Here is a 57,671-nt window from a genome sequence, read left to right as displayed (position 1 = left end):
AACATCACGATGCTTTTTAAAAATGATACGTAGTGAATCCCCTTTTTGTGCCCCATCTGAAGCTGTGAACACGGTTTTAGGCAAAATAACATTAACCTCACTATCCAAAAAATTGCCTTGTCGGTGATCAAATGTACCTACTATTTCATATGTTTGATGTGAAATTTCAATACTAGTACCGATTGCATGCTGACCGTTACCATAATCCTTTTGAGCAAGATGTTTACTGATTAAAGCAACAGGACGACCATTTGCATTATCTTTATTTGTAATATTGTGACCATTTACAATGTCATATTTAGTAGAATGCCCCTTAACTAATCCGACACTAAAAAGTTTATTTCGGTTACCTAGATTGCCATACAGGTTAATTCCTGAACTCATATCAGAATGATCAATTTTCACTTTCTGAATATCTTTAGCAAAATGACTTTTAATCAAATTAATGTCAACATCATTAAAGCCCTGTTTCCCCATACTAACGCCATCGTTTTGATGAAAATCAATCTGAGCAGTCATGTTACCATCAGCCGTAAAATGAAACTGTGATAACATTTTATTTTTAATGCCATTACCTAATGACATAATTGTAATAACAGCACTCACACCAATTACGATACCGACCATTGTTAACAGACTACGTTTAGGATTAGTTTTTAGCGATTGCCATGCAGTCTTAACTAATTCAAAAAAAATCATAGTTATACCACCTTTTCATCAGAAATAATCCGCCCATCTAAAATTTGAATTAAGCGCGTTGCTTGACGACAAACTTTTTCATCATGTGTGACCATAATAATTGTTGTATTTCGTTGTTTGTTTAATTGTTTAAAAAGAGCGATTATTTCAGCAGAAGTTTGACTATCTAGGGCACCGGTCGGCTCGTCAGCAATTAAAAATTGCGGATGAGTAATAATTGCTCGTGCTATTGATACTCGCTGCTGCTGCCCACCAGAAAGATTCTTGGGTAATTCTTTTTCAAGGCCTGGCAACCCGACCTGTTGTAAAACCTCTGTAACTCGTTTTTTTATGTTAGTTCGTTTTTCACCAGCGTATAAAAGCGGTAGTCCAACATTCTCTTGGACCGTTAAGTTATTAATTAATTTAAAGTTTTGAAATACAAAACCGACGTTACTATTCCTTAATTTAGAAAATTGTGACCGTTTATAATCATGAATCGGTAAATCATTATAAAAATAATTGCCCTCGAATTGATCATCTAAAAAACCGATAATATTAATTAACGTAGATTTTCCCGAACCTGATTGACCCATGATGGCGACTAATTCACCTTCAGAAATATTTAAATTAATATCATGCAAAATATGCACCGCAGACTTTCCCTGTTGATATGATTTATTAATTGCCTCTAGTTTAATCATCTACACTAACCTTACTGCCATCTCGCAAGCTTTTATCCGGATTTACAATAACTGATTGCCCTGCACGAAGGCCTTTTTCAACTTTAAAGTGGCTATTCTCGGTCTTACCAATAATCGCCTTAAATGACACAACATGTTTTTTATTTACGACATAAACACCCTGTTTTTTAACACATGTTGTTGGTATTGATAGCCCTGCCTGCTCAACCGATGCACGTGCCGTTTGACCATTCATAAAATGATTATGAATTGGCGCCGTAAACTCATATTTCGCATCGTTAGCTTTGCTGGTTGCTGCTGGTTCATTTGATATAAAATTAATTTTTGTAGCAATACTTTCTTTAGAAGCTAACGCCGTAACTTTCAAATTCGCATTTAATTGTAATTTATCATAATCGTATTCAGATACATTTGCTTTAAAAATTAAATCATCCCCATAAATCGTAATGCTTGGTGTACCCATCTTTGTATAATCAATAGCAACTGTCCCCGCAAAAGGTGCAATCGCTGTCCCGTTTACTTTAGACTGTCCCCGTTGTAATTTCGTTTGTAGATTGGTTAATTCATCATTCGCATCATTATAACTAGCTTGTACCTCAGAAAGCCTCGCTTGGTCATCTTGACCCTTTACCAAATCTAGCTGTCGTTTAGGCTCCGTCACTTTACGCTGCTGTTGTGCTATTTCTTGATTAAGATCGTCCATGTTATTTTGACTCACTTGACTGTATGTTGTTGCCAAAGCTTGACCTGCATCGACATGTGCGCCGTTATCAACTAAAATTTGTTGTACTTTTCCCTGTGGCAGTGTCGCAACTTGCGTACGCGTTGCTTTAATTTTTCCAGTAACAATAAAAGGTGATATTTTTGTGACTTTTGTGATTTTATAGCCTTTTTCATCGCTTTTCGTATTTTTTGAACTTGTTAAACTAAATATTGTAATAATTAATATTAAACCAATAATTGTGCCACTCAGAATTTTCTTTTTGTGTTTTATCTTTTTCATTTAAACCGAAAGCCTCCCTTTAATTTCCCAAAAACAATTCTTATTTTAATATTAAATTATTTAAACCTGATGATTTGTTTTTAAATGTTTAAAAAATTTTCCGCTGATTATCATAAAGAAACAAATTTATTAGCAAAAAAGCACCCCAGTTCTTGTTGAACTGAAGTGCTTTGTCTTTTTAAATACCAAACTCAAAAAATTATTTTATTTCTTAATGTGCTTACGTTGATAATCAGCAATTGCTGAATACTCTGTTTGTAATTGACGTGATAAACGAATGAAAATTGGGCTCAATTCACGGTATGCTTCATAATTGTCTGGATTTGGTTGGTACGTATTTGCTTCACCAACCATATCGCCAATAACTTCCAAGTTATCAACCAGTCCCAATGCTTTTTGTGCCATAACAGTCGCTGCTAAGGCCCCTGATTCAAATGCTTTCGGCACAGTAACTGGTTGTTCAAAGATATCGGCAGCCATTTGACGCCATAGCGGTGAACGAGCAAAACCACCGGTCGCTTGAATAGCCGTCAAATCACCAACAACTTCTTCTAGTGCAAGTGAAACCATATAAATATTAAAGATGATACCTTCAAGGACGGCACGAACCATATGTGCACGGGTATGGTTATGCGTCAAACCGAAGAATGAACCACGTGCATTAGCATCCCAAATAGGTGCACGTTCGCCACCTAGATATGGATGGAACAATAGACCATCTGCACCAGCTGGAATCTTAGATGCAATTTCTGTTAGTAGGTCATACGAATCAATCCCTAATAGTTCGGCCGTTGATTTTTCTGAGTCAAACATGTTATCACGCGCCCAACGGAAGACGTCCCCCCCGTTGTTTACAGGTCCACCAACTACCCAGTGATCCTTATCAAGGGCGTACGTAAAGGTACGTCCCTTTGGATCAATCTTAGGTGCATCAGTTACGACACGAATAGCCCCTGATGTACCAATTGTTACGGCTGCAACACCCTTTTGGATAGCATTAACGCCCAAATTTGACAATGGACCATCACCAGCACCGTAAATAAATGGCGTATCGACAGCCAAGCCCATTTCAGCAGCATACGCCTTATTCATACCAGTCTCAATTGTGTATGGATCCACTGGTTCTGGCAATTGTGCTGCAGTAACACCAGTAACTGACAATGCTTGTTTGTCCCAGTCTAGATCGAAAATATTGAACAAACCAGTACCTGAAGCAATTGAATAATCCATGCGGTTTGCACCAAACAAACGGTTAAATAAATACTCCTTAATACCTAGGTAGTGCGCTGCTTTATTGTAAATATCCGCATGCTCAGCTTTTAACCAAAGTAATTTTGATAAAGGCGCCATTGGATGGATCGGTGTTCCCGTCTTACTATAAATTTCTTGCCCAATACCATTTGCTTTTAATTCTTCTGTATATTTAACGGCACGTGCATCAGCCCAAGTAATAACACGTGTTAATGGTTGCCAGTCTTCATCAAAGGCAATCAAAGAGTGCATTGCTGAACTGAATGAGACCCCTAAGATTTTACCACCCTTAGCAACACGTGTAACTTGTGCCATAGCATCAGTAAAAGCTTCCCAAATTTCATCTAAATCTTCTTCAGCCATATCCGGCGCATCACGATATAACTTATATCCTTTATTTGCACTAGATACAACATGTCCCTTAGTATCAAATAAGACTACTTTAGTAGACGTTGTTCCTAAGTCAACTCCGATTAGATAATCCATTAGTATTTCCTCTCACATCTTTAAATATTTTGTAATTGCTTCACTATTAATTTTATGTAAAAAAATTACATTTTGCAAACGTTATCACGAAAATAATTTACTTTTATGTTTCACTATTGAAACTAGCACTTTCTGGTTTATAGACACTACGATTATCTAAAGCCCATTGACGAGGTGAAAATTCACCAGGCGTCGTTTGTTCAAGTGCATTATCAAATGCTTGCATACCAGCATCTAACTCATCTAATTGATGTAAAATATTAGCTTCTTTAATCATTGGTTGAACTGGTGAACCATATTCTAACAAACCATGATGGGCTAATACAGTATGTCGTAACACTAACATGTCTTCATTGTGTAAATCAATTTTTAATTCTGTTGCTGCTAAGACAATCTCTTCATCAACCAGCACAATATGCCCAATCAAACTCCCAGCTGTTGTGTACTGTGTTGCCACAGGACCTGATAATTCAATCACTTTACCCAAATCATGCAATAATGCGCCAGCATATAACAAACTCGCGTTCACTTGTTCGTATTGTTTAACAATCGCTTGGGCTAAATGCACAATTGATAGTGTATGGTATGCCAGCCCACCCGTAAAAGCATGATGATTCGCTTTTGCAGCCGGAAATTGTAAGAAGGCATCTTGATATTTTCTTAAAATATGCCGGACAATGCGTTGCCAATTGGCATTTGTAATTTGGAAAATAATGGCTGATACTTCATCTGCCATTTCTTGCTTTTTCATTGGCGCTGCCACAACAAAGTCGGCTGCATCTTGTGGTTCACCAGCTTGTGCCAGCCGAATTGCCAACACTTTTAATTGTGGCTTTTCTTGATAAGCTTGGCGAACTGCTTGCATGTAAACCACTTGGCCAGCTTTTAATTTTGATACTTCCTCTTCAGTCGCATCCCACTTCATACCTTTAATGGTCATTGAACGGTCAGCCAACTGCAAAGCCATATAACGCTTGCCTTGTTGTGTCATTCGCACTTCAACTGATTTTAACAATGCAAATGTATCGACACGTTCATCCAATTGGTATTCTTTTAATGTTTTTGTCAAAATATCCCCCTATTATGACTGCGTTAATGTCATGATATTATCACCTGAAACCAGACGGCCAGTAAAATAAAAAATTTGTTGGTCATCTGTGCCTAACTCTGATAACACTGTCATCATAGCGTCACGGCGTTGATCGTCAAAATCCACAAATGCGTCATCAATTAATAACGGTAATTGCAACGTACTAGCAACATTAAGCACAAAAGCAAGTCGTAAGGCAACATATAATTGTGAAGCTGTCCCCTTTGACAACTGATTAACCCCTAACACTTTACGGTCATTGCGCACAACTTTTAATAAAGTTTTTGTTTGTTGTACTGACTGATAGTGATTATTTGTCAAACGTGCAAATAAAACACTGGCTTGTTGTAACAAATTTGGTAGTCGATCAATAATGGCTGCGTTTAATGCTTGACGAATCCATTCGCTCCCTAATCGATCGACAAAATATTGCTTTAACTGTTGATTCACCATCGTCACTTGATTAGCAACCATTTGTTGTTGATTTTCAATTGACGTATCCGTCTGTAAATTTTGTAACTGAACGTTAACCTCAGCTAGTTGTTGATTGACTTGCGCTTTTTCACGCTGAATCCGTTGCAATATTTCTTGATTTTCTGATGTAGACTGCGGCTGATTCTTAATAGCATCCTGTGCTGCTAATTCATGCATATCAGCACCTTGTAATTGTTCTGCTAACATATCAGCTTCACGATGCAAATCATTCACTTGACGTTGTGCATCACGGCGTTGACGCAATGCACTTTCATCTTTAACACCCAATTTTTGATATAACGTTTGCAAGGTTTGCTGCAAATTCTGACGCTGTAACTGCTGTTGGCCCATCGTCTCTTGTTGCACATGCACTGCCATTAAACGACTGCGATAGTCTTTTGCTGATAACCCTTCGCCTAACCAACTTAATGACACTTTCACATCAACTAACTCTGATAACATCGCTTGTTGATCTTGGAATGTTTGGTTTGTTGCTAATAATAAATCATTTACTTTTTTGATGTCATTTTGTGCTGATAGAATATCTGTAACAGTCATTTGTTGATAAGCATCTGGCAATACATGATTTGCTTGAGTACTAGTTGTCGGCTTGTTTTTGTTTTGACCAAACCACCAACCAAAGACCAAACAAATAATCAACAAGAAAACACCAGTCACAATATGGTTAGTCATTAACGTCACCATTAATATAACAACACCAATTATCGCTGCAATTATCAAACTTTTATTATCAGTAGATTCAGCCTTAACTGATTGACCATTCAGTTTTGCTTTTTGGTCATCTGTTAATAACGGTGGTAGTTGCTGCCAATGATACTTTGCTAAGACATCTGCTTGCGCCTGCATTGCAGTTGTCTGTTGCTTCGTTAGATATGCCTGCTTTTGATCAAGTTCTTCTAATTTTTCGATCGCATCATTAGCGCTTTCAACTTGTTGCTTTGTGATAGCTGTCGTGACCATCATATCATCTAATGATGCCAATTGTTGCCGCACACGCTCGGCCTCATCAGCAACTGTTAAATCTAGGGGCTTGCCGACTGCTTGTACTTGCTGTGTAATTTTATGCCATCGTTGGTAGACCGGTAATAAATGCATTTGGGCTTGTTGATGGGTCATCTGACTTTGAATTTGCGCTTGTCGCTGCTGCAAACTTTGCAAACGGCGGGTTAATGACTGGGCATTTGCTTGTAACTTATCCAATGAAGGCTGTTGGCTAATCGTAACTTGTAGTTGTTGCTGCTGTTGTTTTAATTGCGCCAAAGACTGATTAATTTCACGATGCGCCGTTTTGGTTGTCCCAAATTTAGTTGTGGCATTCTTTTCCCATTGATTGGCGACATCCAGCCAATCTTGTGCGCCTGGTGTTGCCAAAGTGCGTAAATAAGCAGCAAAATCATCTGGTTTGAGCGAAAAAATGGCCATTAACGCTTCCTGATCAAAGCTAAAAATTGCTAGATATAATTCACGATCAACAGGCCCCAATAACTTGGTCAACATTGCTTCTGGATCTGCAAAAATTTGTCCCGTAGCGACCGCTGTTAATGTCGTGGTTGTTTGTGTTCGACCTAATCGCTCTAATTCATATAATTGATTAGCTACTTCAAATTGAATCCGACCACCGTAAGGACCTTTATCTAAAGGTTCGTACGTATTAATCTTACGCCCCTTAGCTTGAGGAAAACCAAAAATCATATCAAATAAGAATTGATGTAACGTGGTTTTCCCAGCTTCATTTAACCCTTGCACAACCTGTAATCCTTGCACAAAATTAAAGGTTTGCTGACTAAATTGCCCAAATCCAACAATATGTGCTTGTTTAATCCACATGATTTTCATCCCCTATCTGTGATACCTGTAATTGGGTTTGAACAGCTGATTTAAGATCTGTTAGCGTTGATGCGTCCAAAAAATAATCTAACACATCACCATCTGTCACTTGCTTTAATCCTAATTTTTGCAATTGCTCTAAATTAAAAACATTTGCCACTGTTGCTGACCAGTATTGATCAGCAACTGCTGGTAAGCCCGCTATTTTTTGTTTTGGGTGTCCGGTTACGTCATAGATAAAGAACATATCACTAGGTTGAGCAGCTGCAACAAACTGTGCTAATAATTGTTGATTCGTAATAGCTGACAATACTGTCGTTTGGTCTGTCTCAATTTGTAACGCAATCAATTCAAATTCCTCTTTTAATACAAATTGTTCACGTACTTGTTGTACAACCATATGTAAATCACGATCAGTTTGCACTTTTTCAGTAACCCACGTAATTGGTGCAACCGGTGTAAAGGTTGGTACCAACTGTTGTGAGTGACTTTCTACCATGTAATAGCCTTTAGATCCCGTTTCTGTTTTATCTAGGCCTTGAATACTACCTGAATAACCAATGAATGGTTGTTCTTGCAACGTTTCACGCACATGAATATGGCCTAATGCCCAATAATCATAATGTTTTTGTTGTAATGCTTGTAAACTAAATGGTGCATAATCACCAACACCAGCCTCACCTAGTGCCCCATGATATAAACCAATATGCCAATCAACACTTGTATCTTTCATCGGAAACTGTGTCACTTGGTTAGTCGATATATGCCGTTGTGTATATGAAAATCCACTAATAGCAACTGTTTCATGATTTGCAGTTTGTAACTGCTGCGTCGTCACTTCAGCAGGAAACAACGTTACATTGTCAGGAAATGTAGGTAGTCGCTGCCAATTATTCACATAATCATGATTACCAAAAATAATATAAACATGAATTTTTGCGTCAGCTAGACGTTGTAATTCATTTACTAAATCTAATTGTGCCCGTGCATCCGGCGTTGTTGTATTAAAGGAATCACCTGCTAAAACCACAAAGTCTACAGCTGCTACAATTGCATCATCCACTAAACGATGTACTGCAACTTGCGTGGCGGAATGTAATTTTTCTTTTAACCAGCTTGGTGTAATTGATAAACCACCGAATGGATTACCAAGATGTAAGTCACCAGCATGAATAAACTTCATGTCATTGATCTCCTTTATTTGCTTTTATCTTTATTATATTTGAGAATCGTTACGAAAAAAAGAGCGAGACAACATTGCCCCACTCTGTAAAACTAAACATTAACTTAGTTTTGACCGTACAATTCTGCAATTGGCTTTGTAATAATATTGTTGATTTCCATCAACAATTGGTTCAATCCTTTTTCAGCCGCAAGCATTTGCTTTAATGAATCAAATTTTTCCATTTCATTTGCAATTTGTTGCCATTCTGCAACTTGGCTTTCATCAGGTTCACTACCAGCTTGAACAGCTTGGTTAATTTGTCCTTGTGCATGTTGGAAACGTGAAAAGACTTCTTTTGCTTCAGGTTCCCCATCAACTGTCGCAATTGCGTCACGAAGCGTCTTATATTGTGCTGTCTCGCGTAAATTGTCAGCAACGGCATTGACATTATCGTAAATATTTATCATAAGTATCCTTTTCCCATCTTTTGTAATATATTCATTATCTCATAATTACTATTTTTTTAAAACTCTGGTAATAATGATTGCACACCTGACCAAGCCTTCTGAGCACCATCTTTAACATTATTCCAAGTTGATGTGGCACCTTTTTTAATTTCATCACCAATACCACTAATATTATCTTTAAGCCCATTTTGTGAGCTAGCTTCATTATCTTGCGTGGCTGCCATTTTGCTACGAACACTCTTTGTTTTAAACTTTGTTTGTTCTGTATTGGGAATCACTTGCTCAAGTGTTGTTTTCATTAGTGGTCCTGAGGTTTGCGACAAGTAAGCAGAGATCGTATGACTAGCATCTGTCTCATCATAACCTGACCAAGTCGTCACTACCACGTCTGGTGTATACGCAATTGCCCATGAATCAGTCGCATTGTCACTAGTTGAGTCGGTTCCGGAAACTTCCGTTGTTCCTGTCTTACCAGCCACATCATAGCCAGCTGGATCAGCACTAGCCCCAGTTCCATGGGTATAAACGCCTAACATCATCGATGTCATTTCATTAGCCACTTTTCTTGACCATAAACGCGTATGCTTTTGCTTTGCTTGCACAATCGTTTTACCTGACGCATCAACAATTTTAGTAATAAAATGACTCTTACTCATTTGACCACCGTTTGCAAAACTGGTGTAGGCTTGCGTCATTTCAAGTGGTGTAACCCCTTTTTTCAAACCGCCAATTGCCAAAGCTAAGTTTTTATCAGATTTCGTCAATGGTAAGCCGGCTTTTTCAGCGGCATCATAACCAACTGACACACCCATTTGATCAAGTAGCCAAACTGCTGGGATATTATATGAATTTTCTAACGCTTGGTACATTGGAATTTTATCACTGGTATAATCCCCATAGTTAGATGGTGAATAACCATTTGTACCAAAACTCATCGTACTATTCTTTAAATCAGAATCAAATGAAAAACCACGTGATAATGATGGCCCATAATCAACAATTGGTTTGATTGTTGATCCTGGCGAACGACGTGATTGCGTTGCGCGGTTAAAGCCTCTAAAGACGTGTTCCCCACGACCACCAATAATTGCACGAACTCCCCCTGTTTTAGCATCCATAACAATTGATGCTGCTTGTGAACCATCCCCAATTGGATTCAAATTAGGGTTTTCGTAATCAGTTTGTAGGTTTGCTTGATCATCTTGATTAAGAGTCGTATAAATCTTATAACCATTATTTAAAATATCTTGTTCTTTTAGATGATAAGTATTGATGGCTTCATTAATAACTGAATCAAAGTAATAGGGATAATTGTAATTTGAATTATCTACTTCATGGTCGACTGCATCAATTGGTAAATCTGCATTATAATCAGCTTGTGCTTGTGTCAAATATTTTGTTGAAACCAAGTTTTGTAGCACTTGATCACGTCTATTTTTGGCAGCATCTTGATAGATTAGCGGATCATATCCATTTGGTGATTGTAACATCCCAATTAACATTGCCCCTTGCGAGACTGATAAGTCAATGGCATCGACACCAAAATATTTTTTTGCAGCATCTTGAATACCCCAAACACCATGACCAAAGTAAGCATTATTTAAATACATCGCTAAAATTTCATGTTTTGAATATTCCTTTTCAACCTCAATTGATAAGAACAATTCGCGTGCTTTACGAATAACCGTCTGGTCTTGACTTAAATAAGCATTTTTTACTAATTGTTGCGTTAACGTTGAACCACCAACTGACACATGACTACCACGAATGCGGTACCAGATGGTCGTTAATACACCACGCGTCATCCCTTTAATTGAAAAACCATGTTCACGATAAAAATGACGATCTTCAGTTGCGATAACCGCATTCACTGCATGGGGGGAAATATCACGAAACTTAACATACGTCCCCTTTTGACCAGATAAACTACCCGCTTTGTTACCGGCATTATCATAAATTTCCGTTGTTGATTGTAATTGCTTCTTTAAATCAGTAATATCTGTAGTCTTCGCCTCAAATGTGCCTAAGACACTCACGACAAGAAAGAGTGTTAAAAATAAAGTAATCAACCAACGATTAACTTGAAATCGATGCCAAAACGGACCGAATGTCCGACTAATCCATGCATAAAATGGCTGGCAAAAGCGTTTATGCCAGCGAATAAATGGTGCAAAAACCCGGCTTAACCATGTCCTAGCTGGCGCTGTTTTTTGTTGCCACCATTCTTTTAATTTTTTCAAAAAATCTTTCATATTATTCTATCCACTTATTAAATTGTTCAGCAATTTCAATTGCATCACTAGCTGAAGTGGTCGTCACATAAATTGTATTATGGCCGGCCAACGTACCGACTACTTCTGGAATATCAGCATCATCAATCATTGCTGCTAATCGATTACCATTCCCTTGGGTTGTTTTCACGACAATCATAAATTCAATTGGCACAACAGAACTAGCCATATCAGCAAATCCTTGCGTTATTTTATTACTTTCATGTGAACGCATTGCCATTTGATCAGGCATAACTTGATAACGTGGTTGCCCTTTGGCATCTGGTTGTCGAACAATCCGTAATTCTTTAATATCACGAGACACAGTTGCTTGCGTTACCGCAATGCCTGCCTCTTGTAAACGATGCAAAATCTCTTCTTGAGAATCAATCACGTCATGCGCCAAAATTTCAAGAATCATCATTTGGCGTTCTTGTTTTTTTAAAGCCATGTTTCATTCCTCTTTACATTTTAGTTCCTACCACTAGAGTAGTTTCACCTGTTTTATTTTAACATATTCGACTATTTAGCTTAAATTTTACTATATATACTAAAAAAAGGGCCTAGACAATATTGTCTCAGCCCAAGTCAAATCAATTTTACATCTCTTTTGGTGCTTTAACACCTAATAAGCGTAATGATTCTGTCAAAATATGTGATACTGCTGATACTAATGCCAAACGTGCATTTAGTTGATCATCTTCAACCAAAATTTTCGAATTAGCATAGTACTTGTTAAACGTACGTGATAGATTTAGTGCGTACTTTGCAATAACTGATGGTTCGCGATCACGCCATGCGCGACGAACAATATCACCGAAGTTCGCAACTAACTTTTCGGTTTCCCAAACACTATCATCGTTAATAACTAAATTAGATAAATCTAATTCTGGATTACCAGCCTTACGCAAAATAGATTGTGCACGTGCGTTTGTGTATTGTACATATGGACCAGTATCACCTTCAAAGCGAACTACTTCTTCAAGTTTAAAGTCAAAATCACCCAAACGTTCGTTCATCAAGTCGTGGAATACCACTGCGCCAGTTCCAACCTCGTGCGCAACTTCTTCTTTATTTGCTAATTCTGGATTCTTTTCGTTAATTTGTGCCGTTGCTAACTTAACTGAATCTGACAAAACATCTTTCAATAAGATGATGCGTCCTGAACGTGTTGATAGTTTCTTACCATCAACAGTAATCATACCAAATGGAATATGTTCAATATCATCAGACCAGTCATAATCCATTTTCTTCAAAACAGACTTCATTTGCTTAAAGTGCTCACGTTGCTCACCACCCACAACGTATAACGACTTCACAAAGTTGTAGTTATTCTTACGGAAAATTGCTGCTGCCAAATCACGGGTCATATACAAGGTTGCACCATCAGTACGTTGAATCATGGCAACATTTAAATCTTCATCACTCAAATCAACAACTTGTGCACCTTGAGACTCAACCAATAGGTTCTTGTCTTTAAGCGTTTGAATAACTGTATCCATCTTGTCATTGTAAAAGGCTTCGCCATTAAATGAATCAAAATCAATATCTAAGTCATCATACAATTCCATAAATTCTTTCAACGACTCTTCGCGGAACCATGACCACAATTGATGTGCTTCTTCATTACCATCTTCAAGTTTTTTAAACCAAGCGCGACCTTCATCGTTTAATTCAGGTTGTGTTTCAGCTTCTTTGTGGAAACGTACATAGTATTTCACTAAGGTATTAATTGGATCAGCCTTAACTTCTTCTTCAGATCCCCAACGCTTGTAAGCAGACATTAGTTTTCCAAATTGTGTTCCCCAATCACCTAAGTGGTTAATTTTGATTGGTTGGTACCCATTTGCCTTAGCAATTTCAGCTAATGAATTTCCAATAACTGTTGAACGCAAGTGGCCCATTGACATTGGCTTGGCAATATTAGGTGATGACATGTCAATTGTAATATGACCAGCTTCACCGTCTGTATTATGCCCATATTCAGAATTACGTAATACGCCAGCTAGTGTCTCAGCCCCAAATTGGGATTGATCCAAGAAAAAGTTAACATAAGGACCAACAGCCTTCACATCTTTAAAGCTCTCAGTATCAATATCAGACACAATGTCATTAGCAATTTGTTGTGGTGCCATCCGGCGTGACTTTGCTAACAAAAATGCTGGGAAAGCATAGTCACCCATGCTAGCATCCTTAGGTACTTCAATTTTTGAAAGAATTGTTGCGTCATCCAATTCAGGAACAACGGCAGCAATTTTTTGTGCAATGTGACTCTTGTAATCCATTATGCTTTGTCTCCTTTAGCATCCTTCTTCTCTGCATCTTCATCATCTTCTTTTTCAGGACGTGGTGCAGGATTATCAGTTTTCACCAAAATTTTTGTTTCTGACATACGCAAAACAGCACGGTGGTTGTACTCATTCACTGTTGCATCATCTTCAGGATCATTTTCAGTAATCACTACTAATAATGAATGCTCATAAATTTTTTCAACAATTCCTTTAAAGTCATGTTCAAAGTTTGCAAATTTTTTCCCGGCGACAAAATCGCCTAAATCAAATTCTGATGTATTTTCTACTGGATCTTTAGCCATGCTACTATCCCCTTTACTTTAACAACTGAGGTCATTTTTATTTTTATTAACAATTTAATTAGTCATTTTTATGATAATTCTATAAATTATAACAAATTTTACATCTAAAAACTAGAACTCTAACTCCGAATCTATTCTTTGTGCAACAGCCCAATCATTTTCATAGGGTGTATCAACCCCATTAACCTTTTGATATTCGTCCAACCCTTTAGCAGCTAAAACGACCACATCAGCCGGACCAGCATTTTTTATTGCCTCTGTAATGGCGACTGTTCGATCTAATTGTCGATAAATTGTCACCTCTGGATTCGTAATAGCTGCCTGAATTTCATCAGCAATTTTATCTGGATTTTCATATTGTGGATCATCGCTCGTTAAATAGACAATATCTGCCCCTTCACTGACAGCTTTACCAATTCCTGGTCGACGCGATACCCCTTTATTTCCTGGTGCACCTACGACAACCGTTAATTTATTGACAGATTCATTTTGACGAACAAACTGTAATAATGCTGCAATTGATGCATAATTATGTGCATAGTCAACATAAATGGTCCCGTGTGATTTTGTATTTAACACTTGCATGCGACCCGGTACTTTCACAATTTTTAGTCCTTCGACCATTGCTGGCGCATCAGCCCCTACTAAACGGGTTGCAATCATCGCAGCCAACGCATTACTTTGATTGAAATCACCAGGCATATCAAGTGTATATTCGCCACTAACATGTAGATGTTGCGCTTGTTGGCCAACTTCACGTACATTAAAGACACTACCATGTAAGTTTGTATCCGTTGCTTCAAAATAGGCATCCGCCTTTGGTGAATCAGCGTCTTCTTTTCCATATAGCCAAATACCATCACGTGGGACATTTAATGCTGCATGTTCAATTAGGGTACCAAAATAGTCACTATCAGCATTCAATACAATTTGTTCGGAATGATCAAATAACATCATTTTATGTGCTAAATAATCTGCAAATGTCGGGTGCTCATTTTCACCAATATGATCCGGACTGATATTCAAAAAGATACCCACATTATAACGTAATCCGTAAACACGCCGCATCTTAAAGGCTTGTGAAGATACTTCCATTACCATATGTGTCATACCATTATCAACGGCTTCACGCATCCAGCGAAATAAATCAAGTGATTCTGGCGTGGTCAAGTGCGCACGATAATGGTACTTTGGTTCATTACCCGTAATCACTTGCAAAGTTGATGACAGTGCCACTTTATCATGGGTGGCTGAACGTAAAATTTCATACGCCATGTAAGCCGTTGATGTTTTACCTTTCGTACCTGTAATACCAATTAACGCTAAATCATTTTGTGGATAACCATAATAAGCCATTGACACAATACTCATAGCTGCAGGCACATCATCACTTACCCAAGTTGGTAAGTCGGTCATACTTTCAAAATTCTGCGGTGCAACAATTGCTATCGCCCCATCCTTAATCACATCATCTAAATATTCAGGTTTAAAATTACCTTTAATAAATAATAGTGTGCCAGGCACAACTTCTTTTGAATTATAGGCTAAATGTTTTATTTCACCATCAAATTCTGGTGCTGATATTAATAAATCTTGATCAGCTAATAACGTTGTTATGTTATCTGCAGTGAGTATCATGACGCTTAGTCCTCTTCTTTACTTTCTTTTTTTAATTCGCCAGCTTGTTGCAATTGGGTTTTCATTTTCATTGCTGCACGACCCCGGTGTGCATATTGTACACGTTCAGGCATATCAATTTCTGCAAGTGTTTGCCCATTTTCAGTCTCTAGTAGCTCATCTAATCCATTCCGATGACCCCGTGGTTTTGTCACAAGTTTTATCCCACCCTTACCTTGTGACGTATATATCTTATTTTGAGGTGAAATCACCACAAAATGTGCTAATAAATAAGCATCTCGCGCAGCTGTTGCTGGTAACTGTGCCAACACATACTGATTAATTTCATCGTCACTTTGTAATTGATGTGCCTTAAATTCACGCATTGTTGTCACACCAAAATGATCAGGGATAGCGGGAATAAATAATGCTGAGTCGTCAGCTAAAACATATTCATTTGGTAACAATTGATGAATTGTTTGCGCCTTAACTAACGCATTTTTAGCCATATCATCCGTTGTTTCTGGTGGAAATACAATTTGATCAATTATTTGTCGATAATTAACGCCCTTTATCCCTAATACAGCTAGATAATGAATCATTTCATTGGTTTTATGGGTATTATTTGAAGCAATAATGAAACGTTGCATAATTAAATACCTTCCTTTTCAATCGCACGTAGCGTATAAACTGATCCAGTTACCACAATAAGCGCTTTGGATGATTCTCGTACCTGACGTGCCAGTGAAATAGCCGCTGTTGAATCATCGGCAATCTCCACATCTACGTCACTAGTTAAAACAATTTTAGTGGCTAATTCATCTGCAGACATTGCATTTTTTGAATCCGGGGTTACGGCGATAATCGTTGCAACGTATGGCAACAATTCATCTAACATTTCGGCCGTATTTTTACCTTTTACTAACCCCAGAATAACAGTTGGTTTAAACGGTAAATGCCACGAACGGATCGTGGCTACTAGGCTTGTAATACCATGCGGGTTATGGGCAGCATCATACAAAATATTATGCTTGCTATCAAATTCCATCCGTCCTGTGATTTTAACATGAGCTAACGCTTCGGCAACTGCAACATCAGGTAACGCAATGCGCTTGTTCTTTAAAATGGTTACAATTTGTAAAACTGTACTCAAATTATTAGCTTGATATGCACCTGTTAACGATAACTTTAGACCTTCTAGTTGATCAGCATTTAATACTAGTCCTTCAGGCGAAGAACGCACTAATGTGATCTTGGGTTTGTCATAGGGATTCCAAATAGCTTCTACTTGCTTTGCTTTATCACGTAGTATTTTAAACACATCAATATCCTGACCAGGATAATTAACTATCAAACTGCCGGGTTTAATAGCCCCTGCAACATTTTCAGCTATTTTCAAGAGATTGTGCCCTAAAAAATCTGAATGATCATCGGAAATTTTTGTAATTGCAACAACTAGTGGTGACTCGATAACATTAGTAGCGTCACCCGTTCCCCCTACACCAGCTTCTAAAACAGCAAACTGAACCTCTTGTTTCGCAAAATGACATAGCGCAATCAATGTCCACATTTCAAATTTAGTCAATGTATTTTCATCACCACCATGGTTTTTAATTTCAACCATAATTCTTTTGTAGTGGTACATAACTTCTTTTTCACTAATCATTTGACCATTAATAGTTACCACTTCACAATCTGTTAAAATTGCGGGTGTTGAAAAATGACCAACGCGATAACCAGCAGTCATCAAAATTTTACTAATCATCACACCGGTTGATCCTTTTCCATTGGAACCAACAATATGAATAACAGATAGGCGTCGTTCTGGATGCCCAATCCAGGATAAAATTTCTTTTAACATGCCTACACGACTATGCTTACTAGGGGATAATTGCCAATCATCCCCTAAATTCATTTCAAGTTGTCGATACGTTTCAACCGTCCCCATTAGCTTATCCGGTCCTTTTTAATATACTTTCTTAACAAATAATTTTATCATAAGAAAACCCCGAAAGTTACCGTAACTTCACAGGATATTTAAAAAACATATTTTTTCTATTTAAAGCATTCCCATATTATCGGAATAATCAAAATAATGCTCGCCACTAATTAAATAAAACTTTAAACTTAATAATCACTAAGTTAACAGCAAAAAAGTTACTAGATTCATAAAACCTAGTAACTTATCATGTTGTTTACTTTTTAATCATTTAATTCAACTGGTGCATCAATCAGCATGTCACTGGCAGCATCATCAATATTAGCAACAATTTTAATATGTTGTTTATGGTTAATAAACGTTACCGGTGCATCACCACCGTATTCACCGTCAAGATTAATCATGATTTTGTCGTTCTTCAATGATGATACTTCGACACGTTCAGACTTTGCATAAATTAAATTAGGATTATTAACATGCTTTCCTTTTAAGACTTCGGTGATCAAATTCAAAATTTCTGCAAACTTAGTTGTTTTAATAATCAACAATGTAAATTTACCATCATCTAACTTAGCATCTGGCACAATTTGTTCAAAGCCACCAACTGAATTAGTTAATGCCAAGAAAAACATTGCTGACTTACCTTTGAATTCACCATCATCATATTTAATATGTAAATCCATCGGTTTAATACTAGTTAACATCTCAGCCCCTTTGACAACATAAGCCAAATAACCATACATTGACTTTAACTTAGAAGGAACTGAATACGTTAGTTCTGATAAAGAACCACCCGCAGCAATATTAATAAAATACGAATCATTTGATTGACCAATATCCATTTTAGCAGCACGTCCCTTTAAAATAACACGAGCCGCAGCTAATGGATCTTCACGTGGTATATGTAATGCACGCGCATAATCATTAGTTGTTCCTGCTGGAATAACAGCCATCATTGGCCGCTGTTCCAATGGTGCGATACCGTTGACGACCTCGTTTATCGTACCATCACCACCCGCAGCAATAATTAAATCAAACCCCGCCTTTGCCGCACGAGTTGCCTCATTCATTGCTGAATTTTCTTCGGGGGTTGTTGCAAACGCACTCGTTTCATAGCCAGCTTGCTCATAAACATCTAAAATATCAACTAAATCACGACGAATCGCCTCACGACCAGACGTTGGATTATAGATAATTCGTGCTCGTTTCATGACATTATTACTCCTATTGTTAGTATATGTATGAAACCAGACAAACTGCCTGATTTCTTAGTGTCAACATCATCAAGTGATGTGTAACATGATTCGTTTATTCTGGTTTACGAGCTTGTAATCCAGCCATCAACAACTGATTAACGACTGCTGGGTTAGCACTCCCCTTAGTTTGTTTCATAATTTGCCCAACTAAGAAGCCAACTGCACGATCTTTTCCATTGTGGAAATCAATAATTGATTGTTCATTATTATCCAAAATTTCATCAATCAGCGGTGTCAAAATTGCTGGGTCTGATAATTGCTTCAAACCATTCTTTTCAACAAACTCAACTGGGTCCTCACCCTTAGTAATAGCTTTGAAGACCTTCTTGGCCATCTTAGTTGAAATCGTACCATCATCAATTAGCTTAATCATCTCGGCTAAATGAGCTGGTGTTAATGGTGTTTCTTCCAAATCAGCTTGTTGCTCATTCAAAAAGGCATTCACATCACCCATCAAATAATTAGCCGCACGTTTTGGATCAGCTCCTTGTGCAACTGTTGCATCAAAGAAATTTGACATTGCCAATGTTTGCGTTAGTACTTCTGAATCATAAACTTCCAAACCAAGTTCATCAACATAACGTGCTTTACGAACACCAGCTGTTGCTGGCAACTTAGCCCGCACTTCTTCAACCCAGTCATCAGTAACATGTACTGGCGTTAAATCTGGTTCTGGGAAGTACCGGTAATCATCTGCTGTTTCCTTAACACGCATCAAAACCGTTTCACCAGTTGTTTCATCAAAACGACGGGTTTGTTGTTGAATTGTGCCACCTGACATATAAATTTTGGCATGACGATTCTCTTCAAATACCAAAGCTTTACGTACGTAGTTAAATGAATTTAAGTTTTTCAACTCAACCTTCGTGCCATATTCTTTAGAACCAACAGGACGAATTGAAATATTGGCATCAACACGCATTGAACCTTCTTGCATCTTAACATCAGAAATACCCGTAAACTGGATAGCTTGACGTAATGCTTCTAAGTAAGCATATGCCTCATCAGGTGATGAAATGTCAGGTGCACCAACAATTTCAATTAAAGGCGTTCCTTGACGGTTCAAATCAACATAAGAATACCCATCTGTTCCGTGAGTATTCTTACCGGCATCTTCTTCGACGTGTAGTTCAGTAATCCCTACCCGCTTCTTTTGACCCTCAAATTCAAGTTCTAACCAGCCATTACGACCAATTGGTTCTTGTTGCTGAGTGATTTGGTATGCCTTCGGATTATCTGGATAAAAGTAATTTTTACGATCCCAGTGTAAATCACGTGTAATCTCTGCATTCAAAGCCAAAGAAGCCATCATACCATATTCCAAAGCACCTTTATTTGCTTGTGGCAAAACCCCAGGATAACCCCAATCAATAACGTTTGTATTGGCGTTAGGTTGCGCACCATATTGTACTGGAGAAGGTGACATTGCCTTAGAATTAGTTTTTAATTCAACGTGGACTTCTAAACCAATTGTCGTTTCAAAATTTGGAACTGCCATTAATCCTTACCTCCTGGTACTTTTTCAAACAAACGCGTTGCTTGCTCATACGCATAAGCTGCGCGATAAATGGTCTCTTCTTGATAGCGATTAGCAATCAATTGCATCCCAACAGGTAAACCAGCGACAAAGCCAGCTGGTACTGACATACCTGGCAAACCAGCCATATTAACTGGAATCGTCAAAACATCATTCATGTATGTGACTTCAGGATCATCCTGGTTAGCACCAAAGTCGTAAGCCACATTTGGTGTTGTAGGTGCGACAATTAAATCATAATCTGCAAAAACCTTTTGGAAGTCATCATTCATCAACGTACGCACTTGTGCAGCCTTCTTAAAGAATGCATCATATGAACCAGCTGATAATGAGTATGTTCCAAGCATGATACGACGCTTAACCTCATCCCCAAAACCTTGTGTACGTGTTTGAACGTACAAGTCTTCCAGATTCTTAACGTTTTCTGGACGGAAGCCATAACGAATGCCATCAAAACGTTGCAAGTTTGAAGATGCCTCGGCAGAAGCGATAATGTAATAAGCTGCAACCCCATACTTTGTGTGTGGCAATGATACTTCATCAACCGTTGCACCTAATTCACGCAATTTATCAATACCGGCACGAACAGTTGCTTTAATTTGATCATCGACCCCATCAGCAAAATATTCAGTTGGTACAGCAATTCTTAGGCCTTGAATGTCGCCATCTAAACGCGCTGTAAAATCAGGAACCGGTTGGTCTGATGACGTTTGGTCATTAACATCCATACCGGCCATCGCACCTAATACACTAGCATTATCCTTAACATTACGCGTAAATACACCGACTTGATCAAGTGAAGACGCAAATGCAATGACACCAAAACGTGACACACGACCATAAGTTGGTTTCATACCAACAATTCCATTAAAAGCAGCTGGTTGACGAATTGAACCACCAGTATCCGTTCCCAATGCAAATGGTACTTGCCCTGCAGCAACAGATACAGCAGACCCACCAGAAGAACCACCGGGCACCTTCGTTTGATCCCAAGCATTCTTCGTTTGCTTGTAATATGACGTTTCAGTTGTTGATCCCATGGCAAATTCATCCATGTTCAACTTACCAACACCAACTGTACCTTGTTCACGCAAACGTGATACAACTGTGGCATCATAAATAGGCTTGAAGTCTTGCAAAATCTTTGACGCAGCAGTTGTCGTAACATCCTTGGTAATTAAATTATCTTTAATACCATATGGAATTCCTAATAAAACATTATCCGGATCAATACCTGCTTCATCAATTGCAGCTGCCTCGGCCAAAGCCTTATCTGTCATCGTTGTTAGAAATGCATCATAAGTTGCATCAGTCTGTTCGATGTTTGCTAAAGTTTCTTTTACCAAATCGACAGCTGTTATTTCTTTGTTAACAAGCTTTTCATGCAACTTTTGAATATCTGTATGCAAAAAATCCATTAATCTTTAGCCCCTCCATCAAGAATTGCAGGCACCTTAATTAGGGTGTCTTGGTGCTCTGGTGCATTATGCAACAATTCTTGCGATTGATGGGCATTATTAGCCACATCATCTCGTAAGACCGTATGCATTTCCGTAACTGAATACGTTGGTTTAACATTTTCTGTATCCACCTCTGCTAGCGTTGTTACCACATCAAAAATTTTACCTAAATGATCTGTAAACATATCAGCTGCTGTATCCATTAGAGCTAACTTTGCTAAGCTAGCCACATGTTCAACTTCTTCACGCGTAATTTGCTCGTTTGCCATGTTAATTCCTTTCATGCTTTGCTATAGCTATTTTACAAAAGATTTTACATTTAGTATATGTCATCTGGCAAATTTACTAGATTATCATAGCTAACGTGCCATTTACTTTTTAAGTTTCATGCTAATAAACATGGTACACAACTTTAATAAATGTTTTAATCAATACAATATACTTATTTTACACGTTTTTTTAACCTTAAAGTAGTATTTTAAATATTAAAAAACACATTATCAAAGTACGATTAATCGCCTTTTTGAAATGCCTAAATGATTTTAGCTAAATATTTAGCCAAACCATCTTCATCGTTAGTATAATCAGTCACATCATTGGCAATCTCTTTTAGCTGTGAATTACCATTTTTCATCACAACACCGTGCGTGGCATAGTCAATCATTTCATAGTCATTCATCTCATCGCCAAAAGCATATACATTAGCCTTGTCGATATTAAAAGCCCGTTTTAAAATCTGTAGCCCAGTATCTTTGGCCACTCCAGCAGGGGCAATTTCTAAAACTGGTGAATTTGCCCCCCAAGTTTTAACCATTACCCGCTCTGCGCCATAGCGATCTGTTACATATTGTTGAATCATGTTTTGATGCGTTTCATTTTGAGCTTCAATCAAAATTGAATTAATATTCTTTTTTAAATTTAATCGATTCAACATTTGCGTTGTCGCTTCATTTTGTGGAAAGAAAAAAGCTTCAGCAGGATTTTTTGGTGCAATCATACTGTTCGTCCAAACCTCAGAACGATTTTCAGCAACAATCGATTTAATTGCCAAATCATTGGCGTTTTCAATCAAATCAAACGCAATTTCACGATCTACTTTATAAGAATATGCATGTTCCCACGGCATATTAGGTATTTCACCAAGTGCCCCATTAAAGTTAATCATTGGCGATACGAGGCCTAATTGACGATAAATTTCCGTCGACAAACGCACGGGTCGCCCTGTTACAATGGCAACCACGTGGCCAGCTTGTTGTGCCTTTCTAATCATTTGCTGGGTCATTAATGACACCTGTCCAGCATCATTTAATGTTGTATTATCTAAGTCAATTCCAATTAATTTTCGTCCCATTTACTTTTTCCCATTAATCTTTGCATCTGCTACTGTTACAATTGGCACCAATAACTGACTGTGCTTTGTATCAATTGTATATGTGATATTTTGATTGCCACGCACCGTCATTTCAAAGTCAGTTCCATAGATAACGACACCCAATTGATGACCAGCTGTTAACTGATATAACGTTGGTTGCAAGGTTAAGGTTAAATCAACATATTCACGGGGCCTTAAATCATTGACCCGCCATGGATTTTCACGGTTTTGCATATTCATATGACCAATCGTTATCATTTTGAATGGCGTTGATTTTGCTAACCCAAATTCAACTAATGACGTTGGTTGCCAATTCTTGCCACGATCAATTTGTTTACCTTGGGGCACAGGTTTAGTGGTCAAGCGTTGTTCTAGCCCATAATCAACTAGCATGGCGCTAACCAAGCCAATATTTGACGATGATTTCATTCGCAATTGCAAAGACACCTCACCATCAATCAACAAATCTTGCGTCTGTTTTGGTTGTAAAAACATGATACGGGCATGATCTAAATCATGCTTCTCACGATTCATCATTAATGAACGCCAAGTTTGATAGTCTTGACTGTAAGTAGCATAGGCTTGCCTGGTTTGCTGATCTGTGTAACTAACCGGTGTTTGTACATTGGCCAATGAAATGGCTGTGGGTGTTGTTTGCCCCCAACTAGCCTTTATTTGCCACGTATCTGGCTGTTGATTATTTTGCCATGTTATATCTGGTAATTGTGTTGTTGCCTGATTATTGACATCATATAATTTATAGCTTAACCATAAATTCATTTGATCACTAAAATCTAAGGAACGATTATTATTAATATAAATATGCTGACCTTGATGTAAATATAATTTTTTAACAACATTTAATTCTTGTAATTTTTGATACAACCGAAAGACTTGTCGTGGTTTAACGTTCCAATCATTTAATCCTTGTACCATAATCACATCAGCCTTGATGTTGGCAACATTTTTCAAATAATTACGTGCATCCCAGTATGAATTATAATTGCCACCTGCTCGATCCATCTCCTGGACAGTTTTAGCCTGTTTTTGCTGCCATTGTGTCTTAGTACGATGCCAATCACCTGCATCTTGCATTCTTGAATAAACTAATTCAGCCAAAACATCCATGTCTTCACCAGGAAAACCACCTGGTGCGATCGTCAAACCATTGTCACGATAATATTGATACCAGTCAGAAATTGCTGCTTCAGAAATCACCGTTTCTAGGCCAGCAACACCCGTCGTAGCCACAGCTGTCGCTAAAGTACCCAGATAGGATTTTCCAGTCATTGCAACTTTGCCATTTGACCAGGTTGCCTTAATCATGACACCACTCGTTTTGTCAGTAAAGGCACGACGATTACCTGCCAACCATTCAATAACTGCCTGCATACTAGCCACTTGTTCTGGTGAACCTGTATCTTGCATACCATCGGAATCGCGCGTCCCCACCCCAGATGAGTACACAACTGCAAAACCACGCGATAAGAAATAATTATTTAAATCGACATGCGATGTTGGGTAAAACGTTTTGCTTGCTACTGCTGTTTCCCCGGTTTTTTTATGACTTGCCAACTCTTTAGTTGGTGCTGCTTGATAGGAAATTTCGTCATACGTCACATGGTTCGGTCGCTTTCTTTCTAGCGGCACATTAACCTGATGCATGTTTTTATCACTAATTGCATCATTCGTACCTTGGTAATACGGCGAAGCTGTAAACAATACCGGTACTAATTGGTTCGTCGTTGGTCGAATAATATCAACCCGAACTAAATCTTTCATACCATCATTATCCGTATCCAAATCAGTTTCAACGTATACAACTTCCTTTTTTAAGGTTTTGGTATCAAAAGTCACCATGGCTTTACCATTAAAAAATAATGATTCATTAGTCGTTTTAAAGTAGCCATGACTCGCCAAAAGGTCGATAAATTGAAGACCATTTTTTGTATGGGTCGTCATTAGGTCATACCACGCTGATAGCAAATCATTCGTTGACCAAGTTCCTGGTATATCAGCCAGCGGCAATCCTAGCGCTTTAATGCCTTTGACCGGTTCTGCCAATGTGTAATCAACATTTTCTGTAAATTGTAATAATTGTAGTGCAACACTATCAAATTCTTGCATCGTCAATGCTGTACGAGTTGTCAAAAAATCAGCCAAATCTTGATTTTCATTAACCATATAATCGGAAAAATTAGTCTTTACAGCCGTTGTTATTGCTGCTTGCTTCATTAATGCTGCAAATAGCGCCATTGGCCCCTGTTGAGCAGCTAATTTAATTGTTGCATCATAAAAACCAATAGCCGTTAATTCTGTTATCTTTTGTTCAAAAGTTGTCTCAATAATCCCAAATTGATTTATCTTCATGTGATCATCTCCATTTCAATGTTTATATTATAACAAACATTAAAACATAATGAGAACTAGCTCAACCGTTAAACAACTATCATTTAAATAATGGCAACACAAAATAAATCAGACCATAAGGAAATATAAGCCAAAAAGAGCATTAATCTATCATTTAAATAATAGATTAATACTCTTTAAGCAGGTTTCGAAAGATTGCTGGTCTCATGTAGCGTAATTTTAATGATTAATTGTTATTGCACTATATTCCCCAGTTATCTTCAAGGCTTTTTGTTGATCACCAGTGATATAATCCGTCTCACCCTGATCTTTATCATTTACTTCAAGATCACAATCTCTATTAATAACTTTCATGCCCGGCACAGCGACGTTATTTAATTCAATATTTGAATTATCAGTCTTAATTTCACTCGCTTCCTTAAGTGTTAGATGATCAGCATTAAAAGTAGTATCATCACCCGTTAGATATAACTGATTTGCATTAACATCTTTTAGACGATAATGGCTTGATTCGCCATTTATGCTAATTTTATTGGTATGTAGTGATTGTAGCCGAACACCACCATAATAATTTGTAATAGCGACATTTTTAGCTGAAATACCTTTCGTAATAATCCCACTACCTTCTGTCCTAACTGATAATTGATCTAAATTAATGCCACGAGGTACCGTAATCGTTAACTTTTGACTCGATGGCTCAACGCCCAAAATAAACCGATCACGATCATGCATAGTAATCTTCAAATCATCATTATCGGCATGCAAATTAAACTGATCAACATTTGTGTAATGACCTGAAATGTGCCATTCATCACCTTGAACTAAGTTAATCACACTATTTGAGCCACCATTAATGGTTAGTTTTTTATATTGATGATCTGCAAGTGTTTTATTAAATTTATGTGTTTTCACAATTTTTGGTCCGTTATCCCAAGTAATAGCTGTATTAGCACCTGTAGATAGACCAATAACTACCATCGCACCACCAACAACCATGACGCTACCACCAGTAATTAATGCTGCTTTTAATCCCATCTTAACGTGCCCCCTTAACATTATTCTTAATCAAATAACGATTACCTATCCATTTAATAAATGTTACTAACATCTCAAATAGCCATCGTGTAATACGCCAAACGATTGGTGCAAAGAAAATGACAGCACCCGTCAACAGCAAACCTGCCCCGATGTAAAAAATACCGGTTGCAACTGATTGCCAAAGTAAAATAACACCATTAACAAAGGCAATCAAGCCACCTGCCAATACACCGATAATACCAACATAAATACCAAATAAAATACCCAAGAAGCCAATTACAGCTGCAATCAAAATACCAATCAATCCAATAGCAACCGGTATTAAAATTGGTGAAGCAAACAATCCTAGAATCACTAACCAGACTAGATTCATACGATTTTTAGTTCGCGTACTACGTGGTACCATGTCATCAGCTACTTCATCATTTTCAATAAAATACTCAATTTTTAAAGAACGTGCAAATTGTTTAGGTGTCCCATATTTTTCTTCAATTTCTTGTATTGAATAGCCCGCATCTAACATTTGTTCTTCGTAAAATTGTAATAATTCTTCTCGTTCATCAGTCGGTAAATCTTTCAAATAAGATCTCACATTATCTAAATACTCTTTAATCATTATGCTCCTCCAATAATGAATCAACTGCCTCTCTAAATGACGCCCATGAGTGAACAATTTCTTGCAGGTGACTTATTCCCAGCTCAGTTATGTGGTAATAGCGTCGATTACGTCCTTCAAATGGTTTATCGTATGTCTCTAGATAGCCATCGCGTTTTAGCCGTCTAAGTACCGGATACATGGTGGATTCACTTACCCCTAATAATTCTTGCATTGCTTTGGTAATAATATATCCGTAAGTATCCGCTTTAGTTAATACTGCTAATACTGAGCCATCTAGTACCGTAGTTGGTACTTGAATATTCATGGCTTTTCTCCCTATTTTTTAATGTTATATTCCATATACCATTATGTTATACGACATATAATGGTATGTCAAGAAATTGCTTATTTTTTGATAGTCAAAAAAGGCGTTGGGACAAAAGAATATGTCCCAACGCCTTTTTAGTTAAAAATGTATTAATTATAAACCCAAAATTTTTATAACATAAACGCGTTCCAAAAGTCTGAAGCCTCTTAATTTTTAATAGTTAATCTAATTAACTAATTAGCTAAATATTTGACCAACAATTTGGAATACTAATTGAAGATTTAATGCTGTTAATACAATAAATACAATCCATGCTACCCAAGTCATCCACTTTGGATTAGCAAAATCTTCACCCATTATCTTCTTAGAAGACGTAAAGGCAATTAGCGGTGCCATAGCAAATGGCAAGGCAATTGATAAGAATACTTGTGAATAAACAAGCAACTGATCAAGTTTTCCTTCGTTCCCACCATATATTAGTGTGAAAGCAACAACCGGAATTAGCGCCAAACCACGTGTAATCACACGACGTAGCCACATTGGTACTTTCAAGTGTAAGAAACCACCCATGATAACTTCACCAGTTAAAGTTCCAGTAATTGTTGAATTTTGCCCTGATGCTAACAAAGCAACAGCAAACAAAGTTGATAGAATTGGTGAGGCGATGGCTCCGGCAATGGTACTATCACTTAAGGCACTATACATTTGTCCAAAAGTTCCAACTGAATCACCATGTCCAAAGAACAATGAAGCTCCTAAAATCAACAAGAATGAGTTAATAACAAAAGCCAATGACAATTGAATATTTGAATCCCATGTCATAAAGCGGACACCTTCTTTTAGCTCTGCTTTATTATCACGACTAACCTTACGTGTTTGTGAAATTGATGAATGTAAGTACAAATTATGTGGCATAACAGTTGCCCCAATAATTCCTAGCGTCATCAAAAGTGGTGAATCAGCACCGTGAATACCAGTTGTGCTAACTGCTTGAAGTTGTGGTAAATAACCACCAAACAATGCTGCCAAGTTAGGATCTGATGATACAACTAAGTATCCGAAAATAAATAAAATCGTTAAAACAAGTGTGACAACAATAGCTTCGATTTTTCGGAATCCAAAACGCATCAATAGTAGCAACAAAACAACATCTAAAGCAGTCGTCAAAACAGATGCAATCATTGACCAACCAAATAGCAAGTGTAGCGCAATCGCACCACCGATAACTTCAGCGATATCAGTAGCCATCAAAGCTAATTCACTGATAACCCATAAAACAATACCACCAGTTTTATTCGTACGTTTTCTAGTAGCTTGGGCTAAATCTTCGTGCTTAACCATTCCCAACTTACCAGCCATGTATTGTAGCATCATTGCAATCAATGATGAAATCAAAACAACTGATAATAGTGTGTAGCGATAAGTAGCTCCACCAGTAACTGAAGTTACCCAGTTACCCGGATCCATGTACCCAACGGCAACTAACGCTCCTGGACCTGAAAAAGTCCATAATTTACGCCAAAATGAACCGCTTTTGGGTATTTCTACCGATCCATTGACATCACCAAGACTATCATCATTCGCTGCACTTTGAATAAAGCCTTTTTTTCCCGTCATTTCTTCCTCAGACATGACAACCTCCTAAGATAAATAATTGTCGTCGTAAGGTCATCCCAGTGTACTATTTACTTTTTTGTATATAGTGCTAAATAAAATTCATAAAGATTTTCGTCCAACTTGGTTGTTGAAAGCTTATGACTTTCACTTAACCGGGAGTATGCTCACCCGCAAACAACATCTTACTCTGTTGCTAGCTAAGATGCAACCATTTATTTTCTTTATTTTCATTTTTTTTATGCAGTATTATCAAAAAGTTTATCAATCAATTCAATATAATTTTACTGGCAACTAAATTATTTTAAGATGTCGATTAAACAATAGATCGATTATAGTTATCCACTACCGATGAACTTCAACACTTATTGTCGTAATGGTATCTCTATTTCAAATTAATTTGCATCATTTTAACGCAAAGTTTCTGCCATCCCCATCAACAACTTACGCATAAACTGATCCCCTGCAACCAAATATTTAGGATGTGATTTGCGACGGAGCATTGCCCCAACCTCACCCTTCGTCACTTTAAAATCAGCTGCCTGCCAAAAGGCCAACAAATCTTCGGTTGTATATGACATCGCAATTTTAATTTTCTTAATTACCACATTATTAATATCATTATCACGTTGCATACTGTAATCTTGTGGTGCCAAAGAACCATCTTCATTTTTCTTATGCCCGCGTTGTGACACAATTAAGCCGTTCATAAATTTTTCCAAATCATGCCGTGATAATTGCGCATCACGTGCACTTTCTTGGGCCGGCTTGGCAATTATAGCCAAAAACTCAGCTTTCGTTAAATCCAGATCACCCAATTTAAAAATGGCTAACATATCTTTACTACTAATATTAAAAATATATTGTAAACGACGGACGATATCATTATTATGCATTTACTAATTAACTTCTTTCATGATTGATGATTATAACAACTTATTTTTCAATAAAAAAACTGTTTATTTCCATATTTGTTACTTTGAAAATAAACAATTTTAACTTATCCTTTTAGGATTTGATCAATTTTATTTAATTCTTCTGTTGATAACGACATATTATCAGCAACTTTAACATTATCCAATAAATGATCAACTGAAGAAGCGCCAATTACAATTGACGGTACCCGCTTATCTCGTAACAACCAAGCCATTGCTAGCTGCGCCAAAGTTTGACCACGGTCAGCAGCAACTTTATTTAGCGCATTAAGCTTAGCAACGGCACCCTGAGGATCTTTTTGAATAAATGCATTCGTTCGATGTAATGGCATATCAGCCGGAATCCCATCTAAATAGCGATCCGTCAACAGCCCTTCTGCCAATGGCCCATACGCAATTAAACCAGCATGATGGTCATCTAAAGTTGATAACATATCACTTTCTTCTGCTTCACGATTAAACATATTATATGACATTTGGTTACCAATAAATGGTGTATGTAATTCATCAAAAATTTTTGAAATTTCAGCCACTTGCTCAGTTGTATAATTAGATACACCAACATACAATGCCTTACCTTGACGAACCATTAAATCAAGCGCTTGCGCTGTTTCACGTAAATTAGTATTAGGATCCCAACGATGGGCGTAAAAAATATCTACATAATCTAAGTGCATCCGTTGCAATGATAAATCTAAGGCGGCCGTTAGGGTTTTCTTACCCGAAAATTCACCTAATGGTCCTGGCCACATATGAAAACCAGCCTTGGTTGTAATAACTAATTCATTACGATATGGACGTAAATCTTTTTCGTACACTGCACCAAACGTTTCTTCAGCAGTCCCATCTGATGGGCCATAATTAGAAGCATTATCAAATGAAAAGATACCATTATCAAATGCTTTTAAAATAACCTCACGTGAATTTGATAGTGGCATTTGATCACCCAAATTGCGCCACAAACCGAAAGACAGTGCGGGTAAAATTAAACCGGAATCCGATACGCGGCGATATGGCATAACATCATACCGGTTATCTGCAGCTGCATAAACCATGTTTGTACCTCCCAAATTTGACTTCATACAATTTAAAATTAGTAAATATTAACGTCAGGATTGTTACTTGAACGCAATAAAACATCAATGCGATCATTATCGTGAATACGCTGGATTGCCTCTGCTAATAATGGTGCAATCGATAATACAGTAAATTTAGGGTTCAACTTTCCTTCTGGAATTTGAATCGTATCTGTGAAAATATACCGTTCAATATTATCATCAGTTGCTAATTTATCAGCAGCAGCTCCGGATAATACTGGATGAGTCGCAGCAACATAAACTTCAGTTGCCCCATTAGCCAAAAGTGCACGAGCTGTCATTTGTACACGGTATCCCGTATCTACAATATCATCTACAATGACAGCACGACGGCCACTCACATCACCAACGATTGCATCTGTTGATTCTGGATTTGTCATTGCGATATTATCATTAACAACCCCCCATGGTGCTTTCAAAATATCAGCAAATTTACGTGCTCGACCGGCACCGGTATGGTCTGGTGACACGATAACCAAGTTATCCGTCATATTACGACTATAAAAATAATCTGTTAATAACGGCGCTGCTTTTAAATGATCCACTGGAATATCGAAAAATCCTTGCAATTGCTGGGCATGTAGGTCGATTGAAACGACACGATCAACACCATTCATTTCAATTAAAGAGGCCACCATTTTAGCAGTAATAGGTTCACGAGACTTTGCTTTACGGTCTTGACGCGCATACCCCATATATGGCATAACGACAGTAATCTGCCCTGCCGATGACCGGCGTAGTGCATCAACAACAATCATGATTTCCATGAAAGCATCATTTACTTCTTCAGCAATTGGGGCAATAACATAGACATCGTCCCCACGAATACTTTCTTGAACTCGTTCATAAATTTCACCATCAGCAAAGCGCTGAATATCTACTGGTGTCAATGGTATGTTCAGCTCTTCAGCCACAGATTTTGCTAGTGTATAATTGGTGCTCAATCCTAACAATGTTATTTGAGATTCCACGAACGAATGCCTCCATTTCTCATCCTTACTTCCTGTCTTCTTTATTTTACCAAAATAAACAACGTTACGGTATCTTTTATCTCGATATAATCTAGCTAAAATTTGTGATAAACATAAGTTTAATTTGCAAATAATTTTAATTGCCCCTATACTAAGACAAGCGAATCAAATAAGCTGGGGTGCCAAGTGCTGGCTGAGAAAATACCCATAGAACCTGAGCAATGTAATTTTGCTAGGGAGCTTCTTGTTTATCATGACAGTAAACAATCCCAGTGCCCACGAAGATATATTTCTTTGTGGTACTGGGATTTTTTTGCTACCAGAGCTTTGGCGATTCGACAATATTATTTTAAGGAGGTTTGCACTTTATTATGCAAACAGTTAATGAGTCAAAGACAAAATGGTCACTACGGGACGTTATTTTCCTAGCAATCATCGCCATATTTTTTGGGGTTATTTTTGAGGTTTGGAGTGTCGCTTACTATGCTGTAGCAGCAACTCCTTTAAAGCCATATGCCAATGATTTGACCTTGGGGGTTTGGTTAATGGCCGCCCCACTTGCTGGTGCAATTTTACAAAAAGTAGGTAGTTCACTACTAGGTGAAATTTTAGCTGCTGCTGTCGAAATGATGCTATTTTCAAGTTGGGGTGCTGCTAATTTGATTTCTGGCTTTGTTCAAGGTGTTGGTACCGAATTAGGCTTTGCAGCAACTGGTTATAAAAACTGGGGAAAACTTGGTTTAACTTTTTCTGTCATCACAACCACCATCATCACCTTTATCTGGGATTTATTTAATAGTGGTTATGCAGACTACAAGCCTAGCTTGATGATTACATTATTTATCATCCGGTTAATTTCAGCTGGGTTCTTTGGTGGCGTATTAGTTTATTACATTCAAAAATTGGTTGCCAAGTCTGGTGTTTTAAAACATTAAGCTTATGACAAATTTAAAAGTTGAAAATTTTAGTTTTGCGTACGCTGATAATCAACCAAACGTTTTAAATCAAATTAATTGGCCACCCCAACCAGGATCATTCAATCTGTTAATCGGTCCTTCAGGTTCAGGTAAGTCAACACTCTTAAAATCAATGGCTGGGTTGCTACCAAAATTTGGTGGTGTCGTTACTGGCGGCCAAATTTTATTAAACAATGAAGCCATTCAACCGATTGTCCCTTTTGAAAGAGCCCAGCGTATTGCCATGCTCTTTCAAAATCCAGATCGCCAATTTGCGATGCGTACTGCCCGGTCACAATTAATTTTTGCATTAGAAAATATCCAGTTATCACTGGATATCATTAAGCAACGAGTGCCTTTGGTTCTCGAAGCGCTCAACCTAACCGATATTGCTGATCAAGAATTATTAACTCTATCAGGTGGTGAAAAGCAACGGGTTGCCTTAGCCGTTGTATTAGCAATGGATAGCGATATTATTTTGTTAGATGAACCTTTTGCAAGTGTTGATCCGACAGCTCGTTTAGCCTTATTAGCTGATTTGAAAAAATTACAAATTGAACAACATAAAACAATTATCATCTCAGATCATGACTTATCTGGTTATGAGACATTAGTTGATTATTTATATGCAATTGATACAACAACTGGGACAATGTCCCAACAGCCCTTAACTAAACTAGGTAACTTACCGGTTATCACGCCATTTTATGGTTTACCTCGTCCCACAGGTCATCTTAGTTTTAATCAACTGACCTTAACGGTTGGTCAGCAACGGATATTATTAGCTGAGAGCTCTTTCACCTTACCTAACGCTCAGATTGGCTTACTATCTGGTGCCAATGGTATTGGTAAATCAACTTTATTTAAAGCATTAGGTCACCAAATAAAGTATACCGGTCAGATCAACTGGGACGGTCAAAACACACGTAAAATAAAATTAAAAAATTGGGCCAAGCAAGTTGCCTTAATTTTTCAATCTGCGACAGATCAATTTGTTAAAATGACCTTACAAGAAGAAATTAATTTATCAAAGCTTCACAGTTTAACCGGGGCTTATTGGACAAGTGAACGTATTCAAGCTGCTTTAACGACCTTGCATTTAGATCACTTATTAGATCATGTTGTTTACCAACTATCCGGTGGCCAACAAAAAAAATTACAGGTTTTAAGTATGTTAATTATGGGACAACCTGTTTTGTTACTTGATGAGCCATTAGCAGGCCTGGATAGCGATTCTGTTCAAGCCGTTATGCAATTAATTAGTGATAGTATTCAGAGCACTCACCAGAGCATTTTAATGATTTCTCACCAACGTAATGGCTTAGCTAAGTTTATTGACTATGAATTAGTCCTTAAAGATCAATCACTCACTTTAATTGGGGAGGCTAATAATGTTTAAGCTCAATCCAACCATTTTAGTTGCAATCATGCTTGGTATCGGTATTGAAACATCGTTTGTTCGGTCGATTATTTTAAATGGTGTCGTTGTTTTAATCAGCAGTGTGTATCTACTGACACAACGTCCAAATTTTAAGTTAATTGGCTTAATGATTTTGATTTCATTTCCGCTTGCCTTTGGGACATGGTGGTCATTCATTGCCTTTGGAACTGGTGACACACACCATTTAGCGCTCGTCTATGCAACTCGTTTGTACGCCTATTTATTCTTAGGTGCTGCTGTGACACTGACTGTATCCGTTAAGGATTTATTGACAAGTTTGAATCAACACGCTAAAGTATCTAACACATTTACGTACGGCTTGTTAGCTGCTTTTAATCTGGTACCTCGCGTACGCCGCCAAGTCCAAATTATTCGTTATGCTGGTGCTTTGCGTGGGGTTACCTATCGTTTATGGCAACCGCAAATTTACTTTAAAGCCATTTTAAGTGCTTTACATTGGTCTGATGATTTAGCTATCGCCATGACCTCGCATGGTTTTTCAGAAGGCTTTCCTCGAACACAAACCGTGACAGACCACTTACCAAGATGGCAATGGTTGTTACCCGTTGTTTTGGTTCTATTATATTTATTAGTTGCCATCATATTTAAACCTTGGTAACGCACAGCTACTAAAAGGGACATCAATCCACCATATACAATTGGTTAGATTGATGTCCCTTTTTTAATTTTAATTAGCGATATTGAACGTAATCAATTTTCAAAATCCGCTATCAATACCCGATTACTTGCTACTGATTGATTAGGATCTACCTTTCCAAAAGCAGCCCGAGTTAAACGTAATTGATTACTTTCTACGCCAAAATAATCTTGAATTAAATCGCCTATAAAAACTAGCAATGTTTGACTGTCTAACTCAGTTTCATGACGGAATAATGATCCGTAATTTTTAAATGTCCCTGCATTACGTAAATTATCAACCTTTTGTTCTAAAGCTGGTAAACCTGCTACTAAGTGATACAAAACATGGTTTTCATGATGCCATTTCGTTAAGTGGATAACATGACGTAAATCTGTTAACCCAACTGGTAAAATCATATCAGCACCAACTGCCTCTAATTGCATTGCTTCATGACTATAATTGGCGATAGATGCCGTTAGCGTATTGATTGCTAACGTAAAATTCCCATTATAATCAAACATTGCTTGTCCTAAAAGCATTTCGGTACGTGTCACATACCCAATCCGATCAAAATTTTCATCTGCCGATAATGCTTGGTTTAAGTATGCTTTAAAAACATCAGGTGCCCGCCAATCTAAGCGTAATCTAATATTGTCCAAACTAATATCATCTCCAATACCATGAAAAGTCACTAAAGAGTAACTCATAGTTCCTGGAATATTGGCAATAAGTGCTTGGCGTTCACTTTCAAAAAATCGACTATTATATATCATAACGCGTTCCCCATTTTTGCAATAAATCTGTCACCATCAATTGACCAGGTGCAGAGCTGTTAATGACCGTTACAAATGTTAACTGTGACCCGTATCGCCTACCAATTATACGAGAAGGCATCCCCATTACGCCCATTGCCATCGTAATCAATGGTTTGTTTGCATTTTTTGCAACCTTTTTTGTGCTCGTTAATAAAACATCAACATCGCTTAATTGTTGTGGCATAGTTGCCAATTTAATAATATCAATCGGTAAAGTTACCATGTTATCTAATAATGACACTAAATTAGCGGGGGTCTTTGTAAAATAATGCTTTGAACCAATAATTTGCACATCATTTGGTATTGTTTTTAATAAATTTTTCTGATCTGCCAATAAATTGATTTCAATATCTAAAGCGGCAACACCCGCTGTTATTGCGTTTAAGTAAACACGTTCATAAGTCCGTCTACTATATGCTTTTGCCCCACCTTCCGCTTGTGTACGCCAGGTAAAAATAACGGGTTTACTAGTTGCTTGGCAAACCTTTTGAATATGCGTAACCATTAAATTATCTAACGTTTCAAGATAATCCACCCGCCATTCAACAACATCAACGGCACTTTTTTTGAGCAAATCAGCTTGTTGAACTGCTTGTTGCCAGGTGTAAGCTGTAATCGGCGCTGCAATTAGTGGACGATCAGCTGTTGCTGCGACTGCCCCTATTTTTAACTGTTTCATCCCCAATATCCTTCACATATGCAATAATTTCATTGGCTACTTGCTCGGCACATTTATTATCTGTATAAATTGTTTTGGTTGCAATAGCTGCATATTTAGGCAGCCGCTCTTCCCACAGTTGCGCTAACTCAAGTAATGATTTATTACGCACAATGGGGCGCGAATCATCTTTGACTAAGCGTTCCATTGTTTGACCAAACGAGCCAGATAAATAAATAACTGGCACTGGCATGCCAGCTAATAACTGACGATTGGCACTTAACTCAATAATCCCGCCACCCGTTGCAATGATGCCTGGTTTATTGATTGCCGCTATTAAAATTTGACGTTCAATCTCTCGAAAGCCAATTTCCCCAACTGTTGCAAAAATGTCTCCCCGTGTTTGCTGCGTTTGATCAATAATTAATTGATCAGTATCTAGTAAAGGTTGCGCTAGCTTAGTTGCTAATAATTGACCCACTGTCGTTTTACCAGCACCCATAAACCCAATTAAAATAACTTTCATTTTATGATAGAACCTCATCTAAATCTTTGAAAAATTTAGGATATGAAATATTAACAGCATCTGCTCTGGCTAAAGAAACCTCGCCTGTCGTAATTAAGGCAGCAATTGCCAGCATCATACCAACACGATGATCACCACAAGAATCAATAACCGTTGGCTTTGTCACATGCAATGGCGTATCACCATGTACATAAAACCCATCTTCTTTTGCTTCAATATGGGCACCCAATTTATTAAGTTGTGTCGTTACCGTTGCGATACGATCAGATTCTTTGACGTGTAATTCACTTGCACCAGTAATTAGAGTGTCACCTTTAGCTTGTGTTGCTGCTAAAACAATCAAAGGCATTTCATCAATCATCGTTGGTACATCGGTTGCTGTCACAGTCGTCCCATGCAATGTTTGTGATTGCACCCGGATATCAGCAATTGGCTCACCAATTGTCTGCTCCGCTGCAAATTCAAACGATGCGCCCATTCGTGTCAGGATACTAATAATCCCTGTTCGTGTCGGGTTCACGCCGACCTGCTTTAGGGTCAAATCACTATCTGGCACTAATAAAGCAGCAATTAACCAATAGGCTGCTGATGAAATATCACCTGGCACTTGAATAGTAGTTGCTATTAGGTGCGTTTGTGGTTCCACAATCATGCGATTTTCAACACGCTTTACCGAAATACCAAATGACGCTAACATACGCTCAGTATGATCACGCGTGGGAATTGGTTCAATAATCGTTGTTGTTTCATCAGCCTGTAATGCGGCTAAAATAATGGCACTTTTAACCTGAGCTGAGGCCACTGGTAATTCATATGATATCCCTTTTAACTTCTTAGTAGCCAATTTTGTTACTGGTAAACGATCATTTTTTGTAACAAAACTAACCCCCATTGCCATTAATGGCTTGATTACCCGCGCAAAGGGCCTTTTAGACAAACTACTGTCCCCGCGAAAAGTTAAAGTGAACGGTTGTTTTGCTAATAATCCCATTAATAAACGGGCTGAGGTTCCTGAATTTTCCATATTCAATACCTGTTTTGGCTCAGTTAATGTAGCTAATGATTTGCCATGGACGATTAAGTCAGCACCATCATACTCAAAAGTCACACCAAGGTTGGACATTGCTGTAATCGTACTGTTAACGTCTTGTGAATCTAATAAATTGTGAATTCTTGTATCTCCTGATGCAATGCTTCCCAACATCACTGCACGATGTGAAATACTTTTATCACCAGGCATTATTAGTGTTCCCCGCAGATGCCGCCCCATTGTTTGTAACTTCAAATTGCCCATTATTTAACCTACAATTCTTTTATCATTAAAAATTCTTAATTTCCTCACGATACGCAGCCACTTGTTCTTGCAAGCGTGACAAGCTATCCGTATCAAATTTATCTAAGATGGCTTTGGCCAGTTCAATCGCCACCATCGCTTCAGCAATAACTGCTGCCGCAGTGACAGCAGTTGTATCGGACCGTTCCGTAGACGCACGATGATCTTCATGTGTATCAATGTCAACACTTTGCATTGGCTGATATAACGTTGGAATTGGCTTAACAACACCACGAACAACAATCATCTCACCAGTAGTCATACCACCTTCAAAACCGCCGAGATGATTAGCGCCTCGGTAAAAGCCACGTGCTGCAGACCAATAAATTTCGTCCATTACTTGACTACCATATTTATCAGCATTATCAAAACCACCACCAAATTCAACGCCTTTAAAAGCATTGATACCAACAATTGCACGGGCAATTTTAGCATCTAATTTTTCATCAGCAGCTACGTAAGACCCTAACCCAGCTGGAACACCAGACGCCATCACCTGGACAGTTCCCCCCACTGTGTCACGGTTTCGTTTTGTCTGATCAATAACGGCTTGCATCGCCTGATCATCTGTCGCTGTCATTGAACGAGTGGCAAAACCCTCCGTTACAGCACGTAATTCTGCCAAATTTTGATATTTAATTAATTGTGTCAAATCACTCTTAACCGGACCTATGTTGGCCACAAACCCGTGCACATCAATATCTAATGCTGCCAATAATTTTTTAGCCACTGCACCCACAGCCACCCGCATAACAGTTTCACGAGCGGATGAACGTTCCAACACATTGCGCAAATCTGCTTGATGACGATATTTCATTCCACCAACCAAATCAGCATGTCCTGGTCGCGGACGCATTACTTTGCGTGTACTATTTTCAACAGTTGCTGGTATATTAGGGTCCATAATTTTGGCCCAATGATTATGATCATCATTATGCACATTTAAGGCAATCGGTGAACCTAACGTTACCTGATGACGAACGCCTGCCATAATTGTAACTGTATCTGTTTCAATAACCTGACGTTGACCACGCCCGTAACCATGCTGACGTCGTGCTAATTGTTCATTAATATCATCGGCTGTAATCATTAAACCCGCTGGAATTCCTTCGATAATAGCGACTTCTTCTGGTCCATGACTTTCACCGGCTGTCATATAACGCATTGCCTATCACGCTCCTTGCATAAATTTATTCATATCTGTTAATGCTTTGGGAATAATTAGTGGTTCTCCTGGCGTTTTAATTGCAACTAATTGCAACACACCTGCATGATTTTTCTTATCATGCACCAATTGATGCAACATATTTGAATTTTGCACTAGTGGTGAATCAATTGGCAAACCAACTACGGTTAACCTATGGCGCAAATCATCCAAAAATTTTACCGTGCTAATATCAGCTTGTACAAATCGTTGCGTAATTGCTATCATCCCAATTGAGACAGCCTCACCATGCCTTAATTTACCATGTGCCAATAATTCAATTGCATGTCCAATTGTGTGCCCAAAGTTAAGATATTTACGAATACCCGCTTCCTGTTCATCCTGTATAACAATCCCAGCCTTATATTGTACCGACTGCGTAATTAACGTTAACGCATTCTCTAAAATATCCACCGTTGATTGTATCTTACCAGTTAACTCCCAAAAAACGCCACCTGCTAGTGCACTTGTTTTAACAACCTCTGCATAACCTTCAACTAAATCACGATTTGCTAGTGTTTTTAAATATGACGGATCAATTAAAACTAAGTCTGGTTGATAGAATGTTCCCATAATATTCTTAGTTTGACCTAAATTAATTGCAGTTTTTCCACCAACACTCGAATCAACTTGGGCCGTCAAAGATGTCGCAAGTTGAATAAACCCAATGCCACGCATATACGTTGCGGCAGTAAGTCCTGCCAGATCACCAATGACACCGCCGCCCAGAGCAATTATCCCATCATCGCGTGTAAAATGATTATCCGCTAGCATTGTGATGGCTTGTTCTAAATACGGTAACGTCTTGGTTTGTTCACCACCTGGAAGGACTAATGTTGTGACCTGATAACCAACCGCTTCTAATTGGGCACATGTTTCTGCTAAATAATAATGACCAACTTGCTCATCTGTCATAACTAATATTTGTCGTTGTGACCAAACACCTTGAATTTGTGCGCCAATCTGTTCACGTAATCCGTTTGCTATTTTTATTTGATAGATCTTATTAGGAAGAGATACCGTTATCATTAGCTTACCTCACTATGTCGTGAATGGCTTGGGCTTTCACAAATAAATTAATCATTTGTTCTGGCGTTAACGCTTGTTTACCATCAACCCACGCTTTGGTTGGTTGATCATGAATCTCGATCATTAAACCTTGTGCACCAGCTGCCACAGCTGCCAAACCAGTTGCTGTCACATGTTCAGCAACACCCGCAGCATGAGATGGATCCGCTAAAATTGGCAAATGTGTCAATTCTCTTAATACTGGAATCACACTAACATCCATTGTATTCCGTAAATATTTTTGATCAAAACTACGAATACCACGTTCCATCAATATAATTTGCGTATTACCCTCCGAGGCAATATATTCAGCTGCACTTAACCATTCATCGACCGTGGCACTCATTCCTCGTTTTAATAATACGGGTTTAGCTTGTTTACCAACTGCTTTTAATAAGGCAAAATTTTGCATATTACGAGTACCTACTTGGAATATATCCGTATATTGACCAACTAAATCAACATCAGCAGGGCTCATGATTTCTGTCATCATATCCATTCCTAAGGCATCTGCGGCGGCTCGATGCCACTTAAGTCCCTGCTCACCTAATCCTTGGAAACTATACGGGTTAGTCCGTGGTTTATATGAACCACCACGTAAAATAGTCGCACCGGCGGCTTGCGCAAATTTTCCCATTGTTAAAACATGATCAGCTGATTCAATTGCATCAGGACCTGCAATTAGATTAAAGTTATCACCACCAATTTGACTATGTGCTGTTTGAATCACAGTATCGTTTGGGTGAAATGTTCGACTAACTTGCATCGCTGCTGGATGTTCAGCAATCATTTCGACAACATCGGCTTGATTAATGAATGATAAATCTGCACGAGTTTTAATTTCAGCAAAGCCAACACGATTTTTAAAACGATAGACATGGTTTAATTGGCGGCTTTTAGCTTGTGTTACGACCGCCTGTGCTGTTTGTTCATCTTTCATTACAATAATCATTTTAATTTCTTCTTTCTTCTGAAATCGCTACCAACATACGTTGTTGATCAGGAATTATGCCCGTCCAAGTAGCAAAACTCAATGCGCCTTGCCCGGCTAACATAGCTAGTCCATCCATTGCCTCTCGATTGGCTTGTTTGGCTGCTGACACAAAAGGTGTATCGTCTGTCTTATAAATAATATCGACAACTTGTGCTTGTTTAGGTGTTAATGAAAATTGTTGTGGGGATAATAATGATGGTTCATCTCTCATCCCGACACTTGTTGCATTCACAATGAGATCAGCTGTTGGTAGATATTGCGCAATTGTTGCCAGATCATGTAATGGTTCTGGCATTAAATCAGCTAGTGCTTCTGCCTTAGCAGCAAATTTTTCACTCATTCGATTAAACACGTGCACTTGCGTCGTCCGAGGAGCACTCGCAATAATTGCTTGTGCAGCACCACCAGTCCCAATAATAATTGTCTGTTTAGGTGCCTGCGTTATTGTGGTCCAAAATCCCTGTCCATCAGTCGTATCACCAAATAAACGCCCATCCTTAATGGTAATTGTATTAACCACACCAAGCCGTTTAGATAAATCAGATATTTCATCCATATAAGGCACAACTGCTTGTTTAAAGGGCATCGTAACATTTAGCCCCTTGATACCTTGAGCAACTAGTTGTGGTAATGTTATTGCTAAGTTTTGCGGTTCAATAGAAAATAATTGATAAGTTGCATCAATATTTGCCAAACGGAATGCTTGGTTTTGCATAATGGGTGATTTTGAATGTTCGACCGGATACCCAATTAATCCATAATAATCTGTCATTAATCTCTCCGGAAATTTTATATTTTCAACAAGTAAAAAAGAGACCACCAAGAAGCAGCCTCTTTTTTGTTGCTAAACTCTTCTCATTAATAAGTTTACTAAAATCAGAAGAGCATTCCAATACCATAATGAATTGCAATCGTTATTAAGCCAATCATAATATTACGACTAATAGCCCGTTTAGGCAGACCTTGTCCTAATTTAGCACTTAAAAATCCGGTTAAGGCAACCGCAACAATTGTCGCCCCAATCGTTGCTAAAAATTGCCACTGTAATGGCGCTAAATACATGGCTGCAAGTGGTAACATACCACCTAGGCTAGCACATATCAATGAAGAGAACGCTGCTGACCAGGGGCTCACGTAATGGCCCAATGTCATGTCATATTTCACTTTTAAAATCGTCTCTAATGGGATTTTATGCATTAATTCACGGGCAATTTTATGAGCCGTTACTTCGGTCAATCCCTGATCATAATAAAATTGATAAATATCTTGCTGTACTTGATCTGGTTGCTTTTTGATTCGCTTTTTTTCATCTACAACGACAACTTTTTGTGCATCTGCTTGCGAACTCACTGAAGCGTATTCTCCTGACGCCATTGATAAAGCGCATGCTAATAAATCGGCTAGTCCTGCCAATAAGATTGTAAATTGGTTGGTCGTTGCAGCACCGACTGAAAATAGCACCCCCACTACTGTTAAAATACCATCATTTGACCCCAAAACGCCTGCACGAATTGTATTTAATTTTTCTGCCATGATGTTGGCTTTTTTTGTCATAATATTAAGCTCCTATCAACGAACCAATTAAATAAGTAATAATCATCGTAAAAACCCCTGCCATAATATTACGTATGGTTGCTTTTTGTTTATCTGCTCCTGATAAATGTGCTGCCATAAAGCCTGTAATGCCTAAAGCAATTAAGACAGCAATACCGGTTGCCATAATGCGTATGTGCACAGGTAATAATGTCATTGCCAACATCGGCAATAATGAACCTAATGGAAAAGCAATCATTGAGGAAATGGCAGCCGATACAGCTGATATTTCATGATGCTGTGTAAAACCATAACGCTCTTTAATTGTTGTTCCTAAAGGATCTTGATTCATTAATTCAGTTGTTGCAGTCAATGCTAATTCTTTAGAAATACCTTGTTGCATATACCGTTCTTTTACAAAATCAAATTCTTCATGATAATTATTTTGTAAAGCTGATTTTTGCCGCAGGATGGCCTTTTTCTGGGCATCATTTTCTGAGTGTACTGATACATATTCACCCATTGCCATAGAAACTGTTCCTGCTAGCGCTCCAGCAAAGCCCGCAATAAATATTGCAAAGGAGCTTGTTGTTGCGCCTGCAACGCCAATAACAATTCCAGATACAGATAAAATACCATCATTAGCCCCCATTACAGCAGCTCGGATAATATTATTTTTTTGGGCTAAATCTTGATTTGTTTTCATGCAATAGCCTCCTCTCAGTCTTTTCAATTATACTCGTAAAAAAAGAAAAAATGTTTTTGACTTAAAGTAAGAGTTTTTATGAAACAAAAATCATTCCTGAATATCAGATAAAATAAAAACTCGTTCATAACCCCCTGGATTACAAACGAGTCTTAAAGATATCACACTCACTTAAAGTTGCTTCTTCATATAGGTTAAAACTGGGATACCGATAACTGGTACTAAAATAGCACCAACAATTATTTCAAAAATACCATTAAAGCCAGCAATTGAAACGATCAACCACTGCGCTAAATTAGTATTAGGAATCCCCGTAAATGACGTATCCATTATTGTAAAGCTAATCCAAGTAATGGCTAACACTAGACTCGTATTAATCAAGGCAGAGAGGCCACCTAAAATACTTAACCAAATACCCTGCTGCTTGAAATCACGTTGTTGTACAAATCGATGATATAAATAACCAATCAAAAAGCCAACCAATATTCGTGGCACTAGTGCCGTAAACGGATTACGAAAAATTAAAGCCCCAATACTAGGTACGCTTGACCATGCATGCCACAGTGAGTATGCACCCCACACAAATCCTAATAAGGCACCACCTTTTGGTCCTAAAACCATACTACCAATTGCAACTGTATAGGTAATAATTGTGACGGCTGCCCCAATGGCAAACGCCCCTAATGGTAAGGTTCCCAACCAAGGGACAATCGATTGTAATAAAACAATTCCAATGAATAAGGCAGTTAATACAAGTTGTCTACTTTTATTCATACGCGGTTGCATCAGTGTTCCTCCAAATTTATTGTTAGTGTTTATAAAATATTCATTAATTATCATACAACAAATGTTTGAAATTATTACACAAAATCTTTTAATTTGTTTAAAAAAGCATTTATAGGCTCGGGGGAAAATAGTATTTCAAACTAAAAAAGTAGTACAATGCCCGGTTAACAGGCATTTACTACTTTTTAAACGTATATCATCAGACTCTACGGTACCATACGTTATTCATAATATTTTTTAATTTGCACGTTTCTTATCAAAATAAATATTCATACGTCGAATTGCTTCTTGTAAATCTTCATCAGATGCAGCATATGAAATACGAATATATTCTGGCGTAAATTCAGAAAAAGCAGCCCCAGGAATTACGGCAACATGTCCATTTTCAGCTAAATCTAACGCAAAAACTTCACTGTCTTGATTCATATCAGCTGGAATCTTAGCAAAGATATAAAAAGCACCTTCTGCCGGTACAATTTCAAACCCAAATGCTTCTAGTTGTGGGACCATCCAGTCACGTCGCTTTTTGTAAATTTCACGCATCCCCTCAGCAACATTAGCTGATTTCGTTAACGCAACTGTTGCACCATCTTGAATAAATTTAGGTAACGCAAACGTTAGCGCCTCATGAACTTTTTGTGCCTGATCAACGAAAGCTTTATCAGCAATAATAAAGCCAATGCGATATCCTGTCATGGCATGTGATTTTGATAAACCAGTCATTAGAATTGATTGTTCTGGTAAGAGACTAGCCATTGAAACATGCTCTTGATCGTATGTCAATTGTGCATAAATTTCATCAGAAATCACCCATAAATGGTACTTCTTGAAGACATCCGCAAGCGCTTCTAATTCATCGCGTGTGTAGGTCACACCAGTCGGATTAACTGGATAATTAAACAAGACAGCTTTAATGTTAACATCCGATTCTTCAACTGTTTGCGCCACTAATTCCGGTGTTAATTTGAAATTAGTTGGTCGTGTATTAACGGTAATTTTTTGACCATGTGCTAAGTCTAAGGAAGCTGTATAAGGTGCATAGGCTGGTTCAGGAATCATTAAGCCTTCGTTATCATTTAGCAAAGTCATAAAAATCACATTGATAGCTTCTGATGCCCCCACTGTTACAATGACATTAGTTTCATCATCAAATGGCAAATCATAGCGTGAGCTATAATATGCTGCTGCTGCTTGACGCAAATCACGTTCCCCTTGGGCATCAGCATAGTGTGAATTATTATTGGCAATTGATGACATAACCGCTTCTTTGATATTTTCATCAACATCAAATCCCGGTTCACCAAATGTTAAACGTAACAAATCTGGTATGTCACGCACTTGTTTTTGAAAACCTGTTAACCCATCAGGTGCTAGATTCGTGATTTTGGCATTCAACGGTTGTACAAATTCATTTTGCGTCATTTTCATTCACTCACATTTCTATTTATTTTTTAATTTAGTATCATAGTTAATATTAAATTTAAAGTCCATTTTACTATTTTTTTCTACCTTAACACAACTAGTAGATTAGTTTATTATACTAAATTCATGATAAAATAATTATATATCATTCTCATAAAAAATGTTTTTTAATCATTAAACTAGAGGAGGCTTAGAATGTTAGATTTTACTGACACGCCGATTGAAGCACCCATTCAAAATTGGGATTGGGCACCTATTAAAGAAGTGCCCATTATAGAAAATAACGAGCCCTTAGTTTCATTAAGTTATTTACCTGAAAAACTGATTGTTAGCCCACAATATTTTATCCAAAACTTACCCGGTGCCTATCCTGAACTATTTGCCCGAGCACATGTACAAGAAAAATTAATTGAAGCTGCGCGCAAACTTCCCTACGGCTATAAATTTGTTGTATTTGACACGTGGCGTAGTATCCCCACGCAACAAGCCTTATTTGATCAAATGAAATTATTTGTTAAACGCGACCACCCTACTTATTCTGATGAGGAAATTCAACAAGCGGCTTTACGAATTGTCGCCTTACCGTCTACTGATGAAAAGAAGCCGTCACCACATAACACTGGGGGTTCTGTTGATTTATCAATCATCGATGAAAAAGGACGCCTATTAGATATGGGAAGCCCCTTTGATGATATTAGTCTTCACGCCAAAACCACTTATTACGAAGTGGACGACACTTCTGACAAATATGAGGAAGCCCGCCGTAATCGACGGTTGCTCTATCACATCATGATTCAATCTGGTTTTACTAACTACACTGAAGAATGGTGGCATTTTGATTATGGTAATCAAAATTGGGCTAAATTAAGCAATCAAGATCACGCTTTATATGGTGCTACAAAACCAGTATTTCCTTGGGTGAAAGCTTATTAAACATACCAATAATTTGTAACATTTATGATGGCTATTAAGAAAAAGAGCACGCAGAAAAAGGCGGTTTGAAGCCAGCGTGTGAACTGAACCCCGTAAGTTGGAATACCTCCAAACTTACGGGGTTCAGTTCGGTGTAACGCGTTTACACTATAAACATTGCAGGCGCATCATTAATACATTTTTAACTAAAAAAGTTGGGACATCTTCTGTGATCCCAACTTTTCTATCTAAACCACATTAATTTCTAATTAAAATTAATGTGGTTTCACTTATTTTTAATCAAAGCTTACACTTGACTATGAATTAAATCTCGTTTTGCTAATTCTTCAGCAATTTGCACCGTGTTCCAAGCAGCCCCTTTTAAAAGATTGTCAGAGACAACCCACATATTAAAACTACCCGGATTTTCAATGTCTGCCCGTACACGTCCCACAAATGTTTCACGCTTATCCACTGCATTTAATGGTTGTGGATAGACTTGATTTGCTGGATCATCTTCCAAAACAACACCTGGTGCTGCTGCCAAAAGTCGTTGTACATCTGCACGTGTTGCAGATTCATCAGCAACGGTAACATAAACCGACTCACCATGACCAACTGGTACTGGTACACGAACTGCCGTCGCCGTCACCTTAACTTGAGTTGATGTTGGATCACCAAACATGATTTTTTTGGTTTCTTGCATCATTTTTTGTTCTTCATACGTATAACCGTCATCTTGAAACGTATCAATTTGTGGTAATAAGTTAAATGCTAACGGATAATGCTTTTTATCACCCTTGGTTGGTAAAATTTCAGCTGTTTGGGACTCACCATTCAAATGTTGTTGCGCTTGTTGTAATAATTCATCCCAGGCACGCTGCCCTGCCCCCGAAGCAGCTTGATAGGTTGAAACAATCACTTGTTTTAGACCATATGCTTTATGCAATGGTTCTAATCCAACAACCATTTGAATTGTTGAACAATTAGGGTTAGCAATAATGCCATGATGATCAGCTAATGCTTCTGGATTAACTTCAGGTACAACTAATGGTACCTTTGGATCCATGCGCCAATATGATGAATTATCAACTGCAACAGCACCACGTTTGACTGCTTCGGGTAATAATTCGCCTGCTAGTTGTCCACCTGCTGAAGCCAGTACTAAATCCACCCCGTCAAATGATGTTGGTTTTGCTTCCTCAATCGGAATAACCTGGCCTTTAAATTGGCGTGTTTGACCAACTGAACGCGCTGATGCTAGTAACTTTAATGATTTTACTGGAATTGTTGATTGCGCTAACTGTGCTAAAATACGTGTCCCAACTGCACCGGTCGCACCTAAAATTGCAACATGATATCCTTCATCCATCTTTTAGTCCCCCTTATATGCTTGGTTTTAATCAAAAATTTGCTACATTAAAAGCACAATGCTGAAAAATCCAGTTGTGCTTGTAATAATTATTTATTTTTTTAATTCAACATAATGTTGCAAACGTGTCATCGCTGTTTGCAACTTTTCTGTTGAAGCGGCATATGAAATACGAATATAGCCTTCACCACCTGCACCAAAAATTGAGCCTGGTGCAATACCTAATTTCACAGTTTCTGCTAAATCGTAAACAAATTCCAGATCATTCGTATTTAATGATGCTGGGATTTTTGCAAAGATATAAAAAGCACCACCTGGTTGTGCTGCAGTGAAACCTGCCTTAGCTAAGCCTTCTAAGACAAAATCGCGTCGCTTTTGATAAACAGTTCGCATAGCAACAGGATCTTCACGTCCATTACGTAACGCTTCAATGGCACCAGCCATCATTGGACCTGGTGCCGTTGCCACCATTGATTGATGCGCTTTACCAATCTGATTCATTAATGCTGATGGGCCAACCACGTAACCAATTCGATAACCTGTCATGGCATGTGATTTTGATAAACCGCTAATTAAAATCGTCTGTTCTGGTAATAGTTTAGCCATTGACGTGTGTTTTTCATCATAGACAAGTTCTGCATAAATTTCATCAGAGATAACTAATAGGTTATGCTCACGCAAAATATCAGCTAATACCGCTAATTGTGCAGCCGAATAAGTCACACCCGTTGGATTTGACGGATAATTCAATAAAATCGCTTTTGCATTAGGATGCTCTTTAATGGTTGCTGTTAACTTTGCCGGTGTGACAAGAAAATCAGGCGCTGTATTTAAGCCAATTACTTCAATATGATTCATTTTTGCAACTGATTCATAAAGTGGAAATGTTGGTGTCGGTACAATTAATTCATCACCAGGATTAAATAATGCCTGAAAAGTTGCACTAATGGCTTCAGCAGCGCCCACCGTAACACTAATCTCTGATTTTGGATCATATCTTGGTGTATCAAAACGCTCTGTCAAATAGTCTGAAATAGCTTCACGCAATGCTATCACACCTTGAGATGGTGAATAATGCGAATCATCAGCCGCAACATCAGCAATAATTGCTTGCTTAATATGTTCAGGCGCTGAAAAATCTGGTTCACCCAATGTTAACTTTAAAATACCGTCTATCTTTGAAAACCTATCATCAACCACCCGAATTGGTGATGGGACACTATTAGCCAATGTTTTATTAACTTGGCTAACCAACGCTTCACTCACTTCAACCATCTTTGCTTCTCCTTGGCTTATATGCCCACATTCTAATACTTATTATAATACCTTGTCTAATCCTGTTTGCAATCCTTTAATAGTATTAATACGACGAATGGATAAGGCAACACCACCCATAAATGACTCCCGAGTAAATGATATTTGCTTAATACGTAATGTTTCTCCTGGAGCGCCAAATACAACCTCTTCTTCAGCGACATAACCAGGTAAACGCATCGCATGCACTGGCACACCAGCAATTTCATCCCCACGAGCAGCATCCTCGTGATTAGTAGTAACTGGCGTTTGCTCACGTGCTTGAGCAATTGCTTGGGCAGTTGCCCGTGCTGTTCCTGAAGGTGCATCCATTTTTTTGGGATTATGGATTTCCAAAATTTCAGCATCTGGTAAGTATTTTGCAGCTTGAGAAGCAAACTGCATAAGCAAAACACCTGACAAAGAAAAATTAGGTACAATCAACGTTGCTTGGCCCTTGTCTTCACTGACTTTTGCTAGCTGTTTAACTTGCGCTTCTTGTAAACCACTCGTTCCGACTACTAAATTAAACCCATGTTGCAAAGCATACTTGCCATTATCAAAGGCTGCATCTGGTCGTGTGACATCAACCCACACATCAGCCGTAACATTAATATCAGCTAGCGACGTAAAAACTGGTACATCACTATCACTTGGTGCATGTGCTAAAATACCGACAAGTTGCAAATCTGATTCAGTTGCGATTAATTGCTGAATAGCGCGCCCCATTTTACCGAAGCCACCAGCTAAAAATACAGTTGTCATGTCCATTATCCCTTTCGATCAAGTTTTGTTAAAACGTCCTGTGTTTCCACTTCATCCAATGGTAAGATTGGCAAACGAGTTACATTTTGTACTTCACCTTGATGTGCCAAAACTGCTTTAAGTGGTGCTGGCGATGGATAGCTAAACAAAGCTAACATCTTGGGTGTTAACCAACGTTGCATTTCACCTGCCTTAACAACATCACCTGAAGCTAGTGCTGCAAACAAATCAGTCATTTCTTTACTATATAAATGGGCCGCAACTGAAATCGTTCCGGCAGCACCAACAGCCTTGGCAGCCAAAGTTTGTGAATCCTCACCCGTATAAACCTTAAAATCAGCGGGTGCATGGTCAACTAGATAAGCCAAATCATCAATACTTGTCACCTGTTTAACAGCATTAATATTTGGATGTTCTGCTAATGTTAGAACACTCTCATTGGTCAAACCCACTACTGAACGTCCCGGAATATTGTAAACCATTACTGGCACAGTTGCTGCATCAGCAATTGCTTTAAAATGTGCCATCATCCCCTTCTGATTTGGCTTGCTGTAATAAGGTGTCACTGCCAAAACAGCATCAACACCAGCAATGCCACTGACCTCTTTGGCTAGGGCAACTGAATTAGCAGTATTGTTATCACCTACGTTAGCAATCACCGGACCATAGTCGCCAACTTTAGCTGCAAAATAGGCATACAAAGCAACCTTTTCTGCATGCGTTAATGTTGGCGACTCACCTGTTGTCCCACCAATCACAAATCCTTGTGACCCCTCAGAAATCAAACGGCTTGTTAATGAATCCAAAGCCGGATAATCAATAGTATTGTCTTGCGTAAATGGGGTAATAATCGCCGTAATCAAAGAAATATTTTCATACATTTTATTCACACTTTCTATTGTTCCATTCGCCAATTTAAAAATTTAATCATTGCGTGAACGCCTGGTGCAATGGCTGCTTCATCGGGTGCTAACTGGCTGTCATGTAACCCATGTTCAGCATCACCGACACCTAGCCAAAACATCGTACCTGGAATCTGATTAATTAAATAGCCAAAATCTTCACCTGTCATAGCTGGTTGTGATATTGCAAAATCAACATCTTCATCATTCGCCATAAATGCCATAAATGCAGCCGTTGTTTTTTGATCATTATTAACCGGCCAATAACCACCTTGATTTAATTCAAGATCAAAAGTGACCCCATACATGGTTGCTAAACTTTGGGCAATTTCACGTACTCGCTGTTGCATCATTTCTAAGTCAGCTTGTTGAAAGGCGCGAATCGTACCCGCCAACTGTGCTTCATTAGGTATAACATTACCAATTGTTCCAGCTTGTAATTTACCAATTGTAATAACGCCACCACGTACTGGGTCAACATTACGTGAAACAATTGTCTGAATCGCCATCACAAATGAAGCGGCAGCAACGATTACATCCTGTGCTTGGTGGGGAAAAGCAGCATGACCACCATGACCCTTAATCGTTAAATGAATTTCGGTCGTACCTGCAAACAACGTTCCTTGACGTGTTGCAATTTGACCGGCTGGCATGGCTGGCTGATCATGTAATGCATAAAATTCATCTGGTCGCCATTCATCAACAAACGTTCCCAATTCATATAGTTGTTTACCACCTGCTTGTTCTTCTTCAGCTGGTTGAAACAAAAAAACCATATTGTCTGTTGGTTGATTTTCTGCAAAATGGGCTAACACCCCCAGCGCAACTGTCATATGAATATCATGACCACAAGCATGCATCACACCATCATTTTGGGAAGCATATGGCAACTGTGTTTCTTCCTTTATCGGTAAAGCATCAATATCCGTCCGATAACCAATTGTTCTTTTAGGATTACTACCGGTTAATCGCACCAACAAGGCTGTTGGAATAGCTGGAATTTCTCGAATAGTTAACCAGGGTGACCCCCAAGACAAAACAATTTCTTTTAGATAAACTTGCGTTTGATACTCTATCATCGATAATTCCGGATTGGTATGTAAATGACGGCGAATCGCAATTAAATCAATATCAGCTGTTGCCACTGCAAATCCCCTTTCTTTTTATAATGAACGTAACGCATCAACCAAAGCCGTTTTAGCTTGTGTCTTTTCATCAATCTTTTTAATAACTTTAGCAGGAACGCCTGCAACCACGGTATTAGCGGGAACATCCTTCGTGACAATAGCTCCTGCGGCAATAACAGCATTTTCACCAACTTGGACGCCTTCAATGACAACCGCATTGGCACCAATCAAAACGTTATCCCCAATTGTTACTGGTGTAGCAGAAGCAGGTTCAACAACTCCTGCCAACACTGCCCCTGCGCCAACGTGACTATGCGCCCCCACAATGGCACGACCACCTAGAACAGCCCCCATATCAATCATGGTACCAGCACCAATTTCAGCACCGATATTAACAACGGCGCCCATCATGATAACAGCATTCTCACCAATCGCAACTTGGTCACGAATAATGGCCCCTGGTTCAATACGAGCAGGTACATTTTCATAATCCAACAAAGGTACCCCACTATTACGTGCTAATAATTCAACATGATAATCAGAAATCTTATCACCAGCTGCGGCAATAACTGGTTGAATGTCTTGATAATCACCAATTACGGTACCAGTTTTAGTTTCAATAAATGCTTGCACCGTTTCTGGCCAGGTAATCTGTGCCAAATCACCAGCTAACGTAACACGTGCTGGCGTCTTTTTAGGAGCCGTCGCAATGTAATTAATAATTTCTTGTGCATCTAAATTGTTCATTATTTTTCTCCCAAATTCTGCTTTTTATTGATAGTGCTTATCTAAACGAAGCATGTCCGTATAAGTCTCACGTTCTACAACCAATTGCTCTTTACCATCCTCAACAAAGACAACAGCCGGACGTGGATTGCGATTATAATTTGAAGCCATTGAATAACCGTAAGCACCAGTTGCCAACACCGCTAAAACATCCCCTGGTTTCGTCTGTGGTAACGCTTGCTCCCAAACCAACACATCCCCAGATTCACAATACTTACCAGCTACTCGGACTACTTGTTCAGATGGTGCCGACGGATTGTTGGCAAGTATGGCTTCATACTTTGCTTCATACAATGCCGGGCGAATATTGTCACCCATACCACCATCAACAGATAGGTAACTACGAATACCTGGCACATCTTTTCTGGAACCAATCGTATAAAGATTATAACCAGCAGGTCCTACAATTGCTCGTCCTGGTTCAATCCAAATGGTTGGCATTGTCATACCATATTCAGTAGTCTTTTCAGTAATCGTATCAATAATTGCCTCAACAAATTCAGTTGCAGGTAATGGTTGATCTTCTTGCGTATATCGAATACCAAACCCACCACCTGTATTAATAACTTGTGGTTCAAAGCCCCACTCATGAACCAAATCAACTAACTTGGCAGCAGCCATCTGAAAACCAGTCACGTCAAAGATTTGCGAACCAATGTGAGCCGAAACTCCTAATACATTCAAATAAGGATCAGCTAATGTTTGCGCCAACGCCTGCTGGGCTTGACCACTATTGACATCAAAACCAAACTTACTATCAGTTTGACCCGTTGAAATATAATCGTGCGTATGAGCTTCAACACCTGGCGTAATACGTAACAAAACATTTTGCTTTTGGTTACGCTCTGCTAATAAATCATGTAATAGATTAATTTCATAGAAATTATCTAAAATAATAGTTCCTAAACCATTGTCGATCGCCATCTCTAATTCTTCGGCTGATTTATTATTACCATTGAAAGAAACATTGGCCATTGGGAAATTTGCGGCTAATGCCGTTTGAATTTCACCACCAGAAACAACATCTAAGTGAATATCCTCTTGCGCCGCAACTTCATACATTGCCACCGTTGCGAATGCTTTCGAAGCATAGGAAACGGCATAAGCCATGTGTCGATTAATGAAGACGGCCTTAAAAGCCCGCATTTGATTGCGAATACTATTCACATCGTATACATACAATGGTGTTTGATACTTTTGTGCCAATGACGTGGCGGTTACACCACCAATCGTTAATTCACCAGCTTGATTAACCTGATATGGTACTGCCATAAGAATTCCCCTTTAATCTACTATTACACGCATTAAGCGTTCTTGTAAGCCGGTTGCAACAACCCATGGTGCTAATGAAACATGTTGTGCAACATCTTCTAATGTATTTTCATATTGTCCTTGTTGACCAATAATGGTTACAACTGTACCGACTGGTAATTCTTCAGGTAATGAAATCATCATTTGATCCATTGCTAAGTTACCAACGATGGGCGCTTTTTGCCCATTTACCAACACTTCAAAACCTTTTAATGATCTTGGTAAACCATCGGCATAGCCAATTGGTAAGGTACCGATCCATTCGCCTTCTTTAGTATGGTATGTATGACCATAACTAATGGCTGCATTAGCCGGCATTTTTTTAACATAGATCAATTCCGTTTCTAATGTCAGAACTGGTTTTAAATAATTATCTGGCAACACTGAGCCTCTTGAAGGTTCCATACCGTAGATCACCGTGCCTGCACGAATATAATCCGTTGGTATTCCATCAGCATGATAGAGTGCAGCGCCTGAATTTGCTAAATGAACCATTGGTGGCATTGACAAACCATCTGTTAATGCATGCCAATTAGCCAATTGTTCATGAAAATAAGCATTCTTTAGTGAATCCCCTTCTGAAAAATGGGTCATGATACTTTGGTATTTAAATGGTGTGTCTGCTGCTTGTAGATACCGTATTGCGTCTATCAACGCATCACGTTCTCTAAACCCAATGCGTCCCATGCCGGTATCAACACCCAAGTTAATTTGTAATGTGTTGGACGTTCCCTCAAGATTGTTAGTTGCTTGCTGTAGCCATGCTAAATCACTAACCGTTGCAATTAAATCATTATCAGCCATTAACTTCGCATATTGCGGTAACGTGATGCCTAAAATTAGAATTGGTACGGTAATACCTACTTGGCGTAGCGCTAATGCTTCATCCAAAACGGCAACCGCTAAACCATCAACACCGCCTTTGATTGCTGCTTGTGCCATTGTCTGTAGCCCAAAACCATAAGCATTGGCCTTTACTGCTAGAAACATAAACTTGGCACCACTCATTTTTCTAGTGACCGACACATTATGCGTAATTGCTGCTTGTGAAATTTTAATTCTAGTTGGTCTTGTTATTGCTACTACCATGTTATCAACCTCTATTTTAATTTCTGACACAAAAAAACCGATCAACAGGCACTATTGCACTGTCAATCGGACTTAAAATTATCCTATAAGACTGTGACAATAGCACCCCGCTTGTTAGCGACAGTCTAATAGCTATTAACTACTATCCCAACAATTCAAATGACACAATTTGAATTATTTCGGCAACCGCTCCTTTCACTTAATTTCTTTACCTGTGCAGGCTCCATTAAGCTACTTTTATTGGTTGCAACCTCTATTAATCATTAATGTAACATTAGAATATATTATTTTTATTATTATGTCAACACTTGACATTAATCTTTTTTTCACTTTTAATTAGTGCCAATTAGAATTTTTATTTGGAGGAAAAAATGAAAGTCGTAAAATTTGGTGGTTCATCGCTAGCAACTGGCGCACAAGTTCAAAAAGTTCTTAACATTATCCAAGCTGATAATGATCGTAGAATCGTTGTTGTATCAGCTCCAGGTAAACGTTTTACTGATGATATTAAGGTGACTGACTTATTAAAAACTTATGCTGATCAAACTATTGCTGGTGATGATACCACAGATATTTTGTTGACCATTTTGGCGCGTTACCAAGACATTGCGCAATATTTTGGATTAGAAAAAAATAAGATTATTCCCCAAATAAAACAGCAATTAATCCAGTTAAATCGTGTTCATTATCCATCATTTGACCACTTATACGCTGCCTTTATGGGGCATGGGGAACTACTCAATGCACAATTAATTGCTTGTATCCTACAAACAATTGGTCAACCGGCTACTTTTGTTTCCCCGATGGATTTAGGAATGACGGTTAGTGGTTCACCCCGGGCTGCCCGCTTAGATCCTGCTAGTTATGAACGCATGCATCATGTGCAGTATGATGCAAATAAATTATTAATCGTACCTGGTTTTATTGCCTATACCAATGACGGTTATGCAGCCACTTTTAGTCGCGGTGGTTCTGACATCACCGGCGCAATTTTAGCACGTGGCTTGCATGCTGATTTATATGAAAATTTCACTGACGTTTCTGCGATTTATACTGTTAATCCAGGTATCGTTGCTAATCCTAAGTCGATTGAAAAAATGACTTACAGAGAGATGCGTGAACTTTCATACGCCGGCTTCGCAGTTTTTCACGATGAAGCCATTATTCCTGTCATCGAAGCAAATATACCAATTAATGTTAAAAACACTAATGATCCCGAGGCACCTGGTACAATGATTGTACCTAACCAGGCGATTACGCCTACTTTACCAGTAACTGGCATTGCCAATGATGATCGTTTTGCAGCACTATATTTACACCGCTATTTGCTTAATCGTGAAGTTGGTTTTACGTTGAAAATTTTACAAATTCTTGCATCATATAATGTTAGTTATGAGCATATGCCTTCTGGAATTGATGACATGACAATTATCTTTGATAAATCACAATTAACCCCCACTATCAAAGCACACATTAGTCATGACTTGTATCAAACAATTGCACCTGATGACTTAGAGTGGCTTGATGATTACGCTATTATTATGATTGTTGGTGAGGGGATGCAAAAAAATATTGGTACCCTTAATAAAATTACAGCTGCATTGGCGAAAGACAATATTAATCTCCCCATGGTTAATCAAGGTGCCTCGCAAATTTCAACGATGTTGGGCGTACCCGTTGACCAAATGGACGAAGCGGTTAAAGTCATTTATGAAGCTGTTTTTTAGGTCCACCCTTTATATGATGCCAACCAATTGAAATCTTTAATCTAAAAAAGTCGCAAATTACCAATAATTTTGGCTCTATACTTTCTAGCGTGAAACTAAACATTTCACGCTTTTTATTTTGTCTTTTTCACATAAAAAAAGACA

53 protein-coding genes and 1 riboswitch (1 of these 54 running past the window's edge) are annotated in these 57,671 nt (G+C 38.3%); of the genes, 5 read left to right on the top strand and 48 right to left on the bottom strand.

Going from position 1 to position 57,671, the window contains the following annotated elements; all coding sequences use genetic code 11:
* The 28 genes from FFM61_RS06345 to FFM61_RS06210 form a co-directional block, all read right to left on the bottom strand.
* Positions 1–699, bottom strand: the 5' portion of a protein-coding gene (locus FFM61_RS06345; protein WP_074427674.1) for an ABC transporter permease. The gene continues 501 nt to the left of window position 1, outside the view; the window shows 699 of its 1,200 coding nt (coding positions 1–699); its start codon is at positions 697–699; its stop codon lies beyond the left edge, outside the window.
* Positions 700–701: 2 nt separating this feature from the next.
* Positions 702–1,382: an ABC transporter ATP-binding protein gene (locus FFM61_RS06340; protein WP_074427675.1), complete on the bottom strand. Its 681-nt coding sequence runs from the start codon at positions 1,380–1,382 to the stop codon at positions 702–704.
* On the bottom strand, positions 1,375–2,385 hold the full coding sequence (locus tag FFM61_RS06335; protein ID WP_074427676.1) for an efflux RND transporter periplasmic adaptor subunit: 1,011 nt from the start codon (positions 2,383–2,385) through the stop codon (positions 1,375–1,377). Before FFM61_RS06335 ends, FFM61_RS06340 begins: the two co-directional genes overlap by 8 nt.
* Before the next feature lie 204 nt (positions 2,386–2,589).
* Positions 2,590–4,122 (bottom strand): gluconokinase, encoded by a 1,533-nt coding sequence (gene gntK, locus FFM61_RS06330; protein WP_074427677.1) that lies wholly within the window; start codon positions 4,120–4,122, stop codon positions 2,590–2,592.
* Between the two features lie 103 nt (positions 4,123–4,225).
* Positions 4,226–5,191 carry a 3'-5' exoribonuclease YhaM family protein gene (locus tag FFM61_RS06325; protein ID WP_074427678.1) on the bottom strand — a complete coding sequence of 322 codons (966 nt, stop codon included), beginning with the start codon at positions 5,189–5,191 and terminating at the stop codon, positions 4,226–4,228.
* 12 nt (positions 5,192–5,203) lie between these two features.
* Entirely contained in the window at positions 5,204–7,534 is a 2,331-nt protein-coding gene (locus FFM61_RS06320; RefSeq protein ID WP_074427679.1) for an ATP-binding protein, read from the bottom strand.
* A complete protein-coding gene (locus tag FFM61_RS06315; RefSeq protein WP_074427680.1) occupies positions 7,524–8,717 on the bottom strand; it encodes a metallophosphoesterase family protein in 1,194 nt (397 codons plus the stop codon). The genes FFM61_RS06320 and FFM61_RS06315 overlap by 11 nt, the downstream gene beginning before the upstream one ends.
* A gap of 104 nt (positions 8,718–8,821) precedes the next feature.
* Positions 8,822–9,166, bottom strand: coding sequence for a YlbF family regulator (locus FFM61_RS06310; protein WP_074427681.1), 345 nt, complete (start codon positions 9,164–9,166; stop codon positions 8,822–8,824).
* Between the two features lie 56 nt (positions 9,167–9,222).
* Positions 9,223–11,418 carry a transglycosylase domain-containing protein gene (locus FFM61_RS06305; protein WP_083194512.1) on the bottom strand — a complete coding sequence of 732 codons (2,196 nt, stop codon included), beginning with the start codon at positions 11,416–11,418 and terminating at the stop codon, positions 9,223–9,225.
* 1 nt (position 11,419) lies between these two features.
* On the bottom strand, positions 11,420–11,887 hold the full coding sequence (locus FFM61_RS06300) for an arginine repressor (RefSeq protein ID WP_074427682.1): 468 nt from the start codon (positions 11,885–11,887) through the stop codon (positions 11,420–11,422).
* 148 nt (positions 11,888–12,035) lie between these two features.
* On the bottom strand, positions 12,036–13,721 hold the full coding sequence (gene argS / locus FFM61_RS06295) for an arginine--tRNA ligase (protein ID WP_074427683.1): 1,686 nt from the start codon (positions 13,719–13,721) through the stop codon (positions 12,036–12,038).
* Positions 13,721–14,029 (bottom strand): hypothetical protein, encoded by a 309-nt coding sequence (locus FFM61_RS06290; RefSeq protein WP_074427684.1) that lies wholly within the window; start codon positions 14,027–14,029, stop codon positions 13,721–13,723. The genes argS and FFM61_RS06290 overlap by 1 nt, the downstream gene beginning before the upstream one ends.
* 111 nt (positions 14,030–14,140) lie before the next feature.
* On the bottom strand, positions 14,141–15,667 hold the full coding sequence (locus tag FFM61_RS06285; protein WP_074427685.1) for a UDP-N-acetylmuramoyl-L-alanyl-D-glutamate--2,6-diaminopimelate ligase: 1,527 nt from the start codon (positions 15,665–15,667) through the stop codon (positions 14,141–14,143).
* A gap of 5 nt (positions 15,668–15,672) precedes the next feature.
* Positions 15,673–16,296, bottom strand: coding sequence for a non-canonical purine NTP pyrophosphatase (locus tag FFM61_RS06280; RefSeq protein ID WP_210726685.1), 624 nt, complete (start codon positions 16,294–16,296; stop codon positions 15,673–15,675).
* Between the two features lie 2 nt (positions 16,297–16,298).
* Positions 16,299–17,594 (bottom strand): bifunctional folylpolyglutamate synthase/dihydrofolate synthase, encoded by a 1,296-nt coding sequence (locus FFM61_RS06275; protein ID WP_074427687.1) that lies wholly within the window; start codon positions 17,592–17,594, stop codon positions 16,299–16,301.
* Between the two features lie 254 nt (positions 17,595–17,848).
* On the bottom strand, positions 17,849–18,796 hold the full coding sequence (locus tag FFM61_RS06270) for a diacylglycerol kinase (RefSeq protein WP_074427688.1): 948 nt from the start codon (positions 18,794–18,796) through the stop codon (positions 17,849–17,851).
* 97 nt (positions 18,797–18,893) lie between these two features.
* A complete protein-coding gene (gene gatB / locus FFM61_RS06265) occupies positions 18,894–20,339 on the bottom strand; it encodes an Asp-tRNA(Asn)/Glu-tRNA(Gln) amidotransferase subunit GatB (protein ID WP_074427689.1) in 1,446 nt (481 codons plus the stop codon).
* A complete protein-coding gene (gene gatA / locus FFM61_RS06260; RefSeq protein ID WP_074427690.1) occupies positions 20,339–21,796 on the bottom strand; it encodes an Asp-tRNA(Asn)/Glu-tRNA(Gln) amidotransferase subunit GatA in 1,458 nt (485 codons plus the stop codon). Before gatA ends, gatB begins: the two co-directional genes overlap by 1 nt.
* The gene (gene gatC / locus FFM61_RS06255) at positions 21,796–22,107 is read right to left on the bottom strand and encodes an Asp-tRNA(Asn)/Glu-tRNA(Gln) amidotransferase subunit GatC (RefSeq protein WP_074427691.1); all 312 of its coding nucleotides are present in this window, start codon (positions 22,105–22,107) and stop codon (positions 21,796–21,798) included. Before gatC ends, gatA begins: the two co-directional genes overlap by 1 nt.
* A gap of 263 nt (positions 22,108–22,370) precedes the next feature.
* On the bottom strand, positions 22,371–23,189 hold the full coding sequence (locus FFM61_RS06250) for a Cof-type HAD-IIB family hydrolase (protein ID WP_074427692.1): 819 nt from the start codon (positions 23,187–23,189) through the stop codon (positions 22,371–22,373).
* Positions 23,190–25,580, bottom strand: coding sequence for a Xaa-Pro dipeptidyl-peptidase (locus FFM61_RS06245; RefSeq protein ID WP_074427693.1), 2,391 nt, complete (start codon positions 25,578–25,580; stop codon positions 23,190–23,192).
* Positions 25,581–25,799: 219 nt separating this feature from the next.
* Positions 25,800–26,615 (bottom strand): DUF4097 family beta strand repeat-containing protein, encoded by an 816-nt coding sequence (locus tag FFM61_RS06240; protein WP_074427694.1) that lies wholly within the window; start codon positions 26,613–26,615, stop codon positions 25,800–25,802.
* A 1-nt stretch (position 26,616) separates the two neighbouring features.
* The gene (locus FFM61_RS06235) at positions 26,617–27,234 is read right to left on the bottom strand and encodes a DUF1700 domain-containing protein (RefSeq protein ID WP_083194515.1); all 618 of its coding nucleotides are present in this window, start codon (positions 27,232–27,234) and stop codon (positions 26,617–26,619) included.
* Complete coding sequence (locus FFM61_RS06230; RefSeq protein ID WP_074427695.1) at positions 27,227–27,541, bottom strand: PadR family transcriptional regulator; 315 nt, start codon at positions 27,539–27,541, stop codon at positions 27,227–27,229. Before FFM61_RS06230 ends, FFM61_RS06235 begins: the two co-directional genes overlap by 8 nt.
* Positions 27,542–27,781: 240 nt before the next feature.
* Positions 27,782–29,176 (bottom strand): Nramp family divalent metal transporter, encoded by a 1,395-nt coding sequence (locus tag FFM61_RS06225; RefSeq protein WP_074427696.1) that lies wholly within the window; start codon positions 29,174–29,176, stop codon positions 27,782–27,784.
* A gap of 392 nt (positions 29,177–29,568) precedes the next feature.
* On the bottom strand, positions 29,569–30,054 hold the full coding sequence (locus FFM61_RS06220; RefSeq protein WP_074427697.1) for a DUF1456 family protein: 486 nt from the start codon (positions 30,052–30,054) through the stop codon (positions 29,569–29,571).
* A 104-nt stretch (positions 30,055–30,158) separates the two neighbouring features.
* Positions 30,159–31,148 (bottom strand): aldo/keto reductase, encoded by a 990-nt coding sequence (locus tag FFM61_RS06215; protein ID WP_074427698.1) that lies wholly within the window; start codon positions 31,146–31,148, stop codon positions 30,159–30,161.
* A gap of 38 nt (positions 31,149–31,186) precedes the next feature.
* Positions 31,187–32,161 (bottom strand): ribose-phosphate diphosphokinase, encoded by a 975-nt coding sequence (locus tag FFM61_RS06210; protein ID WP_074427699.1) that lies wholly within the window; start codon positions 32,159–32,161, stop codon positions 31,187–31,189.
* Between the two features lie 371 nt (positions 32,162–32,532).
* Between FFM61_RS06210 and FFM61_RS06205 the strand changes: the two genes are divergently transcribed.
* The 3 genes from FFM61_RS06205 to FFM61_RS06195 are packed head-to-tail and all read left to right on the top strand — an operon-like array spanning position 32,533 to position 35,177.
* Positions 32,533–33,096: an ECF transporter S component gene (locus FFM61_RS06205; RefSeq protein WP_074427700.1), complete on the top strand. Its 564-nt coding sequence runs from the start codon at positions 32,533–32,535 to the stop codon at positions 33,094–33,096.
* Between the two features lie 4 nt (positions 33,097–33,100).
* The gene (locus tag FFM61_RS06200) at positions 33,101–34,516 is read left to right on the top strand and encodes an ATP-binding cassette domain-containing protein (protein ID WP_074427701.1); all 1,416 of its coding nucleotides are present in this window, start codon (positions 33,101–33,103) and stop codon (positions 34,514–34,516) included.
* Positions 34,509–35,177, top strand: coding sequence for an energy-coupling factor transporter transmembrane component T family protein (locus tag FFM61_RS06195; RefSeq protein ID WP_074427702.1), 669 nt, complete (start codon positions 34,509–34,511; stop codon positions 35,175–35,177). The genes FFM61_RS06200 and FFM61_RS06195 overlap by 8 nt, the downstream gene beginning before the upstream one ends.
* Before the next feature lie 92 nt (positions 35,178–35,269).
* On the opposite strand, the gene FFM61_RS06190 is transcribed toward FFM61_RS06195, so the two are convergent.
* The 12 genes from FFM61_RS06190 to FFM61_RS06135 form a co-directional block, all read right to left on the bottom strand.
* Positions 35,270–35,971 (bottom strand): hypothetical protein, encoded by a 702-nt coding sequence (locus tag FFM61_RS06190; RefSeq protein ID WP_210726684.1) that lies wholly within the window; start codon positions 35,969–35,971, stop codon positions 35,270–35,272.
* Positions 35,961–36,692 carry a type I 3-dehydroquinate dehydratase gene (gene aroD / locus FFM61_RS06185; RefSeq protein ID WP_074427703.1) on the bottom strand — a complete coding sequence of 244 codons (732 nt, stop codon included), beginning with the start codon at positions 36,690–36,692 and terminating at the stop codon, positions 35,961–35,963. Before aroD ends, FFM61_RS06190 begins: the two co-directional genes overlap by 11 nt.
* The gene (locus tag FFM61_RS06180) at positions 36,652–37,197 is read right to left on the bottom strand and encodes a shikimate kinase (protein ID WP_074427704.1); all 546 of its coding nucleotides are present in this window, start codon (positions 37,195–37,197) and stop codon (positions 36,652–36,654) included. The genes aroD and FFM61_RS06180 overlap by 41 nt, the downstream gene beginning before the upstream one ends.
* A gap of 1 nt (position 37,198) precedes the next feature.
* Positions 37,199–38,491, bottom strand: a complete 1,293-nt coding sequence (gene aroA / locus FFM61_RS06175; RefSeq protein ID WP_074427705.1) for a 3-phosphoshikimate 1-carboxyvinyltransferase — start codon at positions 38,489–38,491, stop codon at positions 37,199–37,201.
* 25 nt (positions 38,492–38,516) lie between these two features.
* A complete protein-coding gene (aroC, locus tag FFM61_RS06170; protein WP_074427706.1) occupies positions 38,517–39,695 on the bottom strand; it encodes a chorismate synthase in 1,179 nt (392 codons plus the stop codon).
* A gap of 6 nt (positions 39,696–39,701) precedes the next feature.
* Complete coding sequence (aroB, locus tag FFM61_RS06165; protein WP_074427707.1) at positions 39,702–40,763, bottom strand: 3-dehydroquinate synthase; 1,062 nt, start codon at positions 40,761–40,763, stop codon at positions 39,702–39,704.
* Positions 40,764–40,767: 4 nt separating this feature from the next.
* Positions 40,768–41,754, bottom strand: coding sequence for a 3-deoxy-7-phosphoheptulonate synthase (gene aroF / locus FFM61_RS06160; RefSeq protein ID WP_074427708.1), 987 nt, complete (start codon positions 41,752–41,754; stop codon positions 40,768–40,770).
* A 1-nt stretch (position 41,755) separates the two neighbouring features.
* Entirely contained in the window at positions 41,756–42,568 is an 813-nt protein-coding gene (gene aroE, locus FFM61_RS06155) for a shikimate dehydrogenase (RefSeq protein WP_074427709.1), read from the bottom strand.
* 104 nt (positions 42,569–42,672) lie between these two features.
* Positions 42,673–43,350, bottom strand: a complete 678-nt coding sequence (locus FFM61_RS06150) for a VIT1/CCC1 transporter family protein (protein WP_074427710.1) — start codon at positions 43,348–43,350, stop codon at positions 42,673–42,675.
* 4 nt (positions 43,351–43,354) lie between these two features.
* Positions 43,355–44,035, bottom strand: coding sequence for a VIT1/CCC1 transporter family protein (locus tag FFM61_RS06145; protein ID WP_074427711.1), 681 nt, complete (start codon positions 44,033–44,035; stop codon positions 43,355–43,357).
* A 171-nt stretch (positions 44,036–44,206) separates the two neighbouring features.
* Positions 44,207–44,821: an ECF transporter S component gene (locus FFM61_RS06140; RefSeq protein WP_074427712.1), complete on the bottom strand. Its 615-nt coding sequence runs from the start codon at positions 44,819–44,821 to the stop codon at positions 44,207–44,209.
* Positions 44,822–45,058: 237 nt separating this feature from the next.
* Positions 45,059–46,243 (bottom strand): aminotransferase class I/II-fold pyridoxal phosphate-dependent enzyme, encoded by a 1,185-nt coding sequence (locus tag FFM61_RS06135; RefSeq protein WP_074427727.1) that lies wholly within the window; start codon positions 46,241–46,243, stop codon positions 45,059–45,061.
* A 195-nt stretch (positions 46,244–46,438) separates the two neighbouring features.
* Between FFM61_RS06135 and FFM61_RS06130 the strand changes: the two genes are divergently transcribed.
* Positions 46,439–47,176 (top strand): M15 family metallopeptidase, encoded by a 738-nt coding sequence (locus FFM61_RS06130; RefSeq protein WP_074427713.1) that lies wholly within the window; start codon positions 46,439–46,441, stop codon positions 47,174–47,176.
* A gap of 286 nt (positions 47,177–47,462) precedes the next feature.
* Here FFM61_RS06130 and FFM61_RS06125 read toward each other — a convergent pair whose 3' ends face one another.
* The 8 genes from FFM61_RS06125 to alr form a co-directional block, all read right to left on the bottom strand.
* Positions 47,463–48,527, bottom strand: a complete 1,065-nt coding sequence (locus tag FFM61_RS06125; protein ID WP_074427714.1) for an aspartate-semialdehyde dehydrogenase — start codon at positions 48,525–48,527, stop codon at positions 47,463–47,465.
* Between the two features lie 93 nt (positions 48,528–48,620).
* Positions 48,621–49,802, bottom strand: coding sequence for an aminotransferase class I/II-fold pyridoxal phosphate-dependent enzyme (locus FFM61_RS06120; RefSeq protein ID WP_074427715.1), 1,182 nt, complete (start codon positions 49,800–49,802; stop codon positions 48,621–48,623).
* A gap of 42 nt (positions 49,803–49,844) precedes the next feature.
* Positions 49,845–50,585 (bottom strand): 4-hydroxy-tetrahydrodipicolinate reductase, encoded by a 741-nt coding sequence (gene dapB / locus FFM61_RS06115; RefSeq protein WP_074427716.1) that lies wholly within the window; start codon positions 50,583–50,585, stop codon positions 49,845–49,847.
* 5 nt (positions 50,586–50,590) lie between these two features.
* A complete protein-coding gene (dapA, locus tag FFM61_RS06110) occupies positions 50,591–51,466 on the bottom strand; it encodes a 4-hydroxy-tetrahydrodipicolinate synthase (RefSeq protein WP_074427717.1) in 876 nt (291 codons plus the stop codon).
* A gap of 14 nt (positions 51,467–51,480) precedes the next feature.
* Positions 51,481–52,632 (bottom strand): N-acetyldiaminopimelate deacetylase, encoded by a 1,152-nt coding sequence (locus FFM61_RS06105; RefSeq protein ID WP_074427718.1) that lies wholly within the window; start codon positions 52,630–52,632, stop codon positions 51,481–51,483.
* An 18-nt stretch (positions 52,633–52,650) separates the two neighbouring features.
* Positions 52,651–53,361, bottom strand: coding sequence for a 2,3,4,5-tetrahydropyridine-2,6-dicarboxylate N-acetyltransferase (gene dapD, locus FFM61_RS06100; RefSeq protein WP_074427719.1), 711 nt, complete (start codon positions 53,359–53,361; stop codon positions 52,651–52,653).
* Between the two features lie 24 nt (positions 53,362–53,385).
* On the bottom strand, positions 53,386–54,672 hold the full coding sequence (lysA, locus tag FFM61_RS06095) for a diaminopimelate decarboxylase (protein WP_074427720.1): 1,287 nt from the start codon (positions 54,670–54,672) through the stop codon (positions 53,386–53,388).
* Between the two features lie 12 nt (positions 54,673–54,684).
* Positions 54,685–55,800, bottom strand: coding sequence for an alanine racemase (gene alr, locus FFM61_RS06090; protein WP_074427721.1), 1,116 nt, complete (start codon positions 55,798–55,800; stop codon positions 54,685–54,687).
* Between the two features lie 92 nt (positions 55,801–55,892).
* Positions 55,893–56,064, bottom strand: a riboswitch (Lysine riboswitch).
* Between the two features lie 107 nt (positions 56,065–56,171).
* On the opposite strand from alr, the gene FFM61_RS06085 reads away from it, so the two are divergent.
* Positions 56,172–57,527, top strand: a complete 1,356-nt coding sequence (locus FFM61_RS06085; RefSeq protein WP_074427722.1) for an aspartate kinase — start codon at positions 56,172–56,174, stop codon at positions 57,525–57,527.
* Positions 57,528–57,671: the final 144 nt, after the last annotated feature.

This window comes from Weissella hellenica (genome assembly GCF_005405545.1).
Taxonomy (GTDB): domain Bacteria; phylum Bacillota; class Bacilli; order Lactobacillales; family Lactobacillaceae; genus Weissella; species Weissella hellenica.
This window is presented reverse-complemented; position numbering and strand designations above follow the sequence as displayed.

Coding starts and splice junctions, on each gene's coding strand:
- FFM61_RS06340 (WP_074427675.1), bottom strand. CDS start 1,382: ATGATTAAACTAGAGGCAATTAATAAATCATATCAACAGGGAAAGTCT.
- FFM61_RS06335 (WP_074427676.1), bottom strand. CDS start 2,385: ATGAAAAAGATAAAACACAAAAAGAAAATTCTGAGTGGCACAATTATT.
- gntK (WP_074427677.1), bottom strand. CDS start 4,122: ATGGATTATCTAATCGGAGTTGACTTAGGAACAACGTCTACTAAAGTA.
- FFM61_RS06320 (WP_074427679.1), bottom strand. CDS start 7,534: ATGTGGATTAAACAAGCACATATTGTTGGATTTGGGCAATTTAGTCAG.
- FFM61_RS06315 (WP_074427680.1), bottom strand. CDS start 8,717: ATGAAGTTTATTCATGCTGGTGACTTACATCTTGGTAATCCATTCGGT.
- FFM61_RS06310 (WP_074427681.1), bottom strand. CDS start 9,166: ATGATAAATATTTACGATAATGTCAATGCCGTTGCTGACAATTTACGC.
- FFM61_RS06305 (WP_083194512.1), bottom strand. CDS start 11,418: ATGAAAGATTTTTTGAAAAAATTAAAAGAATGGTGGCAACAAAAAACA.
- FFM61_RS06300 (WP_074427682.1), bottom strand. CDS start 11,887: ATGGCTTTAAAAAAACAAGAACGCCAAATGATGATTCTTGAAATTTTG.
- argS (WP_074427683.1), bottom strand. CDS start 13,721: ATGGATTACAAGAGTCACATTGCACAAAAAATTGCTGCCGTTGTTCCT.
- FFM61_RS06290 (WP_074427684.1), bottom strand. CDS start 14,029: ATGGCTAAAGATCCAGTAGAAAATACATCAGAATTTGATTTAGGCGAT.
- FFM61_RS06285 (WP_074427685.1), bottom strand. CDS start 15,667: ATGATACTCACTGCAGATAACATAACAACGTTATTAGCTGATCAAGAT.
- FFM61_RS06280 (WP_210726685.1), bottom strand. CDS start 16,296: ATGCAACGTTTCATTATTGCTTCAAATAATACCCATAAAACCAATGAA.
- FFM61_RS06275 (WP_074427687.1), bottom strand. CDS start 17,594: ATGGGGACGGTTGAAACGTATCGACAACTTGAAATGAATTTAGGGGAT.
- FFM61_RS06270 (WP_074427688.1), bottom strand. CDS start 18,796: ATGAAACGAGCACGAATTATCTATAATCCAACGTCTGGTCGTGAGGCG.
- gatB (WP_074427689.1), bottom strand. CDS start 20,339: ATGGCAGTTCCAAATTTTGAAACGACAATTGGTTTAGAAGTCCACGTT.
- gatA (WP_074427690.1), bottom strand. CDS start 21,796: ATGGATTTTTTGCATACAGATATTCAAAAGTTGCATGAAAAGCTTGTT.
- gatC (WP_074427691.1), bottom strand. CDS start 22,107: ATGGCAAACGAGCAAATTACGCGTGAAGAAGTTGAACATGTGGCTAGC.
- FFM61_RS06250 (WP_074427692.1), bottom strand. CDS start 23,189: ATGGGACGAAAATTAATTGGAATTGACTTAGATAATACAACATTAAAT.
- FFM61_RS06245 (WP_074427693.1), bottom strand. CDS start 25,580: ATGAAGATAAATCAATTTGGGATTATTGAGACAACTTTTGAACAAAAG.
- FFM61_RS06240 (WP_074427694.1), bottom strand. CDS start 26,615: ATGGGATTAAAAGCAGCATTAATTACTGGTGGTAGCGTCATGGTTGTT.
- FFM61_RS06235 (WP_083194515.1), bottom strand. CDS start 27,234: ATGATTAAAGAGTATTTAGATAATGTGAGATCTTATTTGAAAGATTTA.
- FFM61_RS06230 (WP_074427695.1), bottom strand. CDS start 27,541: ATGAATATTCAAGTACCAACTACGGTACTAGATGGCTCAGTATTAGCA.
- FFM61_RS06225 (WP_074427696.1), bottom strand. CDS start 29,176: ATGTCTGAGGAAGAAATGACGGGAAAAAAAGGCTTTATTCAAAGTGCA.
- FFM61_RS06220 (WP_074427697.1), bottom strand. CDS start 30,054: ATGCATAATAATGATATCGTCCGTCGTTTACAATATATTTTTAATATT.
- FFM61_RS06215 (WP_074427698.1), bottom strand. CDS start 31,148: ATGGTTTATGCAGCTGCAGATAACCGGTATGATGTTATGCCATATCGC.
- FFM61_RS06205 (WP_074427700.1), top strand. CDS start 32,533: ATGCAAACAGTTAATGAGTCAAAGACAAAATGGTCACTACGGGACGTT.
- FFM61_RS06200 (WP_074427701.1), top strand. CDS start 33,101: ATGACAAATTTAAAAGTTGAAAATTTTAGTTTTGCGTACGCTGATAAT.
- FFM61_RS06195 (WP_074427702.1), top strand. CDS start 34,509: ATGTTTAAGCTCAATCCAACCATTTTAGTTGCAATCATGCTTGGTATC.
- FFM61_RS06190 (WP_210726684.1), bottom strand. CDS start 35,971: ATGATATATAATAGTCGATTTTTTGAAAGTGAACGCCAAGCACTTATT.
- aroD (WP_074427703.1), bottom strand. CDS start 36,692: ATGAAACAGTTAAAAATAGGGGCAGTCGCAGCAACAGCTGATCGTCCA.
- FFM61_RS06180 (WP_074427704.1), bottom strand. CDS start 37,197: ATGAAAGTTATTTTAATTGGGTTTATGGGTGCTGGTAAAACGACAGTG.
- aroA (WP_074427705.1), bottom strand. CDS start 38,491: ATGGGCAATTTGAAGTTACAAACAATGGGGCGGCATCTGCGGGGAACA.
- aroC (WP_074427706.1), bottom strand. CDS start 39,695: ATGCGTTATATGACAGCCGGTGAAAGTCATGGACCAGAAGAAGTCGCT.
- aroB (WP_074427707.1), bottom strand. CDS start 40,763: ATGATAACGGTATCTCTTCCTAATAAGATCTATCAAATAAAAATAGCA.
- aroF (WP_074427708.1), bottom strand. CDS start 41,754: ATGATTATTGTAATGAAAGATGAACAAACAGCACAGGCGGTCGTAACA.
- aroE (WP_074427709.1), bottom strand. CDS start 42,568: ATGACAGATTATTATGGATTAATTGGGTATCCGGTCGAACATTCAAAA.
- FFM61_RS06150 (WP_074427710.1), bottom strand. CDS start 43,350: ATGACAAAAAAAGCCAACATCATGGCAGAAAAATTAAATACAATTCGT.
- FFM61_RS06145 (WP_074427711.1), bottom strand. CDS start 44,035: ATGAAAACAAATCAAGATTTAGCCCAAAAAAATAATATTATCCGAGCT.
- FFM61_RS06140 (WP_074427712.1), bottom strand. CDS start 44,821: ATGCAACCGCGTATGAATAAAAGTAGACAACTTGTATTAACTGCCTTA.
- FFM61_RS06135 (WP_074427727.1), bottom strand. CDS start 46,243: ATGACGCAAAATGAATTTGTACAACCGTTGAATGCCAAAATCACGAAT.
- FFM61_RS06130 (WP_074427713.1), top strand. CDS start 46,439: ATGTTAGATTTTACTGACACGCCGATTGAAGCACCCATTCAAAATTGG.
- FFM61_RS06125 (WP_074427714.1), bottom strand. CDS start 48,527: ATGGATGAAGGATATCATGTTGCAATTTTAGGTGCGACCGGTGCAGTT.
- FFM61_RS06120 (WP_074427715.1), bottom strand. CDS start 49,802: ATGGTTGAAGTGAGTGAAGCGTTGGTTAGCCAAGTTAATAAAACATTG.
- dapB (WP_074427716.1), bottom strand. CDS start 50,585: ATGACAACTGTATTTTTAGCTGGTGGCTTCGGTAAAATGGGGCGCGCT.
- dapA (WP_074427717.1), bottom strand. CDS start 51,466: ATGTATGAAAATATTTCTTTGATTACGGCGATTATTACCCCATTTACG.
- dapD (WP_074427719.1), bottom strand. CDS start 53,361: ATGAACAATTTAGATGCACAAGAAATTATTAATTACATTGCGACGGCT.
- lysA (WP_074427720.1), bottom strand. CDS start 54,672: ATGGCAGTACCATATCAGGTTAATCAAGCTGGTGAATTAACGATTGGT.
- alr (WP_074427721.1), bottom strand. CDS start 55,800: ATGGTAGTAGCAATAACAAGACCAACTAGAATTAAAATTTCACAAGCA.
- FFM61_RS06085 (WP_074427722.1), top strand. CDS start 56,172: ATGAAAGTCGTAAAATTTGGTGGTTCATCGCTAGCAACTGGCGCACAA.